General features: G+C 63.7%; 43 protein-coding genes (1 of these 43 running past the window's edge). 12 read left to right on the forward strand and 31 right to left on the reverse strand.

Annotation, left to right across the window (positions count from 1 at the left end):
* Nucleotides 1-460: 460 nt before the first annotated feature.
* Both cmoB and cmoA read right to left on the reverse strand, forming a co-directional pair.
* A complete protein-coding gene (gene cmoB, locus NTD82_RS07970; RefSeq protein WP_095154852.1) occupies nucleotides 461-1,417 on the reverse strand; it encodes a tRNA 5-methoxyuridine(34)/uridine 5-oxyacetic acid(34) synthase CmoB in 957 nt (318 codons plus the stop codon).
* Entirely contained in the window at nucleotides 1,414-2,157 is a 744-nt protein-coding gene (gene cmoA, locus NTD82_RS07975) for a carboxy-S-adenosyl-L-methionine synthase CmoA (RefSeq protein WP_262128310.1), read from the reverse strand. The genes cmoB and cmoA overlap by 4 nt, the downstream gene beginning before the upstream one ends.
* Nucleotides 2,158-2,390: 233 nt before the next feature.
* Here cmoA and NTD82_RS07980 point away from each other — a divergent pair, with 233 nt between their 5' ends.
* A complete protein-coding gene (locus tag NTD82_RS07980; RefSeq protein WP_095154854.1) occupies nucleotides 2,391-3,602 on the forward strand; it encodes an alpha-xenorhabdolysin family binary toxin subunit A in 1,212 nt (403 codons plus the stop codon).
* Nucleotides 3,599-4,609, forward strand: coding sequence for an alpha-xenorhabdolysin family binary toxin subunit B (locus tag NTD82_RS07985; protein ID WP_262128311.1), 1,011 nt, complete (start codon nucleotides 3,599-3,601; stop codon nucleotides 4,607-4,609). The genes NTD82_RS07980 and NTD82_RS07985 overlap by 4 nt, the downstream gene beginning before the upstream one ends.
* Here the strand turns inward: NTD82_RS07985 and NTD82_RS07990 are convergent.
* Nucleotides 4,606-5,004, reverse strand: a complete 399-nt coding sequence (locus tag NTD82_RS07990) for a protease inhibitor I42 family protein (RefSeq protein ID WP_095154856.1) — start codon at nucleotides 5,002-5,004, stop codon at nucleotides 4,606-4,608. The two genes, NTD82_RS07985 and NTD82_RS07990, sit on opposite strands and share 4 nt — an antisense overlap.
* A gap of 107 nt (nucleotides 5,005-5,111) precedes the next feature.
* Entirely contained in the window at nucleotides 5,112-7,535 is a 2,424-nt protein-coding gene (gene lon / locus NTD82_RS07995; protein WP_262128313.1) for an endopeptidase La, read from the reverse strand.
* Nucleotides 7,536-7,716: 181 nt separating this feature from the next.
* Between lon and NTD82_RS08000 the strand changes: the two genes are divergently transcribed.
* Nucleotides 7,717-8,166 (forward strand): ubiquitin-conjugating enzyme family protein, encoded by a 450-nt coding sequence (locus tag NTD82_RS08000; protein WP_095154858.1) that lies wholly within the window; start codon nucleotides 7,717-7,719, stop codon nucleotides 8,164-8,166.
* Nucleotides 8,167-8,226: 60 nt separating this feature from the next.
* On the opposite strand, the gene NTD82_RS08005 is transcribed toward NTD82_RS08000, so the two are convergent.
* The 3 genes from NTD82_RS08005 to NTD82_RS08015 all read right to left on the reverse strand — a co-directional run bounded on the left by NTD82_RS08005 (nucleotide 8,227) and on the right by NTD82_RS08015 (nucleotide 14,313).
* A complete protein-coding gene (locus NTD82_RS08005) occupies nucleotides 8,227-10,644 on the reverse strand; it encodes a glucose/quinate/shikimate family membrane-bound PQQ-dependent dehydrogenase (protein WP_262128315.1) in 2,418 nt (805 codons plus the stop codon).
* A 44-nt stretch (nucleotides 10,645-10,688) separates the two neighbouring features.
* Nucleotides 10,689-12,026: a carbohydrate porin gene (locus NTD82_RS08010; protein ID WP_262128316.1), complete on the reverse strand. Its 1,338-nt coding sequence runs from the start codon at nucleotides 12,024-12,026 to the stop codon at nucleotides 10,689-10,691.
* Between the two features lie 229 nt (nucleotides 12,027-12,255).
* Entirely contained in the window at nucleotides 12,256-14,313 is a 2,058-nt protein-coding gene (locus NTD82_RS08015; RefSeq protein ID WP_262128317.1) for a TonB-dependent receptor, read from the reverse strand.
* A gap of 182 nt (nucleotides 14,314-14,495) precedes the next feature.
* Here NTD82_RS08015 and NTD82_RS08020 point away from each other — a divergent pair, with 182 nt between their 5' ends.
* Complete coding sequence (locus tag NTD82_RS08020; RefSeq protein ID WP_262128318.1) at nucleotides 14,496-14,729, forward strand: VF530 family protein; 234 nt, start codon at nucleotides 14,496-14,498, stop codon at nucleotides 14,727-14,729.
* A gap of 4 nt (nucleotides 14,730-14,733) precedes the next feature.
* The gene (locus NTD82_RS08025) at nucleotides 14,734-15,384 is read left to right on the forward strand and encodes a Pr6Pr family membrane protein (RefSeq protein WP_262128319.1); all 651 of its coding nucleotides are present in this window, start codon (nucleotides 14,734-14,736) and stop codon (nucleotides 15,382-15,384) included.
* A 13-nt stretch (nucleotides 15,385-15,397) separates the two neighbouring features.
* Here NTD82_RS08025 and NTD82_RS08030 read toward each other — a convergent pair whose 3' ends face one another.
* The 3 genes from NTD82_RS08030 to NTD82_RS08040 all read right to left on the reverse strand — a co-directional run bounded on the left by NTD82_RS08030 (nucleotide 15,398) and on the right by NTD82_RS08040 (nucleotide 19,991).
* Entirely contained in the window at nucleotides 15,398-16,165 is a 768-nt protein-coding gene (locus tag NTD82_RS08030; protein ID WP_262128320.1) for a siderophore-interacting protein, read from the reverse strand.
* Entirely contained in the window at nucleotides 16,162-16,719 is a 558-nt protein-coding gene (locus NTD82_RS08035) for a PadR family transcriptional regulator (protein ID WP_095154865.1), read from the reverse strand. The genes NTD82_RS08030 and NTD82_RS08035 overlap by 4 nt, the downstream gene beginning before the upstream one ends.
* 116 nt (nucleotides 16,720-16,835) lie before the next feature.
* Entirely contained in the window at nucleotides 16,836-19,991 is a 3,156-nt protein-coding gene (locus tag NTD82_RS08040) for a transglycosylase domain-containing protein (RefSeq protein WP_262128323.1), read from the reverse strand.
* Between the two features lie 441 nt (nucleotides 19,992-20,432).
* Between NTD82_RS08040 and NTD82_RS08045 the strand changes: the two genes are divergently transcribed.
* Nucleotides 20,433-21,851 (forward strand): amino acid permease, encoded by a 1,419-nt coding sequence (locus NTD82_RS08045; protein WP_262128325.1) that lies wholly within the window; start codon nucleotides 20,433-20,435, stop codon nucleotides 21,849-21,851.
* Nucleotides 21,852-21,898: 47 nt separating this feature from the next.
* Here the strand turns inward: NTD82_RS08045 and NTD82_RS08050 are convergent, their stop codons facing one another.
* From NTD82_RS08050 to NTD82_RS08060, 3 genes are all read right to left on the reverse strand, one after another.
* The gene (locus NTD82_RS08050; protein ID WP_262128326.1) at nucleotides 21,899-23,023 is read right to left on the reverse strand and encodes an OpgC family protein; all 1,125 of its coding nucleotides are present in this window, start codon (nucleotides 23,021-23,023) and stop codon (nucleotides 21,899-21,901) included.
* A gap of 146 nt (nucleotides 23,024-23,169) precedes the next feature.
* Nucleotides 23,170-24,786 carry an FMN-binding glutamate synthase family protein gene (locus tag NTD82_RS08055; protein ID WP_262128327.1) on the reverse strand — a complete coding sequence of 539 codons (1,617 nt, stop codon included), beginning with the start codon at nucleotides 24,784-24,786 and terminating at the stop codon, nucleotides 23,170-23,172.
* A 69-nt stretch (nucleotides 24,787-24,855) separates the two neighbouring features.
* On the reverse strand, nucleotides 24,856-29,148 hold the full coding sequence (locus NTD82_RS08060) for a DEAD/DEAH box helicase (RefSeq protein ID WP_262128328.1): 4,293 nt from the start codon (nucleotides 29,146-29,148) through the stop codon (nucleotides 24,856-24,858).
* Between the two features lie 105 nt (nucleotides 29,149-29,253).
* On the opposite strand from NTD82_RS08060, the gene NTD82_RS08065 reads away from it, so the two are divergent.
* Nucleotides 29,254-29,652 (forward strand): NUDIX hydrolase, encoded by a 399-nt coding sequence (locus NTD82_RS08065; protein ID WP_262128329.1) that lies wholly within the window; start codon nucleotides 29,254-29,256, stop codon nucleotides 29,650-29,652.
* Between the two features lie 14 nt (nucleotides 29,653-29,666).
* On the opposite strand, the gene metR is transcribed toward NTD82_RS08065, so the two are convergent.
* Nucleotides 29,667-30,584 carry a transcriptional regulator MetR gene (gene metR, locus NTD82_RS08070; protein WP_095154872.1) on the reverse strand — a complete coding sequence of 306 codons (918 nt, stop codon included), beginning with the start codon at nucleotides 30,582-30,584 and terminating at the stop codon, nucleotides 29,667-29,669.
* A 161-nt stretch (nucleotides 30,585-30,745) separates the two neighbouring features.
* Nucleotides 30,746-36,307 (reverse strand): dermonecrotic toxin domain-containing protein, encoded by a 5,562-nt coding sequence (locus NTD82_RS08075; protein WP_262128331.1) that lies wholly within the window; start codon nucleotides 36,305-36,307, stop codon nucleotides 30,746-30,748.
* Between the two features lie 201 nt (nucleotides 36,308-36,508).
* Here NTD82_RS08075 and NTD82_RS08080 point away from each other — a divergent pair, with 201 nt between their 5' ends.
* Nucleotides 36,509-37,501, forward strand: coding sequence for an alpha/beta fold hydrolase (locus NTD82_RS08080; RefSeq protein WP_262128332.1), 993 nt, complete (start codon nucleotides 36,509-36,511; stop codon nucleotides 37,499-37,501).
* Here the strand turns inward: NTD82_RS08080 and NTD82_RS08085 are convergent.
* From NTD82_RS08085 to NTD82_RS08135, 11 genes are all read right to left on the reverse strand, one after another.
* Complete coding sequence (locus NTD82_RS08085) at nucleotides 37,498-37,824, reverse strand: GlpM family protein (RefSeq protein WP_262128453.1); 327 nt, start codon at nucleotides 37,822-37,824, stop codon at nucleotides 37,498-37,500. The two genes, NTD82_RS08080 and NTD82_RS08085, sit on opposite strands and share 4 nt — an antisense overlap.
* A 25-nt stretch (nucleotides 37,825-37,849) precedes the next feature.
* Complete coding sequence (locus NTD82_RS08090) at nucleotides 37,850-39,175, reverse strand: sigma-54-dependent transcriptional regulator (RefSeq protein ID WP_095154876.1); 1,326 nt, start codon at nucleotides 39,173-39,175, stop codon at nucleotides 37,850-37,852.
* Nucleotides 39,172-41,079 (reverse strand): ATP-binding protein, encoded by a 1,908-nt coding sequence (locus NTD82_RS08095; RefSeq protein ID WP_262128334.1) that lies wholly within the window; start codon nucleotides 41,077-41,079, stop codon nucleotides 39,172-39,174. The genes NTD82_RS08090 and NTD82_RS08095 overlap by 4 nt, the downstream gene beginning before the upstream one ends.
* 66 nt (nucleotides 41,080-41,145) lie before the next feature.
* On the reverse strand, nucleotides 41,146-41,880 hold the full coding sequence (locus NTD82_RS08100; RefSeq protein ID WP_262128336.1) for an amino acid ABC transporter ATP-binding protein: 735 nt from the start codon (nucleotides 41,878-41,880) through the stop codon (nucleotides 41,146-41,148).
* Entirely contained in the window at nucleotides 41,877-42,548 is a 672-nt protein-coding gene (locus NTD82_RS08105; RefSeq protein ID WP_095154879.1) for an amino acid ABC transporter permease, read from the reverse strand. Before NTD82_RS08105 ends, NTD82_RS08100 begins: the two co-directional genes overlap by 4 nt.
* A complete protein-coding gene (locus NTD82_RS08110) occupies nucleotides 42,548-43,294 on the reverse strand; it encodes an amino acid ABC transporter permease (protein WP_095154880.1) in 747 nt (248 codons plus the stop codon). Before NTD82_RS08110 ends, NTD82_RS08105 begins: the two co-directional genes overlap by 1 nt.
* Nucleotides 43,295-43,392: 98 nt before the next feature.
* Nucleotides 43,393-44,316, reverse strand: a complete 924-nt coding sequence (locus NTD82_RS08115; RefSeq protein WP_095154881.1) for a glutamate/aspartate ABC transporter substrate-binding protein — start codon at nucleotides 44,314-44,316, stop codon at nucleotides 43,393-43,395.
* Between the two features lie 331 nt (nucleotides 44,317-44,647).
* The gene (gene glpD / locus NTD82_RS08120; protein ID WP_262128340.1) at nucleotides 44,648-46,180 is read right to left on the reverse strand and encodes a glycerol-3-phosphate dehydrogenase; all 1,533 of its coding nucleotides are present in this window, start codon (nucleotides 46,178-46,180) and stop codon (nucleotides 44,648-44,650) included.
* A gap of 185 nt (nucleotides 46,181-46,365) precedes the next feature.
* A complete protein-coding gene (locus tag NTD82_RS08125) occupies nucleotides 46,366-47,121 on the reverse strand; it encodes a DeoR/GlpR family transcriptional regulator (protein WP_262128341.1) in 756 nt (251 codons plus the stop codon).
* Nucleotides 47,122-47,248: 127 nt separating this feature from the next.
* Nucleotides 47,249-48,748 (reverse strand): glycerol kinase GlpK, encoded by a 1,500-nt coding sequence (glpK, locus tag NTD82_RS08130; protein ID WP_262128343.1) that lies wholly within the window; start codon nucleotides 48,746-48,748, stop codon nucleotides 47,249-47,251.
* Between the two features lie 57 nt (nucleotides 48,749-48,805).
* Complete coding sequence (locus NTD82_RS08135; RefSeq protein ID WP_262128344.1) at nucleotides 48,806-49,654, reverse strand: MIP/aquaporin family protein; 849 nt, start codon at nucleotides 49,652-49,654, stop codon at nucleotides 48,806-48,808.
* A gap of 297 nt (nucleotides 49,655-49,951) precedes the next feature.
* Between NTD82_RS08135 and ybaK the strand changes: the two genes are divergently transcribed.
* Nucleotides 49,952-50,422 (forward strand): Cys-tRNA(Pro) deacylase, encoded by a 471-nt coding sequence (gene ybaK, locus NTD82_RS08140; RefSeq protein WP_095154886.1) that lies wholly within the window; start codon nucleotides 49,952-49,954, stop codon nucleotides 50,420-50,422.
* 54 nt (nucleotides 50,423-50,476) lie between these two features.
* On the opposite strand, the gene NTD82_RS08145 is transcribed toward ybaK, so the two are convergent.
* Complete coding sequence (locus NTD82_RS08145) at nucleotides 50,477-51,586, reverse strand: ABC transporter ATP-binding protein (protein ID WP_095154887.1); 1,110 nt, start codon at nucleotides 51,584-51,586, stop codon at nucleotides 50,477-50,479.
* Entirely contained in the window at nucleotides 51,583-52,503 is a 921-nt protein-coding gene (argF, locus tag NTD82_RS08150; protein WP_095154975.1) for an ornithine carbamoyltransferase, read from the reverse strand. Before argF ends, NTD82_RS08145 begins: the two co-directional genes overlap by 4 nt.
* Nucleotides 52,504-52,899: 396 nt before the next feature.
* Between argF and NTD82_RS08155 the strand changes: the two genes are divergently transcribed.
* Both NTD82_RS08155 and grxD read left to right on the forward strand, forming a co-directional pair.
* On the forward strand, nucleotides 52,900-55,008 hold the full coding sequence (locus NTD82_RS08155; protein WP_262128348.1) for a molybdopterin oxidoreductase family protein: 2,109 nt from the start codon (nucleotides 52,900-52,902) through the stop codon (nucleotides 55,006-55,008).
* 91 nt (nucleotides 55,009-55,099) lie between these two features.
* Complete coding sequence (gene grxD / locus NTD82_RS08160) at nucleotides 55,100-55,435, forward strand: Grx4 family monothiol glutaredoxin (RefSeq protein ID WP_095154889.1); 336 nt, start codon at nucleotides 55,100-55,102, stop codon at nucleotides 55,433-55,435.
* Between the two features lie 141 nt (nucleotides 55,436-55,576).
* On the opposite strand, the gene bfr is transcribed toward grxD, so the two are convergent.
* The gene (bfr, locus tag NTD82_RS08165; RefSeq protein ID WP_095154890.1) at nucleotides 55,577-56,047 is read right to left on the reverse strand and encodes a bacterioferritin; all 471 of its coding nucleotides are present in this window, start codon (nucleotides 56,045-56,047) and stop codon (nucleotides 55,577-55,579) included.
* A gap of 208 nt (nucleotides 56,048-56,255) precedes the next feature.
* Nucleotides 56,256-56,477, reverse strand: coding sequence for a bacterioferritin-associated ferredoxin (locus NTD82_RS08170; protein ID WP_095154891.1), 222 nt, complete (start codon nucleotides 56,475-56,477; stop codon nucleotides 56,256-56,258).
* A 227-nt stretch (nucleotides 56,478-56,704) separates the two neighbouring features.
* Between NTD82_RS08170 and NTD82_RS08175 the strand changes: the two genes are divergently transcribed.
* Entirely contained in the window at nucleotides 56,705-57,307 is a 603-nt protein-coding gene (locus NTD82_RS08175) for a peroxiredoxin (RefSeq protein ID WP_095154892.1), read from the forward strand.
* Nucleotides 57,308-57,366: 59 nt separating this feature from the next.
* Here the strand turns inward: NTD82_RS08175 and rnt are convergent, their stop codons facing one another.
* On the reverse strand, nucleotides 57,367-57,671 hold the final stretch of the coding sequence (rnt, locus tag NTD82_RS08180; RefSeq protein WP_095154893.1) for a ribonuclease T. 364 nt of this gene lie beyond the right edge of the window; 305 of the gene's 669 nt are visible here — the last part of the coding sequence; the start codon falls outside the window, past its right edge — the gene reads right to left on this strand; its stop codon occupies nucleotides 57,367-57,369.

A 57,671-nucleotide genomic window follows, 5' to 3' on the forward strand; every position in this document is an offset into this window, starting at 1 on the left:
CGGACGCTATCGCCGGCAAGCCGGCTCCCACAGGGGGCGCGGTGTGAGCAGTTTTTGTGGGCCACTGATTTGCTTTTGCTTTTGCTGTTGCTCTTGATGCGCGCAAGTTCAGACGCCACAGATTGCGACGTCAGAAGGCCGAGCGGAGGTGTCTGTAGGGGGCAGGTGCGTAGCACCCTTCGGCGTAGCCGAAGACGCGAGGTGAAGACGTGCGAAGCAAGTCGTAGGCCGCGTGGCCCCCGGAAGGCACCGGAGGGAGGGGACCCGGAGCGCAGCGTAGGGCCGGATGCAGGAGCCAGCGGTTTTCGTCTATTTTGCCAAGACAAAATGGACTCGCCGTAGAGGCGAAAGGGGCCGGCAGCCGCGCCACATGGAATGGATAAGCCCAGAGCACCGAAGCCCAAGGTTCCCCAGTATTCCGTGAAGAACCCTTTTTTGTGCTGGTCTGGAAAACAAACCTTTACTTGCGCGCCACCAACACCGCCCGCCGTGGCGCTGGCAGGCCTTCGATGGTCAGGCTGTGGTCGTTCGGGTCGAGGAAGTCGCTGAGCGACTGATAGCGCATCCAGTCGGTGCTGCGCTGTTCTTCTACGCTAGTGACGCTGACATCCACGCAGCGCACATCCTGGAATCCGGCGCGGCGCAGCCAGCGTTCCAGCGCGGGTACCGACGGCAAATACCAGACGTTACGCATTTGCGCGTAGCGGTCTTCCGGCACCAGCACCTGGTTTTCATCGCCTTCGATCACCAGGGTTTCCAGCACCAGTTCGCCGCCCTTGACCAGGCAATCCTTGAGTGCCAGCAGGTGCTCGATGGGCGAACGGCGATGGTAGAACACGCCCATGGAGAACACGGTGTCGAAGCCTTCCAGTGCTGCGGGCAGGTCTTCTAGGGCGAACGGCAGGTGCCAGGCCGGCAGTTCCGGCAGGTAGCGCTGCACCGCCTGGAACTGGCAGAAGAACAGCCAGTTGGGGTCGACGCCGATCACGCTGTCGGCGCCGGCGCCGAGCATGCGCCACTGGTAGTAGCCATTGCCGCAGCCGACATCCAGTACGCGCTTGCCGCGCAGATCGAGGTGCGGCGACACCCGCGACCATTTCCAGTCGGAGCGCCATTCGGTATCGACGTGCACGCCGAACAGGTCGAACGGACCCTTGCGCCACGGCGACAGGCCCATCAGGGCACTGCGTGCCTGTTCGCGGGTGGCGTCGTCGCAGTCGAAGTCCAGGCGCAGGCCATTGACCAGATCAACGTCGCGCGGGGTCAGGGCCGGCAGGGCATCCAGCGCGCTTTGCCAGCGCTCCAGGTCGCCATGGCCTTTTTCCAGTTTGCTGTCGAGTTGCGCTTGCAGGCCCTGGGACCATTGCGCCAGGGGCGTGCCCGCCAGGCGGCGGACGAGGGGAGAAAGATCGATCATGGCAAGGCAATCAGAGAGGCGAAGTTCAGGCACTGGAACCACGGCACCACCTTGGAGAAGCCCGCTGCCAATAGGCGTTCGCGGTGTTCTTCGAGGCTGTCGGGTTTCATCACGTTTTCGATGGCGCTGCGTTTCTGGGCAATTTCCAGTTCGCTGTAGCCATTGGCGCGCTTGAAGGCGATATGCAGGTCGGTGAGCAGCGCGTGCTCCCCGGCGTCTTCGAAGCGCAGTTTTTCCGAGAGGATCAGCGCACCGCCCGGCACCAGGGCCTGGCGGATCTTGCCGAGCAGAGCCAGGCGCGCGGCCGGTTCGACGAACTGAAGAGTGAAGTTCATCGCCACCACCGACGCCGGTTGCAGCTCAAGGGCGGTGATGTCGGCCTCGATCACCTGTACCGGCAGCAACTCCTGGTACATGGCGTCCTGCGCCTTGAGGTACTCGGTGCAGCGCTCGACCATGGCTGGCGAGTTGTCCACCGCCAGTACCCGGCAACCTTCGCTGCGCACATGCCGGCGTAGCGCCTGGGTGACGGCGCCGAGGGAGCTGCCGAGGTCATAGAGCAGGGTGTCCGGGCGGGCGAACTGCGCAGCGAGGACGCCGATGTTCTCGACGATGGTCGGGTAGCCGGGCACCGAGCGCTTGATCATGTCGGGGAAGACCCGCACGACATCTTCGTTGAAGGTGAAGTCGGGCACCTGATCCAGCGCTGCGGAGAATAGACGGTCGGGTTCTTGGCTCACGGTATGTACACGGGATGGTCGAAACGGGGCGACATTCTAGCCAAGTGGGGAAGGGATGCCTATGAGTTACCGGACCAGCGCCCGTCTTCAGCCGCTTCTACAGGATGTTTCCGCCCTTCAGGACGGAACCCGGCGGCTCCCATACCGCGAGCAGGTCCTTAGGGTAGTCCTCCTGTCATGTCGTCCATGACAGCAATCAGGTCCGGGAAGGACTTCTTGATGAGGACACACCAATGATCATTCATGAACAGAATGAGTCGCTGCAGGCGCTGGATAGCCAGCAGCGAGCCGAGTTCGTTCCGAAGCAGTATTTCGATGTCATTTCCAGACGTACTGAAAAAAACAGGATGCAACCGGCGCTGATTTTTACCGCCGACAACCTGAGATCCATCAAGCGATATGTGGAGTACGTCTATCGCTTGCCGAAAAGTGCTGACGAAATCAGCGAAGGCCACAACTTCGCGCTGCTGGGGCTCGATGCCAATCTCGTTCTCAGGCACTACGCCAGCCTGCGCAAGCATGCCGAGGCGTGGGACATCATCGAGCGTGAGTCCAAGCGCCTGGGCACCCAGCTTGAACAATTCGCCAAAGAGTTCCTCGCACAGGGCGACCACCTGCTCTCCGCGCTGAAAAGCACGGCTGCCTATGGCCGGCTCAGTGAGCGCCTGGTTGACGTGATGGATGACGTCACGCTCCAGCACCTGCCGTACCGGGTGCTGGACAGCAAGGATCAGGCGCAGATCGTCAATGTCGGGGTCTACCTTTCGTTCATCAGGGAAGACATCGACGAGGCCAAGCAGGACATTGCGACGATCAAGGAGCGGGCAATCTGGTTCACCGATGCGGTCGTGAAGCAGTTGCGCCCGGAAATCGATTGGTTGATGCAACGGCTCAACAATGTCGAGGCCGAGAAAATAATCAGTACGCTGCGTGCGGAAATCGAGCCCATGGATGGCTTGATTGCGCAGAAGAGTGCCGAGTATCAGGCGCTGGTGGGCTATGCGTTTTCCGGGCTGGCATTCGGCTTGATCGGGGTGGCGATTACTGGCGGTATTTATGGCGCGCAGGCCGAGCAAGTCCGCGCCGAAAAAAACGAGTTGATATGCCGCCGGGATGCGTTGGCACAGAAAATCGCTGCCATCAGCCCGATGATCGGGAGCTTCGAAAAGACCTCGTTGCAGATCGCCGACCTGAAGTTTCGCCTGACCGAGGTGCAGACGGCCGCGAAGAACCTCGAGGATGTCTGGAGCATGCTGGGCGTGTACGTCGAGGAGTCGGAGGAGGAAATGCGCCGGATCGATACCGACATCAAGCTGGCGACGTTCATCCACCGCTTCGAGCGTGTTGTGCGGCCGTGGGAAAGCATTCGCGGCCTCTCCGCGCAACTGTCGCGGATCTTCAACGAAACGCTGGATGAAATCAGCCGCAAAGGAGCCCTTCGATGAACAATCCCATGACAGCCGTGGATGACTACCCGCTTCCCGCAGTGGCGAAAATGACCGTCTTGAGAGAGCGGATTCTGGAGGTTATCTACAACGACACTCAGGGGCTGTTGCCCGTGTTCGTTGAAAGCGCGCAGAACCTTGCCAGTGCGGTACTGAAAACCGACCGGATGCTCAACGATCAGGTACTGAGTACGTTGGTCCTGCTGCGCAATCATATGTGGGACGACCTGTGCACATCCCTGGAGGCGGCCCGCCGCCTGCCGGCTCAGGGTGAGCAGCGAGACATGGCTGTGCGCAATCGCGAGCGGGACCTGGAACAGGATGCGCAGCGCGATGTTGAGCGCCTGGAGAGCAAGGAGCTGGAGATCGAGGAGCAGTTGCGCGCACTGGAAGCGCTCAGGCTACCGGCGACGGGGCAGCGTTCCGCCAGCCTCATCGAACAGCGCGATAACCTGCTGAAGCTCATCGCCAGCGAGCGAGGGCGTATGAGTAGCCTGGATGCGCGGATTGCCGACACGACGTTGGTGATCGACGCCTTCGATGCGCCGAGCGTATCCAAAGTGTTCAAGGGCTTGATTCCTACGGAACAGGAGGTAGAGCAGGTGACCAAGGCGCTTGCCGGCAAGGGGGTGAGTTCCGACCTGTTGATAAGTGCGTCGAAGAGGTTCGTGGACAATCTGTCGGGCGTCATGGAAGGGCGAAAACTGCTCGACCTGACCCGCGCGCGGAACCGGCTGGTGAGCGAACGCGATGCCATCCGCAGGGAACTGTTCGATTGGGACGCGAAACAGGCGGGGCTGGAGCGTGAACTCGGGCAGTTGCCCAACGTGACAGTGTTGAGCGATCTGCGCAGTCAATGGCTGGAGCAAGGGCGGGTGCTGACGCGCAGTTGGGCCATGCAGGTCGCGGTGATGAAGCAGCAGACCAGCCTGGCGGACCTGGCGGACAGGTTGGCGGCGATGACGCGGTACTTGCTGGCCGTACGCCGCCTTTATGAAGCGGTCTAGCGTACCGAAACCTGGCAGTCGAAGGTCCGCTCGGGCTTGACCTCGGGGGCCCAGGGTTGCTGGTAAACCAGCAGCAGGTGGCCGCTGCCGGCGGTGCGGGCGCGGAAGCGCCAGGTGGATTGGCCGGCGCTGCCGACCATGCCGTCGGTGTCGGCGCTGCTGTAGACCTCGGGGCCGAGGGCGGTGAGTACGCTGTTGGCGGGATTCTGCAGCAGCCAGCGGTAGCCGGTGCTGGGATTGCTCGGGAGGCTGAGGGTCAGGGCCTGGCCAACGCTCAGGTTGATCGGGCACTGGCTTTGGCTTTCGACGATAAGGGTTTCGGGCTGCACGGCATCGCGCGAGCAGGCGGCCAGCAGGCTCACGCCCAACAGCAGGGCGGTACGGCGGATAGTCATGATCGCTCCGGAGCGCGAGTGGGTATGGGCTCGGAGCTTAAACCGGATGGAGGTTCAGGTTCTACTGGTGCTGTGGGAGCGGGCGTACCCGCTCCCCAAGGTAACCATCAGGCGAACATCACCTTCGCCACATCGCCGAAACGCTTGGCGAAATGCACGGTCAGCCCCTGCTTGAGGTAGTCCGGCAGCTCCAGGAAGTCGCCGCGGTTGGCTTCCGGCAGGATCAGTTCGAAGATCTTCTGCCGCCGCGCCGCAATGACTTTCTCCCGCACCCCGCCAATCGGCAACACATGCCCGGTCAGCGTCATCTCGCCGGTCATCGCCACGCCTTTCTTCGGCGACTGGTCGCGGGCCAGTGAGAGCAGGGCGGTGGCCATGGTGATACCGGCGCTCGGGCCGTCCTTCGGCGTGGCACCTTCCGGCACATGCAGGTGGACGAAGGCTTCGTTGAAGAAGGTCGGATCACCGCCGAACTGCTTCAGGTGCGAACTGACGTAGCTGTAGGCGATTTCTGCGGACTCCTTCATCACGTCACCCAGTTGCCCGGTGAGCTTGAAGCCGCGATTCAACGTGTGGATGCGGGTCGCTTCGATCGGCAGGGTGGCGCCGCCCATGCTGGTCCAGGCCAGGCCGGTGATCACCCCTTTGCCGGCCAGCACCTGTTCGCTGCGGAACACCGGCATGCCCAGCGCCGCCTCGAGGTCTTTCGGGCCGATCTTGATGACGGCGTCCGGTTCGTCGAGCAGGCGGACCACGGCCTTGCGCACCAGTTTGCCCAGTTGTTTCTCCAGTTGCCGCACCCCGGCTTCGCGGGCATAGCCCTCGATCACCAAGCGCAAGGCCGCGTCGCTGATGCTCAGGCTGGTCTTGGCCACACCGGCTTTCTGCAACTGCTTGGGCCACAGGTGGCGCTTGGCGATGGCCAGTTTTTCCTCGGTGATGTAGCCCGACAGGCGGATCACTTCCATACGGTCGAGCAACGGACCGGGGATCGAATCGAGGGTGTTGGCGGTGCAGACGAACAGCACTTTGGACAGGTCCAGGCGCAGGTCGAGGTAGTGGTCGAGGAAGTCGACGTTCTGCTCCGGGTCGAGGGTTTCCAGCAGTGCCGAGGCCGGGTCGCCCTGGTAGCTCTGGCCCATCTTGTCGATCTCGTCGAGCATGATCACCGGGTTCATCACTTCCACGTCCTTCAGCGCCTGCACCAGCTTGCCCGGTTGGGCGCCGATGTAGGTGCGGCGATGGCCCTTGATCTCGGCCTCGTCACGCATGCCGCCGACGCTGAAACGGTAGAACGGCCGGCCGAGGGATTCGGCGATGGACTTGCCGATGCTGGTCTTGCCCACGCCCGGCGGGCCCACCAGCAACACGATGGAACCGCTGATCTCGCCTTTGTAGGCGCCCACGGCGAGGAATTCGAGGATGCGTTCCTTGATGTCGTCCAGCCCGGCGTGGTGCTGGTCGAGCACTTTGCGCGCGTGCTTGAGGCTGAGCTTGTCGGTGCCGTACACGCCCCACGGCAGGGCGGTCGCCCATTCCAGATAGTTGCGGGTGACGGCGTATTCGGGCGAGCCGGTTTCGAGGATCGCCAGCTTGCCCATTTCTTCGTCGATGCGTTTCTTCGCGGCGGGCGGCAGGGTCTTGCCTTCCAGGCGCTGCTTGAACTGTTCGAGGTCGGCGCTGCGGTCATCCTTGGTCAGGCCCAGCTCTTGCTGGATGACCTTGAGCTGTTCCTTGAGGAAGAACTCGCGCTGGTGCTCGCCGATCTGCCGGTTCACCTCGGCGGAAATCTCGTTCTGCAACCGCGCGACTTCGACTTCCTTGCGCAGCATCGGCAGGACTTTTTCCATGCGCTTGAGCATCGGCACGCAGTCGAGGACTTCCTGCAACTGCACCCCGGTGGCTGAGGTCAGGGCTGCGGCGAAGTCGGTCAGCGGCGATGGATCGTTGGGGCTGAAGCGGTTGAGGTAGTTCTTCAGCTCTTCGCTGTACAGCGGGTTGAGCGGCAGCAGCTCCTTGATCGCGTTGATCAGCGCCATGCCGTAGGCCTTCACCTCGTCGGTGGGATCGGCGGGCTGGTGCGGGTATTCGACTTCCACCAGGTATGGCGGACGGTGGTGTTTGAGCCAGGTGCGGATGCGCACCCGGGTCAGGCCCTGGGCGACGAACTGCAGCTTGCCGTTCTCGCGGCTGGCGTGGTGCACCTTGACCAGCGTGCCGTACAGCGGCAGGGCCGAGGTGTCGAAATGACGGTGGTCTTCGACCGGCGTGTCCATGAAGAACAGCGCCAGAGAGTGGTGCGGGGTTTTCGCCACCAGGTCCAGGGTTTCCGCCCACGGTTCTTCGTTGACGATCACCGGCAGCACCTGCGCGGGGAAGAACGGGCGGTTGTGAATCGGGATGACGTAGACCTTGTCCGGCAACTGTTGGCCGGGCAATGCCAGGGTCCGGCCGGTGGGATCGTGATCTTCGAGATGTTCGACTTCGGCGTATTCGTCTGGGTGTTCCGGTAGATCCTGCTGGTCGCTCATGGGGCACCTGCGTGAATGACTATGGTGCTTAGATGGGGCGGTAGGTGGGTGGTTTCAATGCCTGACGGATTTTGTCGGAGAGTCTGACCGGACGGTCGATGCCGATCGAAGCTTAGTGCAGTGATTGCCAAATGCTACTGTGACGGTTTGTCGGTTAACCACTGGATAGGGAGGTAAGGCGATGGACGTTGCACTCAAGCGCATCAACCGCGAACTACATGATTTCAGCAAGGATCCACCGGCCAATTGCAGCGCGGGGCCGGTTGGGGACGACCCGTTTCATTGGCAGGCGACGTTGATGGGACCGTCGGGCAGCCCGTATGAAGGCGGGGTGTTTTTTCTCGATGTGCAGTTTCCGCCGGATTACCCCAATCATCCGCCGAAGTTGCGCTTCAAGACGCCCGTGTGGCATCCCAATATCGGGGAGGACGGCGAGGTCGGGCTGGATATCCTGGACGAAAACTGGACCCCGGCGCTGACCCTGGCGAAGGTGATGTTGAGCGTCAGTGCGTTGCTGGTCGATCCGGATCCGCGGGGGGCGTTGCAGCTGGAAGCGGCGCTTGAGTATCAGCGGATGCGGGTTGAGTTCGACCGGAAGGCGCGGGAGTGGACGCGGAAGTTTGCCATGTAGGTTTGCGGTGGTTTTGAGGGCCCTATCGCCGGCAAGCCGGCGATAGGGCCTCAGCCGCACTCAGTTCGGCAATTTGTAAGCGATGATGTAATCGCCCATCTTGGTACCCAGCGAACCGTGACCACCTGCGGTGACCAGCACGTACTGCTTGCCGTCCTTGCCGGTGTAGGTCATCGGGGTCGCCTGGCCGCCCGCCGGCAGGCGGGATTTCCACAGTTCCTTGCCGGTGTTGACGTCATAGGCGCGCAGGTACTGGTCCAGGGTGCCGCTGAGGAAGCCGAGGCCGCTGGCGGTGACGATGGAGCCGCCCATGCTCGGTACGCCGATCGGCAGGCCGATCGGGATCGGCGAGCTGTCGCGGCTGGTGCCGTTCTTGTGTTTCCACACCACTTTGTTGCTGAGCAGGTCGATACCGGCCACATAGCCCCAGGCCGGGGCCTGGCACGGCACGCCCAGTGGCGACATGAACGGGTGCATGATCACCGCGTACGGCGCGCCGGTATTCGGTTGCACGCCGCTGGTTTCGCTCTCGCGCTTGCTGCCTTCGGCCACCGCGGCACGCGGCACCATCTTCGAGACGAAGGCCATGTAGTTCGGGCTGGTGAACAGGATCTGCCGAACCGGGTCCACCGACACGCTGCCCCAGTTGAACACGCCGACGTTACCCGGATAGACCAGCGAACCCTGCTCCGACGGCGGGGTGTACTGGCCTTCGTAGCGCAACTGGCGGAACTGGATGCGGCAGAGCATCTGGTCGAACGGGCTGGCGCCCCACATGGCCTGCTCGGTCAGGTCCGGGCCGAGCAGGTTGAGGTCCGAGCGCGCCTGGGTCGGCGCGGTGTGGTCGCCTTCGACCGCGCCTTGCGGTGCCGGGATCTCGCGGATCGGCACGATGGCGCTGCCGTCGCGACGGTCGAGGACGTACAGGCTGCCCTGTTTGGTCGGGGCGATCAGCGCCGGCTTGATGCCGTCGGCGGTCTTCAGGTTGAGCAGGGTCGGTTGGCTGCCGACGTCCATGTCCCACAGGTCGTGGTGGGTGAACTGGTAGTTCCAGCGCACCTTGCCGGTGGCCAGGTCGAGGGCGACGATGCCGGCGCTGAATTTTTCCGCGCCCGGGGTGCGGTCGGCGCCCCACTGGTCCGGCGTCTGGTTGCCCAGCGGCAGGTAGACCATGCCGAGTTTCTCGTCGACGCTGGCCAGCGACCACATGTTCGCCGAGTTGCGGCTGTAGGTCTTGCCGGGGGCGAGCGGCGCGGTCTGGTCAGGGTTGTTGCTGTCCCAGTTCCACACCAGGCGACCGTCGTGAACGTCGTAGGCGCGGATCACGCCGGACGGCTCGTTGGTCGATTCGTTGTCGGTGACGTGGCCGCCGATAATCACCAGGCCGCGGGTGATGGCGGCGGGCGAGGTGGAGTAGTAGCCGCCGGCGGTGAACGGGCCGATGCCTTGGGTCAGGTCGATCACGCCCTGGTTGCCGAAGCCTTCGCAGACTTTGCCGTTGTCGGCGTTGAGCGCGATCAGGCGCGCGTCGGCGGTGGGCAGGTAAAGGCGACGCGGGCAGGCGCGGGCCACGGCCTGGCCGGCCTCGGAGATTTTCGGCGCCGGGCTGCCGTCGGCGTTCACGTAGCCGTTTTCGTCGTAGTAGGAGACGCCGCGGCAGGTCATGTGGGCGAAGCCCTTGAAGCCGGACGGGCTCTTGATCTGCGGGTCGAAGCGCCAGATTTCCGCGCCGGTGTCGGGGTTCAGGGCCAGCACCTTGCTGTGGGCGGTGCAGGCGTAGAGCATGCCGTTGACCTTCAGCGGGGTGTTCTGGTTGGTCAGCTCGACCGGATCGTTGTCGGTGGGCATGTCGCCGGTGCGGATGCGCCAGGCTTCTTCCAACTGATAGATGTTGGTCGGAGTGATCTGGCGCAGTGGCGAGTAGCGGTCGCCGAACTCGGTGCGGCCATAGGCCTGCCAGTCGCCGTCGGGCATGTCCGGGGCGGTGCTGCCGAGGGTGGTGGTGTCGCGACCCAGTTCACCCTTGATTTCGCCGGGGTAGGTGAACTGGCTGGCGATGGCGGTGGCGCCGGAGGCCACCACTGCCAGGCTCAGCAGGGCAACGTTGATGCGCGCCGGCTGACCGGCCAGGCCACGCAGCGGACGCCGCGCCCACGGCAGCAGCAAAACCACGCCGATGGCGAACCACAGGGCCAGGCGCGGCACCAGTTGCCACCAGTCCAGGCCGACTTCCCACAGTGCCCAGGCGGTGCTGCCCAGCAGCACCAGGCCATACAGGCCCAGGGCATGCTTGCGCAGCGCCAGCAGCATGACACCGGACACGGCGAAGCCGATCCCGGCAATCAGGTAATACAGCGAACCATCGAGCTGCATCAGCTTGATACCGCCGGCCACCAGGGCCATGCCCATCAGCAACAGCAGCACGCCGAGCAGTCTCGGTAACCAGCGGGTTCTACTCAGGGCACCCTCAGTGCTCATCGTCAGTTCTCCATCATGTTGAAAACGTCAGGCCCGGGGGCCGGTTAAAAGCTGCTCTGGATCTTCAGGCCACCAATCAGCGCGTCGTCCACCTCGCTGACGCCGCCCGGATGGCGGATGTACTGCAGGTTCGGGCGCACGGTGAGCCAGTCGGCCAGGTGAATGCCGTAATACAGCTCGGCGCTGTATTCGGTGTCCTGGACCGGCAGGAAAGTGGAGTCGTCGTAGGTGTCGACGCCGGCGACGGCATTGCGCGTCTCGGCGTTCTTGCGGTAGGCGGGATTGACGTGCACGCGGGCCAGGGCGAAGCCGATGTCGTCCTTGGCGCGGGCATCGAACGGCCCCTTGTACACCACACCTGCCTGAACATAGTTGTCGATGGCATTGGTCTTCTTATCGTGCAGCGTGGCATTGGCGAAAACGCTCAGGCCACGGGAATGGTCGCTTGCCAGCGACGTCACCTGCTGCTGCGCCCCCAGCCAGAATCCGTGCTTGCCCGCATGACGGGCGTAGGCCTGGCCACTCATTGCCGCAGCGTGATCGTCGTCGTCGCGGTAAACATCGTTTGCCTTGGCATTACTGTAGTAGTAGCCGGCGCGATATTCCCCTTTGAGGCCTCTGACTGCCGGGCTCCAGACCAGTTCAAGCGGAAACATCGCGCCTTGGGTACCGCTGCCGCTGAGCTTGAACCCGTTCTGCCGGTCGAGGTTGGAAGGGTTCTGCTCGAAGGCGCCGATTTGGGCGTACAGCTCGGGTGTCAGGTTGTAGCGCACCCGCGCCGCCCACTGGCTGACCGGCCAGTTGTACCAACTGTCGCCGACCCAGTTGCCGACCTGTGAGCCGCAGAAGGCCAGGTTCTGGAAGTCGCAAGGGAAGCTGTTGAAGTCCTCGCCTTCGCCGAAGCGGCCCACTTTCACGTCCAGCGCGCCGTCGAAGTACTTCTGTTTGACCCACATCTGCGTCAGCCGCCAGGTCTGGCCGCGGCCCCAGACTTCCTGGGCCGAGGTGAAGCCGCCGACGCGCGGGTCGTTGATACGGTCGTTGCTGATGTTGTTGCCGTGGCGCTCGGTGACGGTCAACTGGAACTCGGCATCGTGCCATCCGAGGATCTTCTCCAGGTCCAGATGGCTGCCGAAGCCGAACTGGTCGCTGTAGCGGGCGGTGCGGTCGTGGTCATGACCGCCGCGCAGGTTGCTGCCCATTTCCCCGGTGTAGGTGAGGCTGAAGTCGTAGCCGCGTTCGGCCAGTTCGGTGCGGCTGCCGTTCCAGTCGCCGAGCATCCACGGCGAGTCGGTATCGAACAGCGAAGCGCCGTGGGCGGCACCGGCGAAAGCGCACAGCAGCGGCGCGGCAAAGAGGCGGGGAGCAGGGAAGCGAGGCATGAGATAGCGCTATCTTTTGAGTGTTGAAAAAACGGCAAATGTCCCGGCGGGTGGAGGATCGCCAGGATTGTGTAGTGATTTTGGTGGATTAAGCGTTTCAGCTTGGGGCGGGAGAATATAGAGGATCGCGGGGATTGGAAAGGCGGAGCCTAGCGATGGAGTGTTGTGGGATTGGTAACAATCCTGCTTGCAGGCCTTCGCGACGAAGCGTCGCGAAGGCCGCAAACGATCAGAACGTTGTACGCAAACCGACCTCGACACTGCGTCCGGCCGCCGGCGCGATATCCCGCAGGATCGAGCTGGCATAGCGCACCGTCTGGTCCGTCAGGTTCTCGCCGCGGACGAACGCCAGCCACTCGCTTTCACCGACATTGAAGCGGTAGCCGAGGCTCGCCCCAAGAGTGGTGTAGCCATCGGTGCTGGTTTCGTTGGCCGGCTTGCGGTGCTGCGAGGCGGCGTGTTGCACGTCGATCCGCGCCTGCCAGCGGTCGAGGTTCCACAGCAGGCCGCTGTTCAGGCGCAGCGGGGCGATGCGCGGCAGGTCTTCGCCGGTGTCGAGGTTCTTCGCGCGGGTGTAGTCGCCGGAGAGTTCCAGGGCGAAGCTGCCGTAGCGGTTTTCCAGCAGTTGCCAGCGGTCCTGCGCCTCGATGCCATAGAACCGCGCGCGCACGCCGCGATAGAGGTACTCGGGCACGTCGCCTGCGTGGTCATGATCGTGGTCGTGGTCATCATGGTCATGATCGTCGTCGCCGTGGTCATGGCCTTCGCGCATTTCGCCGCTGGCCAGCAGGCCGATGTAGTTGCTGAAGTGGCTGTAGAACACCCCGACGCTGCCTTTGTGCGTGCCGTTGTCGAAACGCAGGGCCAGGTCGCTGGCGATGGCTTTCTCTTTCGACAGGTGCGGATCGCCCACCTCGTAGCTGCCGGTGGCGACGTGGGCACCGTTGGCGTACAGCTCGTAGAAGGTCGGCGCGCGCTCGGTGTAGCCGAGGCTCGCGGCCAGCGACCAGACCGGCGTCAAGCGGTACACCGCGCCGGAAGACAGGCTGGCGGCGGTGAAGCTGCTGGCGCTGTCGGCCTCGGCGAAGCGCTCGCTGCCTTTGCTGTCGGGATCGACCCGCGTGTGTTCCAGGCGACCGCCCAGGCTCAGGTTGAGGCGCTCGGTGGCTTGCCACTGTTCCAGCAGGAACAGCGCGACGCTGTTGGTATCGGTTTGCGGGACGAAGGCTTCTTCACCCAAGGCCGAGAATTCGTTGCGGCTGACCTGCGCGCCGATCACCCCTTCCACCGGGCCCAGCGGCTGATGCCGGGCTTCGACGCGGGCCTCGTAACCCTTGTTCTTGAAGGTGGTGTGAACCTCGCCTTCTTCCAGTTCGCGGTGTTGGTAATCGGTGTAGCCGAGGTCGAATTTCAGTGAGCTGAATGGGCCGTCTAGGTCGCGGATCTCGGAGGCGAAGCCGTAGTGATCCTGCTCCATCGCCAAGCGCACGCCGGGTTCCGCCACCGAGCCGTAGTTGGAATCATAGCGGCTGTAGGACAGGCCGGTGTAACCGTGCTCCCAGGTGTAGGAACCGCCGATGGCGCCGCCGTCCTGGCGACCGTCGCTGTTTTCCAGACGGTGACGGCTGCCGGGTTCGTCGGCATCGCGGACCTTCGCGCTTTGCGCGTAACCGGGAATGCGCAGGTCATTGAACTGACGGCTGTTGGCGTCCAGATGTAGGGCGAAACGACCGTCGCCGGCTTCCAGCTTGCCGGCGGCGCTGCGGGTGGTGTCGGCGCCGCCGTAGCGCAGCTCGCCGGCACCGTGGATGCCTTCGATGGCCTCGGTGGGAATGCGGTTGTCGAAGGTGTTGACCACGCCGCCGATGGCGCTGCCGCCATAGAGCAGGGCGGCGGGGCCACGGACGATTTCCACGCGCTCGACATTCACCGGGTCCAGCGGAACGGCGTGGTCGTAGGACAGCGCCGAAGCGTCCAGCGCACCGACGCCGTTGCGCAGCAGGCGAATGCGGTCGCCGTCCAGACCGCGAATGATCGGCCGGCTGGCGCCTGGGCCGAACCAGGTGGAAGACACGCCGGGCTGGTTGTTGAGGGTTTCACCGAGGCTGCCTTTCTGTTGCAGCAGCAACTGGTCACCTTCCAGCACGCTGCTCGGCGTGGCCAGTTGCGCGTTGCCCAACGGGTTGGCAGTGACTACCTGAGGTTGCAATTCCAGCGCCTGGCTTGGTGAGCTGGCAAGCCAGAGGGCGACGGCAAGGGGTGAAAGGGGGAGAGGGAGGTAACGCATGCAAGGTCCTTGGCAGAGGTCATTTATCGTTACACTATAACATTGCCGTGAAATCAAAATGCAATCCCTCTCGTGGCGCATCCCGCCAGCTAGACTCCTGAAAGCCTCGATCCGGATGAAAGAGGCAGACGCGCGCCGACACCTGGGCTAAGGTGCGCACCTTTGTTTTGCTGGAGACAGGCATGAGCGCCGCTGACAAGAATCCGCTGCATGGCGTGACACTGGAAAACATCCTCACCGCGCTGGTCGCGCACTACCAATGGGACGGGCTGGCGCAACGCATCGACCTGCGCTGCTTCAAGAGCGATCCGAGCATCAAGTCGAGCCTGACCTTCCTGCGCAAGACGCCGTGGGCCCGTGAGAAAGTCGAAAGCCTCTACCTGAAGATGCTGCGCGATATCAAACGCGGGCAGTAAGGCGATGACCGCGCGACACTGGACCGGCGCGGCGGCCTGCCTCGGCTGGTTCGGCCTGGCGATCCAGTTGTACCTGGTGCTGTGGGCGCGCTGGCAGGACCAGGCCAGCCTGTTGGGCGGGCTGGTCAATCTCTTCGGTTTTTTCACCGTGCTGAGTAATGTGCTGGTAGCGACCGTGCTGACCCAGGCGGCGTTCGGCCGTGAGTCGGCGGCGCGGCGATTCTGGTTGTCGCCGTGGGTAGGTTCCGGCGTGCTGGTCAGTATTGTCTTCGTCGCTGTGGCCTACAGCCTGTTGCTGCGCCATCTCTGGCAGCCCGAGGGCTGGCAATGGCTGGCGGACGGCTTGCTGCACGACGTCATGCCGGCGTTGTTCGCGGTGTATTGGTGGCTGCGGGTGGAGAAGGGCACGTTGCGGCTCAGGCATCTGGCGGCTTGGCTGCTGTACCCGCTGGGGTATTTCGGCTACGCGCTGTTGCGCGGCCATTGGGTCGGGTTTTACCCGTACCCGTTCATCGATGTGGCGACCTTGGGCTACCCCCAGGTAGTGCGCAATGCGCTGACGATGCTCGGCGCGTTTATCGTCCTCGGCGTGTGTGTCATTGGCCTGGACCGCTGGCAGGGCAAGCGCCTGGCGCGAGCCAGGACGCAGCCCTGATTGACTTACGCCGTCACTCGTCGGCGGTGCCGTCCAGACGCCAGTAGGCGGCAGCCTTGAGGCGGTCTTCCGACACGCCTTTTTCTTCCAGCAGCAGCGCCTTGGCCTTGCGGGTCAGGCCTTTTTCCAGCGCCACCCAGGCGTACAGTTCGCCTGGCGGCAGGCTCACCTCGGCCAACACATCCAGCACATTCTGCTTGTGCCGCTCGATCCAGATCACCTCGACCTCGGCCTTGCTCGGCAGCGGCTGGCGTTCTTGTGCGTCTTCAATTTCAACCAGCACCAGCACTTTGCGACCGGCTGATAATTCTTCCAGGCGGCGACCGATGGCCGGAATGGCGGTTTCATCGCCCACCAGCAGGTAGCTGTCGAAGATGTCCGGCACCACCAGCGAGCCGCGCGGGCCGGCGATGTTCAGTTTCTGACCGGGCGCGGCCTGGGCGGCCCAGGTCGAGGCAGGGCCGTCGCCGTGGAGGACGAAGTCCAGGTCCAGCTCGTTGTTGGCCAGGTCGATGCGCCGCGGGGTGTATTCGCGCATGGTCGGCTTCACGCCTTCCTTGGGCAGGTCGACGGCGTCCATGGCCGCCTGCTCTTCGGCGTTGTTGGCGAACAGCAGTTTGACGTGGTCATCGCTGCCGAGGCTGATGAAGCCTTGCAGTTGCGCGCCGCCAAGGGTGATGCGGCGCATGCGCGGGGTCAGGTCGGTGACCCGCAGCACGGTCAACTGGCGGTGTTTGATCTCGTGCATGACGCGGTGGATGGTGTTTTCGCTCACAGTCATTCGGATGGCTCCTGGGAAGGGGAGGTTGCCGGGCCGGCAACGATGGCTTTCGCGGTTTGGTTGAGCAGGTTGCGCACCCGCTCGATTTCTTGTGGGTTCCAGCGCCCGCTGTGCATCTGCAGGGCATGGCGCAGGTTGTGGACGGCTTCGTGGATCTCCGGCGGACGGTCATGCCCGCGCAGCGAGCGCTTGCTGACTTCGATGCGCATGCGCACGCCGTCGAGCGCCACGGCCTGATCTTCGAGGGATTGGCGCCCGGCGTCGGTGGCGCGGTAGAGCTTTTTGCTGCCGTCGATTTCGCCGCTGATCAGTTCGCTTTCTTCGAGAAAGGTCAGGGTCGGGTAGATCACGCCCGGGCTCGGGCTGTAGTTGCCGTCGAACAGGCTTTCGATCTGGCGGATAAGGTCGTAGCCGTGGCAGGGCTGCTCGGCGAGCATCGCCAACAGCAGCAGTTTCAGGTCACCCGGAGCGAAGACCCGGGGGCCGCGGTCGCCGCGTTCGCGACGGCGTTCGAAGCCCTCGGATTCGCGAGGGCCGTGAGGGAAATCGCGCATGAGGTTTCTCCTGTGTGCTTACGATATGTCTCAAGATATTACTCAAGATATATCTTATTGCAAGCGGGAGATTGGTTTGGTCAGGCCTCATGCGGCTTAAAAGGACGACGGAGAACTCAATTTGCCTGGGTAACACTCGACCCTGGCTCAGCCATCAGCGGCGGCGCGCAGAGGGTGTTGCCGCCCGGTTTCAGGTATGGCAGAAGAATCGGCGCCATGCCCTTGAGCACTTGCACCGGCAGCGCCGAAGTGAATTTGAACGCTTCGGCCGCCCGGCCCGGCACGAATGCGGTGAGGGTGCCGAAGTGGTTGTCGCCCAGGTAGAACACGAAGGTCGCCGTGCGGTTCAGCGAACGCGAGCCGATCAGCCGGCCACCGGCGCCGAAGCTTTCGATGCGGTTGTCGCCGGTGCCGGTCTTGCCGCCCATGGTTAGCACGGTGCCGTCATCGAGCTTGAACGCCCCGGACACACGCCGCGCCGTACCGGCATCGACCACTTGCGACATCGCCCCGCGCAGGGCCTGCGCGACTTCCACCGAAAGCACCCGTTCGCCGCGGTCGGGGTCACCGGCCAGGCTGGTTTCGTAGGGGGTGCCCGCGGCGAAATGTAGCGTGTCGATGCGAAGCACCGGCAGGCGCACGCCATCGTTCTGGATGATCCCGACCAGTTCGGCGAGCGCTGCCGGGCGGTCGCCGGAGCTGCCGATGGCGGTCGCCAGCGAAGGCACCAGATGATCGAACGGGTAGCCGACGCGTTTCCAGCGCGCATGGATATCGAGGAATGCCTCGACTTCCACCAGGGTGCGGATGCGGCTGTCGCGGGCGCCCTTGTGTTTGCTCTTGAACAGCCAGCCGTAGACTTCCTGGCGTTCGAAATGGCTGGCCAGCACCGCCTCCTGGAAGCTGGCGCCCGGGTGCTTGAGCAGGTAGCCGACCAGCCACAGGTCCAGCGGGTGGGACTTGGCGATAAAGCCCTGGTCAGGCAGGTCGTACTTGCCGGGGCCGTAGGCGAGGTACAGGTCTTCGAGGCGCCCATCGCTCAGCGGATCTTTCTTGCCGGCCAGTGGCTTGCTGACCAGGCCTTCTTTTTTCATGTGGGCACGGACGAAGGCGTTGAAGGTGCTCTGGTCCGCTTCGGGGAACAGGTAGCGGTGCACGGCGGCCAGGCGAATCGGGGTCGCCCGCAGGCCGTCGAGGAAGGTGTCGAGGCGTTCCTGCGAGGTCTTGCGCTGGTACTTTTTCCAGAATCGACGCAGGAAGTCGGTGCCTTCTCGGTCGGCGAAGCGCGCCAGGTATTCCTGACGCCGCGGCTCGGCATCGTCCTTGAGCAGCGCGGAACTGTTGCCCGGCGCCTGGTAAGTGCTGTAGCGCACCAGATCGCGCATCAGACGGATGAAGGGCAGGTTGATCGACTCGCGCAGGGCGTCTTTCAGCGTCGGAATACGACCGTTGTCTTCCTTGCGGAAGTTGTTGAACACATGCAGGCCGCCACCGGTGAAGAACGCCTCGCCGGGGCTGGCCGAATACTTGCGCTCCAGCGCGGCATCGAGCATCGCGGTGATGTTGCGGTCCTTGTTCTGGATCAGGTAGTCGATGGCCCAGCGGGTGATGAAGTCGACATCGGTCACTTCGACTTTCTTCAGTTCCGGCACCGACAGGCCGCCGTAGCGGTCGTGCAGTTCGGAGATGATTTCCAGGTAACTGGTCAGCACCCGCAACTTGGCGGTGGAGCCCAGCTCCAGCTTGCTGCCTTCGTTGATGTCGAAGGGCTGGTCGGTGCTGTCGGTCTGTACCCGTACCCGCGAACCGTCGGCGGTGCGCTCCATCAGGGTGAAGCTGTAGCGCACCTGGGTGGTGCTGGTGGGGGTCAGCAAGCGTTCGCCGAACAGCCCCATTTTTTCGGCGAAGGCCGGGTCGGCGAGGTTTTTCAGGTAGTCGCTGACCTGGGTCTGCAAGCCCGATTGCAGGGTGCTGGTGGCCGACAGATCCAGGCGGTCGAGGTCGTACAGCGGCCGCGCGAGCATGCTCGAAAGACGACTGCGGGCGACGCTGATGCCCTTGTTGGTGACGATCGGCACGATGGTCGGCTGCGCGACCCAGTCGCGGTAGATCGCCTTGCTCGCCAGGGCGGCGTCGGCCAGCTGCTGGTCGATGATGTTGTTCGCCGCCAGCAGGCGGACATGGCTGTCGGTCAGCACCGCCAGTTCATTGCGGCCCTTGGCGAGAAAGTGTGAAGGGCGGCGCTGGGCAATCATCAGCGACAGCACCTGGCGCAGCGCCAGGCCACGTGCGGCGAGGGTTTCCGGGTCAGTTGCGGAGGAGGCCAGCAGGCGGTTGACCTCGGCGAAGTCGGCGCCGTACCAGACGCGCAAGCCCTCGGCCATGCCGTGCACTTCACCGTGGCCCGGCACCGCCGAAAGCGGCACGCTGTTGAGGTAGTCGCGGACGATACGCTGGCGCGCTTCGAGGGTTTGCGGGCCGTCCTGATAGGCGCGCACGCTGGCGGAAATCATCTGGCGGATCTTCTCGCCGCCGGACACCGTCAGGCCGTCCGGCGAATGACGGTATTTCTCCAGTTGGGTGGCCAGGGTGCTGCCGCCCGCCGACTGGCCGGGCAGGGCGAGGTACTTGGCGATCTGGGTGTAGGCCGCTTTGGCGAAGCGCGGCCAGTCCACCGCCGGGTTGCCGTTGGGGTCGTTGGGATCGAGCAGGTCTCGGTTCTCGATGAACAGCAAGCTGTGCACCATCACCGGCGGAATAGAGGCGAAGTCCGGATAAAGGTGTTGCGGGTACTGGTACTGATAGAGCACATCGCCCTTGCAGTCGGTGATGCTCAGGCCGGCCTGAATTTTCTCGGTGTAGGGTACGAAAAAGCCGCGATCAACGTAGTTCATCAGTGCTGGAGAAAAGCGAGTCTGCTCCACCACCACGTAGTCCCGCTTCAGCAGGCGAGGAATGAATTCTCCGAGAGCGCTGTAGCCCAGACGCTTATCGAACGGCCCTTCGCCGGGGTAGACCATGGCGTCGGTGGGGCCCTTGTGCATCGAATAGCTCAGGGTCGCGGCGAACTTGCTGAACTCGCGGGATTGCAGGCGCGAACTCTGCATTTCCTTGGTGGCGGCATAGCCCAGCAACGCCAGCGTGATCAGCACGATCAGGGCGATCAACCACCACAAATAGCGTAGGCGGGAGCGGCGAGGCGATGGCGTTTCTTCCGTGTTTTCTGCGGGGGCTAGGGTATTTCCGTGATCCGAGTGCCACTGTGCGCCCATAGTCTTAAGCCCGGTTTTGTCTTTTTCGTCTTGCTTGCCTGAAGCTTAGACGCTGACCGGAGGCGGTGAAAAAATTGTTGAGAGCTGTCAGTTAATTCCTAAAAACGAGTCAGAAATCATAGGTTTTGCACGTCATATTGGCCGCCCTATTTGGGTGCCAAACTTCCCGCAATCAATGAGCGATCCGCGCTTTGTGGTGAAAGCCACTCCACAAAAGCTGTTCTGGCCGAGACTTCCCGCCAAATATCCCGCTGTTTACAGTGAAAACACCTGCATTCGCCTCCCTATACTGCTGGCCCTTTCGCTCTGCCGGCACCTTGACTGCCCGCGGACGGGCTCACCCACAAGGTCGAGCCCGGCGAGGCACCGCGTCCTGCCTACCGGCGATGCGCCTGCCTGCGTGATTGCTCATATCCAATAACAAAATGAGGTTGTATCACCATGCCAGTCGGCAACCCTTCTCCTGCCGAGACCGTCCAGGGCGGTCCACTCAAACGGGAACTCGGCGAACGCCACATTCGCCTCATGGCCCTTGGCGCCTGCATCGGCGTCGGCCTGTTCCTCGGTTCCGCCAAGGCCATTGAAATGGCCGGTCCGGCGATCATGCTGTCCTACATCATTGGCGGCCTGGCGATCCTGGTGATCATGCGGGCGCTCGGCGAAATGGCCGTGCACAACCCGGTGGCCGGGTCCTTCAGCCGCTACGCGCAAGATTATCTCGGCCCGCTGGCGGGCTTCCTGACCGGCTGGAACTACTGGTTCCTGTGGCTGGTGACCTGCGTCGCGGAAATCACCGCGGTGGCCATCTACATGGGCATCTGGTTCCCCGATGTACCGCGCTGGATCTGGGCCCTGGCGGCGCTGGGCAGCATGGGCGCGATCAACCTGATCGCGGTCAAGGCTTTCGGTGAGTTCGAGTTCTGGTTCGCCCTGATCAAGATCGTCACCATCATAGCCATGGTCATCGGCGGCATCGGCGTCATCGCTTTTGGCTTCGGCAACGACGGTGTCGCGCTGGGCATCGGCAACCTGTGGAGCAACGGCGGCTTCATGCCCAACGGCGTGACCGGCGTGCTGATGTCGCTGCAGATGGTGATGTTCGCCTACCTCGGCGTGGAAATGATCGGCCTCACCGCCGGTGAAGCGCGCAACCCGCAGAAGACCATCCCCCAGGCCATCGGCTCGGTGTTCTGGCGCATCCTGCTGTTCTACGTCGGCGCGCTGTTCGTGATCCTGTCGATCTACCCGTGGAACGAAATCGGCAGCCAGGGCAGCCCGTTCGTGATGACGTTCGAGCGCCTCGGCATCAAGACCGCCGCCGGCATCATCAACTTCGTGGTAATCACCGCCGCGCTGTCGTCCTGCAACGGCGGCATCTTCAGCACCGGGCGCATGCTCTACAGCCTGGCGCAGAACGGCCAGGCCCCGGCCGCCTTCGCCCGCACCTCGCGCAACGGCGTGCCGCGCAATGCGCTGCTGCTGTCCATCGCCGCCTTGCTGCTGGGTGTGCTGGCCAACTATCTGGTGCCGGAAAAAGTCTTCGTCTGGGTGACCTCGATTGCCACCTTCGGCGCGATCTGGACCTGGGCGATGATCCTGCTGGCGCAACTGAAATTCCGCGCCGGCCTGAGCGACGCCGAGCGTGACCGCCTGCAATACCGCATGTGGCTGTGGCCGCTCAGCTCCTATCTGGCGCTGGCGTTCCTGATGCTGGTGGTGGGCTTGATGGCGTACTTCGAAGACACCCGCGTGGCGCTGTATATCGGCCCGGCGTTCTTGGTGTTGCTGACGGCCCTGTATTACGGGTTCAAGCTGGCGCCGAAGGGTGAAGAAGGCGGGCTGGTACGCCCGGCCTCATAACATCGAAAACCTGCAGGAGCGCGCTGGTCCGGGCGCTCCTGCACGGATCAGGCTGCGGGGGCCGGCACCACCCGCGTCAGCCGTTTGTTCCAGTCCAGCCACACCGCCAGCAGCATCATCAATCCCACCCCCACCAGTGCACTGAACACCTGCATCGACCAGTGTTCATCGCCCAGCGCGTTGGCCATGTCCGCCAGCGGCGCCAGCAGCACGCCGAAGCAGAACACTTCCAGCGAATACCGACCCATCCGGCAGCTTTGCCGCGCCAGCCAGTTTTCCAGCCATGCGCCTGCGGGCAGCAAACGTGCGGTGCAGTAGGCGAGGGCCAGGAAGTGCAGCAGTCGCGCCGGTGACAGGTTGGTCTTGCTGATCGGGTACAGCCACTCGGCCAGCACCTTCGGCATGAACGCGTCGTGCACGTCGGGCCAGCGCCACGACAAGGCGATCAGCGCACACAACAGCAAGTAGCCCGCCGCGACCATGAACAACGGCTGCCGCCACACCGGCCGCAGCTCCGGCGTGTGCTCGCGCTGGGAATGAATCGCCACCGCGCCGCCGAGAATGAACAGCAGTTGCCAGGCCAGCGGATTGAAGAACCACACCCCGCCTTCCTGCGCCGCCAGGTTCCACTGGAACATCGGCGCCATCAGGTACAGCGCCACCGAAAAGCCCACCACGTATTCCGCCCGGCGCAGCATCAACGGCAGCACCAACGGCAACCCGAGCAACAGCAGGATGTACAGCGGCAGCGGGTCCATCAGGTTAGGTTTGAAGCGCAGCAGCAACTCGTCCACCAGCGCCTGCTGCGGATTGCCGAGGAAATAATAGAGGCCCATTTCTTCGATCATGTCGCGGGTTTCGACGTGGTTGTTGGCGACGAAGACAATGCCCATCAACAACACCAACAGGAAGATGTGCACCACATACAGGACCCAGGCGCGGCGCAGGATGCGCACGCACGCGACGACCCAGCCGTCGCGCAGCGCCACCTTGCCGTAGGCCAGCACCGCGGCGTAGCCGGCGAGGAACACGAAGATTTCCGCCGCATCGCTGAAGCCGAAATTGCGCACGGTGAGGTTGGCCAGCGGGTTGCCGGGGATGTGGTCCCAGAAGATGAAGACCAGCGCCAGCCCTCGAAAAAAGTCGATCCGGTGATCGCGCCCGTTAATCATGATGAAGGCTCTTGAAGAAGGGTGTTTCAGTAGAGGATCAGCGCAGGCGATCTGCGGTTCCGCGCCGCTGACCTTTGCCGATCAGTGGCGCGGAGGGTGGGGAGTTTTGCCGGATATTGCAACGACGGCGTGTTACCGAATGTCTCTCAGGCGGCCTCGGCGTTCGGCTCGAAACTGTCCGCCCGGGCCATCGCCCACATGTGCTGGTAGAACTCGCCGCTGACCTCGCCGCTGAGCAACTCGCCCGGCTTGAGGAACACATGCAGTTGCGAGAACAGCTTGATCTCGGTGGCGGACTTGCGCCGCACCAGATGTTTGGCCTCCAGTTGCGCCGGGTGGTCGAGGCCGGCGGCGGCGAGCATTTCGGCCAGGGCCTTGAGGGTGTTGCGGTGGAAATTGAACACCCGCTGGGCCTTGTCCGGCACCACCAGGGCGCGCTGGCGCAGACCGTCCTGGGTGGCGACGCCGGTAGGGCACTTGTTGGTGTGGCAGCTTTGCGACTGGATGCAGCCGATGGCGAACATGAAGCCACGCGCGGCGTTGGCCCAGTCGGCGCCGATGGCCAGCACGCTGGCGATGTCGAAGGCGCTGACGATCTTGCCGCTGGCGCCGAGCTTGATCTTGTCGCGCAGGTTCAGCCCGACCAGGGTGTTGTGCACGAACAGCAGGCCTTCGCGCAGCGGCACGCCGATATGGTCGGTGAACTCCACCGGCGCCGCGCCGGTGCCGCCTTCCTTGCCGTCGACGACGATGAAGTCGGGCAGGATGCCGGTTTCCAGCATCGCCTTGGCGATGCCCATGAATTCCCACGGATGGCCCAGGCAGAACTTGAAGCCCACCGGTTTGCCGCCGGACAGTTCGCGCAGTTGAGCGATGAAATGCATCATCTCGATCGGCGTCGAAAAGGCGCTGTGCCGCGACGGCGAAACGCAGTCCTCGCCCATCATCACGCCACGGGTCTCGGCGATTTCCTCGGTCACCTTGTGCTTGGGCAGGATGCCGCCGTGGCCGGGCTTGGCGCCCTGGCTCATCTTGATTTCGATCATCCGCACCTGCGGGTTGCGCGCCTGTTCGGCGAAGCGCTCGGGGTCGAAGCGGCCGTCGGCGGTGCGGCAGCCGAAATAGCCGCTGCCCAGTTCCCAGGTCAGGTCGCCGCCGTGTTCGCGGTGATAGGGGCTGATGCTGCCCTCGCCGGTGTCATGGGCGAAGTTGCCCAGCTTGGCGCCGAGGTTCAGCGCGCGGATGGCATTGGCGCTCAGCGAGCCGAAGCTCATCGCCGAGATATTGAACACCGACGCCGAATACGGCTGGGTGCATTGCGGCCCACCGACGATGACCCGGAACGCCGACGGATCGCTCAGCGGCGCCGGGCGCATGGAGTGGCCGATAAACTCGAAGCCGGACTGATAGACATCGATCAGCGTGCCGAACGGCTTGTCCGCCCCTTCGTTCTTGGCCCGCGCGTACACCAGCGAGCGCTGCGCGCGGGAGAACGGCAGGGCATCGCTGTCGGATTCCAGCAGGTACTGGCGGATCTCCGGACGAATACCTTCGACCAGGTAGCGGATATTGCCGAGGATCGGGTAGTTGCGGCGCACCGCATGGCGCTTCTGCAGCAGGTCGAACAGGCCGACCAGGCTGAGAATCGCGGTGGCGAGGGTGAAGGGCCAGAGCCATTCATGGTGCAGGAACGGCAGGCTGGCGAGGGTGAACAGGATGCAGGCAGCGAAAAAGGCGTAGCGGCTCAGAAGTGACAGGCTCATACGGTTTCCTTTGTATTGGCACGGTCAGGCAAGCCGTTAACCATATAGCCGATAAGGAAATGAAGCCAGTCAGACGCCGCGAATCAACCGGTCGCGCAGCGCGGCATGATCCTCCTCCGCGACCTCCGGCCAGTACTGCACCGCCCCGGCCACCAACGCCGCGACCGGTAGGCCATCGCGATACAGCAGCCGGTTGCCGGCCAGCGCCGGGACTTTGCTGCCGGGCAGCAAACTGCCGCTGAGGTTGAGCGGGTCGCTGCCGCTGACCGCCACCAGGCTGCCGTCCAGCGGACGCCGGCGCACCCCGCGCAGCACGGCGATGGCTTCCGGCAGGGCGAACTGTTCGCCGGCCAGGCCGCTGACGAAGCGGCCGCCACGGATTTCGCCGCGGGCTTCCAGGCGGTGGAAGGTGCGCAGCAGCTCGCGCCAGCTCGGCAGCCAGTCGGCTTCGCGCTCCAGCAGGCGCCAGAACACCACGCCGTAGCGGCGCAGCAAGGTCCGGGCGATGTGTTCGCGGACCGCTTCGCTGTCGTCGGACGCGGCACTGCGGCGCAGCAGCGACCAGCGCCCGGCGTCGTCCATGCCGCCGAACAGCGGCCCGCGTCCGCGCCGGCTGCTGTGGGCCTGGCGTTTGCTGGCGGGGGTGATCAGCGCGCGCAGGCCGGCGAAGCTGTCGGCGCTGACCAACCCGGCCGCCACCAACTCTTGCAGGGCGGTTTCCAGTTCGGTGGGCAACAGGTGGGCGTCGTCGCGCAACTCGTCGAAGAACAGCGCACCGTGCTGGCTCAAGGCGCCGTGGACTTTCTGTGCCCGCGGCGACAGCGCTTCGAGGTCGAAGGGCTGGCCGAGGCCCTGCCAGATCCCCAGGCGGCTGCGCGGCAGCAGCACCAGCGGCGTGCTGCGCAAGGTGCTGGCGGCGGCTTTGCCGCTGGGGGCCAGGCGCGCCCAGACGAATTTGCCGGCGCGACAGGCTTCGTCCAGCCAACGCGGGCTGTAGTCGCCAAGGCGCGTCGGCAGCAGGTCGTTTTCCCAGGCGCCGGCCGCCGCCGCGTAGCCTTCGAATTGCTCCAGCACTTCGCCAAGGGCGGCGTTGCCTTGCAGGCGGCTGCCGCTGGACAGGTGCTGCCAGTCGAACAGGAAACGCATGAAGTCCTGCAGGCTGACCGGCTCGATTTCCCGGCGCAGGCGCTTGAGGGTGTAGCGGTGGATACGCGCCAGCAGGTGCCGTTCGCACCATTGCTCGCGGGGTTCATCGGGGTGGAACCGGCCGCGCATGACATAGCCTTCGCCTTCCAGGCGGGCGAGGGCCTGCTGGATGACGGCGAGGTTCAGGTGCAGCGGCGCGGCGATCTGTTCCGGGGTCAGCGGACCGAAACCGCTCAGCCGGGCGCGCAGCAGTTCCAGCACGGCGCTGTCTTCATCCACCGCGGCATCGAAGCCTGGCAGCGGCGCCACGGCGGGTTGCAGTTCGGCTTGCGGATACACCGCCAGCAGCCCGTTCAGGCGCTCGCGAGCAAGCCACAGACCGGCGCCGTCCGCCAGTTGCAGGTGGCAGGCGCGGCCGCTTTCGGCGAGGGCGCCCAGCCACTGCGCCCAGTCGGGATTGGCGGCCACTTCCGCGTCGTTGATCGCCGCGAGGCTCATCAGCGCTTCATGCATTTCGTCGCGGTTGGCCGGTGCCGGCCAGGCTTCCAGCGCTACGGCGGCGATGGCATCGCGGTCGAGGGCGCCCAGTTCATCAGCGCTTTGCGGCTCGCTCCAGCGCCGGTTGAGCACGGCCTGGGTGCGCCGCTCTTCCAGCGGGGCGTCGTCAAGAAAGGTGTAGGGACGGGCATTGAGGATCGCCGCCGCCAGCGGCGACGGCGCGGGCAGGTCGCGGCAGATCAGGCGGATGCCGCCCGCTTCGATGCGCCGCAACAGGGCCAGCCAGCCGTCGGCGTCCATGGCTTCGTGCAGGCAGTCATCGAGGGTCTGTTCCACCAGCGGGTGCTCGGGGACTTCGCGCTCTCCGGCGAGGTTTTCCAGGCAGGCCAGTTGATCGGGAAACACCGCGGCGGTCAGGTCTTCGCTGCGCATGCGCTGGATCTGTGGGGCGATTCGCTTGCCGCCGGCAAAGCGCGGCAGGGCCAGGGCGACCCCGGCGTTCCAGCGCCAGCGCACGCCGAACAGCGGCGCGTCGAGCACCGCCTGGATCAGCACCTGCTCGGCGCTGGCGCTGGGCAAAAAGCGCCAGACGTCTTCCAGCGGAAAGCTGTGGCCCGCCGACAACGAAAGGATGATCGCGTCTTCGCTGGCCGCCGCCTGCAATTCGAAGTTGAAGGTGCGACAGAAACGCTTGCGCAGGGCCAGGCCCCAGGCGCGGTTGATGCGGCTGCCGAACGGCGAATGGATGATCAGTTGGGTGCCGCCGGATTCATCGAAAAACCGCTCCATCACCAGGGTGTCCTGGGACGGCAGGGCGCCGAGGACCTGGCGGGTCCGGCCGAGGTAATCGAACAGTTGCGCGGCGCTATCCGCGCCGAGGCCGAGGGTTGCGGCGAGCCAGTCCAGCAGGGGTTGTTCGCGGCCCTGGTGGTCTTGCAGGCAGTGGTCGATTTCGCCTTGCAGGCGGGCCACGGCGCGGGACAGTTCATCGCTGCGCCCCGGCGCTTCGCCGAGCCAGAAGGGGATGTTCGGCGGCAAGCCCTGGGCGTCCTCGACCCGCACCTTGCCCGGCTCGACGCGGAGGATGCGGTATGAGGCGTTGCCAAGCTGGAAGATATCGCCGGCGATGCTTTCCACGGCGAAGTCTTCGTTGACGCTGCCGATGTTCAGCGCCTGCGGCTCCAGCATCACCGCGTAGTCGGCGTTGTCGGGGATGGTCCCGCCGCTGGTCAGCGCGGTCAGTTGGCTGCCGCGCCGACCACGCAATTCGCCGCTCACGGCGTCGCGGTGCAGGTAGGCGCCGCGCACACCCTGGCGACCGCTGTAGCCTTCGGCGAGCATGCGCAGCAGCGCTTGATAATGTGCTTCGTCGAGTTCGGCGTAGGGTCGGGCGCGTCGGAAACAGTCCAGCAGCGCGTGTTCCGGCCACGGCTGGCAACTGACCTCGGCGATGATCTGCTGGGCCAGGACATCCAGCGGCGCCTTCGGCACATGCAGTTCGTCCAGCTCGCCGCGGCGCACGCAGTCGAGCAGGGCGACGCATTCGATCAAATCGTCGCGGGTGGTGGCGAACAGTCGGCCCTTGGGCGTGCCTTCGACCTGGTGACCGGAGCGGCCGACGCGCTGCAAAAACGCCGCGATGGAGCCGGGCGAGCCGATCTGGCAGACCAGTTCCACCTCGCCGATATCGATGCCCAGTTCCAGCGACGCGGTGGCCACCAGCACTTGCAGCTCGCCGCGCTTGAGGCGCTGTTCGGCGTCCAGCCGCGCCTCTTTCGCCAGGCTGCCGTGGTGCGCCGCCACCGCTTCGCGGCCCAGCCGTTCGCTCAGGTGCCGGGCGAGGCGCTCGGCCAGTCGCCGGGTGTTGACGAACACCAGGGTAGTGCGGTGTTCGCGGGCCAGTGCCGCGAGGCGGTCATAGACGCGCTCCCAGACATCGTTGGCCATCACCGCGCCGAGGGGCTGCGGCGGGACTTCGATGGCCAGGTCGCGCTGGCGCGCATGGCCGATGTCGACCACCGCGCAGGAGCGTCCCGTGCCCACCAGATACTCCGCGACACGTTCCACCGGCCGCTGCGTTGCGGACAGGCCGATGCGTCGCAACGGTTTGCCGCACAGGGATTCCAGGCGCTCCAGGGTCAGGCTCAGGTGGCTGCCGCGCTTGTTGCCGGCGATGGCGTGGATTTCATCGACGATCACCGTGTGCACGGTCGCCAAGCCCTTGCGCCCGGACTCCGAGCCGAGCAGCACATACAGCGACTCGGGCGTGGTCACCAGGATGTGCGGCGCTTGCCGGCGCATGGCGCTGCGTTCTTTCTGCGGGGTGTCGCCGGTGCGCACGGCGGTGCGGATGGCGGGAACCGGCAGACCGAGCTGCTCCAGTTCGGCACTGATGCCGGCCAGCGGATTCTGCAGATTGATCTGGATATCGTTGGACAGCGCCTTGAGTGGCGAGACGTAGACCACCCGGGTTTCATCCGGCAATTGGCCGTCGTTGGCCAGGCCCTGTTCGAACAGCTCGTCGAGCACGGCGAGAAAGGCGGTGAGGGTCTTGCCGGAACCGGTCGGCGCCGCCACCAGCAGCGATTCACCGTTGCGGATCAGCGGCCAGGCCTGCGCCTGCGCGGCCGTCACCGTGGGGAAATGGCGGCGAAACCAGTGGCGGACAGCCGGGTGGAAGAGGTCCAGCACCGGATGGTTGTGGGCGGGCAGATTCATCCCCTGTTTATGCGTCCTGCGCTGGATGCTTGCAAGGGGCCACTGGTCAGTTGCGGCATGACCGTGGGATCCTTGCCGGCCTTTTTTCCGCTGTGAGCTGTCGCCATGAGCAAGACCATCCGCATCGCCGCCGCCCTGTTGATCGACCCGCGCGGGCACACCCTGCTGGTGCGCAAGCGCGGCACGCAGGCGTTCATGCAGCCGGGCGGCAAGATCGAGGCGGGCGAGGCGCCGGTGGCGGCCTTGGCGCGGGAGTTGTTCGAGGAGTTGGGGCTGCGCATCGACGAGGAGCAGGCCGGTTATCTCGGCAATTTCAGCGCGCCGGCGGCCAATGAGCCGGGGTTCGAGGTAGTGTGCGAGCTGTTCCGCGTCGAGACCGATGTGGCGGTGGTGCCGGCCGCGGAAATCGAGGAAGCCCTGTGGGTGGATGCCGAGGCGGCCGAGCGGCTGGTGTTGGCGCCATTGACGCGGGACCTGATCCTGCCGCTCTACCGAGGCGTTTGACTGGGCGGGGCGCCTTACCTGACCACACTCACCCCGTCGAGGGTGGAGAACGAGGTGTCCTTGGCGGTCAGCAGGAAGTCGCGCATGTACGGTGCGTCCAGCATGTCGGTGCGGATCGCGGCGTACAGCGTGGCGAACAGGCCTTTGTCGCCGAGGCGCTTGCCCTTCACATAACCCCGCGAGCTGTATTCGTGCAGCGCCCAGTGCGGCATGCCGCAGACGCCGCGGCCGCTGGCCACCAGTTGCATCATCATCACCGTCAGTTCCGCCGTGCGCACCTGCCCCGGTTCGACATCGGCCGGCTCGAGGAAGCGGGTGAAGATGTCCAGGCGGTCGCGCTCCACCGGGTAGGTGATCAGGGTTTCCGTGGCCAGGTCTTCCGGCACCACATAGGGTTTGCTCGCCAGTGGATGCTGGTTGGCTACCGCCAGCATGGCTTCGTAAGTGAACAGCGGAACGTAGGTGATCCCGGCCAGGTCCACCGGGTCGGACGTCACCACCAGGTCGAGGTCGCCGCGGGCCAGGGCCGGCAGCGGGGCGAAGGCGAAGCCCGAGGCCAGGTCCAGTTCGACTTCCGGCCAGGCATCGCGGAACTGGTCGATGGTCGGCATCAGCCACTGGAAGCAACTGTGGCACTCGATCGCCATGTGCAGGCGCCCGGCGGTGCCGCCGGCCAGCCGGGCGATGTCGCGCTCGGCGCCGCGCAGCAGCGGCAAGGTGGCGTCGGCCAGTTGCAGCAGGCGCAGGCCGGCGCTGGTGAAGCGGATCGGCTTGGTCTTGCGCACGAACAATTGCATGCCCAGGCGCTCTTCCAGTTCCTTGAACTGGTGCGAGAGTGCCGACTGGGTCAGGTGCAGGCGGTCAGCGGCATCGACCAGGCTGTCGGCCTCGCGCAGGGCGTGCAGGGTTTTCAGGTGGCGGATTTCGAGCACCCGGCTTCTCCATGAGTAATATTTGAGTGAAAGTCGAATTGGTTGAGTTTGTCTCATGATGAGCAGGCTGTCGACCACAACGTTGTAGGCGCCAGTGAGACGCCAGCAAGCCGGACCGCTCTGCAACGGTCCGGCTTCGGGTTTTGGCGATGTGCCGTCGATCAGTCGAACAGCGCGGCAAAGTGCTTGTGCGCCAGCACCTTGCCGATATCTCCGCGCCAGATCCGTTCCGCCGACTCGCCCTGGCCTTGTTGCCATTGCAGACCACGGCGGCGTTGTTCAGGAATCTTCAGGTGGGCCTTGGCGAAGCTGGCGAACCCCGGATTCGCCGAGGTGTAGTGAAAGTGCGCGTACCACAGGGGACACGGTGGGGTGCGGGTCAGGTCGCGTATTTCGTACTCCAGCAGGTATTCGGCACGGCCCTCGGCGCGCTTGGGCATTTGAGTCATTTCGCCGACCTTGATGATGTCCACCGACTGGTGCTCCAGCAGGTAGTCCAGCATCCCTTCGCTCGGGGTCTTGCTCGCCAGCGTCTGACGGATGCGCAGTTCCCGTCCTTGTGTCACCAGCTCATCCGCCTTGGCCCGGAGTGTGTCGAGCAGCGGCGCCTGCGGGTCCTGTTCGGCGATGAGCGTGGCGCGGGTGCGAAGCTCGCCGGCTTCGCTGACCAGCAGGTGTTCCAGGTCTACCGGCAACATGTTCTGGCGGGCGTAACCCTGCACCTTGGCGGTGTAGGCGGGGAGGTTGTCCAGGCGCTCCCGGGCTTCGCGCATGAGTTGCTTGAGGTCACTGGGCGCGCTCGCGGGCGCGGGCCTGGGATTTTCCAGGCGCCAGCGGCCTTGCGCGCCTTCGACATAGATTTCGGTGTTGTTGTTGATCCCGGGAATGGTCATGCGCCGCTGCCTGTCGGCATGCTCCTCGATCCCCATCAGCACTTGGTTGTCCTCGGTTTCGAACAGTCGACGCGCGGGTTGCGCCGGGCCGGGTTGGCGCGTCTGCGTCGGGAATGCGGACTTCTTTCTCCAGCGTTCGGCCAGTTCAGTGATATGGCGCAGGCCTTCCAGGAACGGCTCGACATGGGGCTGATCGAAGAATTGCGGGTAGCTGGCGTTCCAGGCCAGAAAGTCGCGGTGATAGTTCTGGTAGGTTGCGTGGCAGTCCTGAAGTACGCGCTCGCGCTGGGTCGCACTGGCGCGCACCTCCGTCAGATGGAGCTGGTTGTTCAGTGCACGGTCAAGCCGGCTTCGGCTTCCGGCGATGCCCCGTTGGAGCAGGATCCAGGAAACATCGATGGCGGCTTCGTAACGGTTGACGATTTCCAGGTAGTTGCCGACCTTCAGGAGCTCGGTGGTGGCCTGGCTGAATTTCTGCTGCACGACTTCTACGTCTTCCTGCACGTTGGCACGCTGTTCGGCCACGGTGATGCGCTTGTTCCAGGCCTCGACCTCTTGCATCACCCTGCTGGTTTCGTCGAGTTTCTTCACCAGTTTCAGGCGCACCTGTTTGCGTTGTTGCAAGAGCTGCAGGTGGCGCTGGATGTCCATGACGGGGGTGGATTCTATCTCGCTGCCAATCGCATCGATTCGCTCCAGATGCGCCAGCGCCTTGGGTTTGATGATGTTCAGCTCGTTGAGCCTGCGATCGACCTGCAGCCAGGCAACGCGGCTTTGCAGCCCCTTCAGGCGGGTCCGATTGTTGCCGGTGCTCAACTGGACCAGTGCCTCGAGGTCGGGGTACAGCTCGGTGGCGATTTCTCTTTCCTTCAGGTAGCGGGCGCGCAATTCGATGGTCAGCGCGTTGCGCGCCTCCGGGTCGACTGTCTGGTTGAAGCGGTTCTGCTGCGCCTGGGTGCCCGAGTTGAGGTTTTGCAGTTCGTAGAGCCTCCGGTCGGCGCTGATTTTGAGGGCTTGCTGGCGACGCAGGACCGGGTCGGTCCACCAGCGTGGCAGGTGTCGGCGGATGGCCGCAGGCCATAGCGGGTCGGCGAATTCGGCCAAATGCCCCAGCGCGGCGCCGCCCCCGGCTGCGGGGCTGATGATATTGACGCCGTAGAGCGCGCCGTGGGTGTCCCAGTTGCCAAAACCGTCGAGGGCAACCGGCTGTTTGTACGCGGAGTTGGCTTTGCCGGTCAGGCGCCAGGTATGCCGGCTTGCATCGAATATCACCGGATAAACCCGGCCGCTGTTGAGGATGAACGTGCCTTCGGTGTGGCGGTAGATACCGCGATAGATACCCTCGGTGCCTGGCGTCAGGCCGACCAGTGACAGCTCCCCCGCGTATTCGTAGCCGCTGAAGCGATCCACGGCGGTACGTCGACGCCCGCCCGGCGCGGCATGCAAGTGGCCGCTGGCGACCAGTTGTTTCAGTTGCCGTTGGTGGATCCGCGCACGTGCCGGGCCGGGTTTGAGGCTGGCGCCGGGCAGCAGGTCCATGGCGGCGTCGATCAGCGATTGCAGGAGCGATTCAAGCGCCTCCAGGCCCTCGGCGACCTGGTTGTGGAGAAAGGCCGCCACGGCCCGGTTGGCGCTGGTCCAGGCGTCATAGAGTGCGATCACCGTGCCCGCGAAAGGCAGCACGCCCAGCGCCATTTTGATGTAGTCGAAAACCCTCCCGCTCTCCAGCGCGGCCAGCTCCAGGCGCAGTTCCCGGTTGGAGCGCGAGGTGCTGCGGTGGGCCTGGATCAGGCGGCCCAGGTGCGCGTTGAGTTGCAGCGCCGCCAGCGACGTCGTGGCCGGCCAGGCCTGCTCGATACCGATCAAGCCGTCGAAATGACGAACGCAGGCCTCGTTGATACGGCTGACGTGGTAGTCCACCTCGCCCTCCAGCGCCCGGTCGGCCAGGTACGCCGCGATGCTGCTGTCGAACGCCAGGTTGAACAGCGCGATGCGCGCACTTTCCAGGCTGTCGTATTGGCGCAGGAAGATCGCGTCAGGGCAGTCAGGCAAATACAGCAGGGTCAGGCCGCTGACGCTTTCGTGGATGAACGTCACGCCGGACAGCGGCGTATTGCGATCGCCGGTGTCCTCACCGCCCGGCATCAGCATCGCCGGCAACAGGCTGACGCGTTTGCCGCCGGTATTGAACGCTTCGCTTGAACTGGCATCGATGGTCAGCGACAGGAGTTCATGCCCGGCCTGGGTGATATGGCGCTGGTGCCGGGCCGCTTCGCCGCGAATCGCCAGCATCAGCCGGATAGGCGCCAGCAAGCATTCCTGACGGTATTGCTGATGGAAAAGGGGCGCGTCCGCGGCGCCCAGCAAGGCATCGCGAATGCGTTGCTCGTAACGCCCGGCGAGGTCCAGTTCGCTGACGAAGCGGCGCAGGTATATGGCATCCAGGCCGGAGGCGAGCGTGGACTGGTCAGCGGAGTCACCCTCCGTGAGTACCAGCCCCATGAACTGCAGGCGGTTGGACATGCTGTGGTCGATGTTGCCCAGGGCCAGTTCCTGGAGGCTTATCAGGCTTCTGCTTTTACTGGGTTTGAGGACGAGCGTGAGCGGCGTCCCCGGGGCGCCTGATCCTGCAATCGCTTCCCTTACGAACTGGGTCGAATCGGGCAAGTCGAGATGAACCTGCACGGCGCTGCCCAGGGCGAAATCGCGGATCAGGCGGGCCGTGACCTGTCGCGTGGCGAAGTCCTCGCGGCGGGGAAGTTCGCGTTCCAGCAAGGCTTGGGAGCGTCGCGCGGCAGGGACGCAGGCCTTGATCAGGGCCCTGAATGACTGACGTTCGGAAGGCGCCAACTGACGCAGCCATTCGGGTTGTCCGCGGTTCAGGGCCAGGGATCGGTTTTGTTCAAGGAAGCGCTCATAGGCCAGGTCGCGAGCGGTATTGACCGGGACGTTCAGTTCATCGAGGACTGTGCGCCGCAGTTCCTCCCGTGCGCTCTGGTACTGCGCTTCATCGTTTGCGGCAAAGCGCTGGCGCAGTTCGAGCGCGGCCTGTTCGCAAGCGGCCAGTTGGCGTTGCAGGCCATAGTCGAACGCGTCCCCGACCAAGGGCGTGAGCAGCAGCTTGCGGGCGTCGTCGCTCGCCGACAGCTTGAAGAATTCCCGCTCCAGCGCCGTCACTGAAGCGAACTGCTGCAAGCCGCCCGCGCTGCCAGGCCAGAACAGCAACAGCGGACGGTCAGTCACGACGGTGTTGGCCTCGGTGCCGTGGGCGATGACCAGCACACCGTCCAGCGGTTGTGAGGTGATCTGTTGGTCGTCGCCGGTCATTTGCAGGGTCAGCGCGGCCGCAACCACCGGGATGCCGCGCTGCGCCGCGGTGGGTGAGCGGAGCAGCGCTTCGAGCATGTGCCACTCGTCGTCGCCGAGCTGTTTCATGGCGTGCTGGAGAGCGGCCTCGGCGCGCAGGCCGTCCTGGCGCGCCTGTTTCAGGTCGGCGTAGGCGTCCTGGGCCCGGCTGCGCAATTCGTGTAGCCAGGCGGTGTCGAGTAACGAAGAGGCCGCGCTGTCGGCGCGGCTCTGCGCCATGGACAGGGCGTTGAGCGTTTCTCTGAGCGATTGCAGTGTTGGCGAATCAGGGTCGTCCTGCTCGCCTGCCAGGGTTTCGAAGGCCCGCAGTTGCTGTTTGACCATGCCCAGGCGGGTGCTGAGCGCGATGTCCTGGTACAGGTTGCCAAAGTCGGTGTGGCGAGGGGATTCGCCATCGTCGGCAGCGTTGGCCTGCGAGTGAAACAGCGGCGGTTCGGCGAACAGGGTGTTGCTCGCTCGCGCGTTGTCGTAGGCGTCGACGGCGGCAAGGGGGGCGCTCGCGGTGGCCGCCGGCGCGGCGTCGCTGTTTTGTTGCAGGGGAGTGAGATAGCCAGCCCGCAGATGCCCCATCAATTGCCGGAAGGCGGCATCCAGCGGCGCGTCCTGGACTTGGTAGTCGATGGTGTTGCGCGGTCGCAGCTCGTTGCTGGTATAGGACCACAGCAGGCGCTGGCGGTGCAGAAGCTCGCTTTCCATCGCTGCCCGATCGGCAAACACCTGTAGCGCGGGGGTGTACGACGGCAGGTAGAGCACGTGGTCGGTGCCCTCGCTGGCGACGGTGATGACCAGCGCGCCCGGCAGCCTGAGCCTGCTGCCATCGGCCAGAACCAGTTGCAGCGTCTCGAAACCGCTGGACACGGCTGGTGTATCGGGGCGCGGCAGCGCCGTTTGTAGCGCTTGCCACTGGCGTGCGGTCAGCGTGCCATCGGCCACGGCGAGATCGCAGGCCGCCTGGAAGTGCGCGTGGTACTGCCGCGCCGCCCAACTGCGCCGGGACAGCGGGGTGCCGGGCGCCCGGCCATTCCAGTAGACGATCCACTGTCTGTTGAGGCTGCTGGTGAGTTCCAGGGTCTTGAGTGTCTCCAGCAGCGCCGTTGGCGACAGGCCATGCAGCGGGTGATCCGTGGGCAAGCCAAAGACGTCACTGGGCTGGTTCAGGGTCGGATCCAGCGGAAACTGCAGGACGAATACGGCGGCTTCATCAAGGCACAGGCGCTGACCGGTGTGGAAGCGCAGGCCGGCAAGATCGCTGTCCAGGCCCCAACGCTCGGTGATCTGTTGCCTGATCGCGCCACGGATTGCGGGAAGCTCGCTGAACAGCTCGAGCATGTGCTTACGGCATTCGTGCCAACGCGCCGAGGCGCTGGAAAACAGGTTTTCATCGTGGGGGAGGGGGGCGTCGAGATTCTGTTCAAAAGCGAAGTCGATCACGGTCAAGGTGTCGACGTGGTCTGGGGCGGGCATCGGGTTTACCTCGGGCTCGGCGAAAACAGGCCGTACTGGCGCTGTGGTCGGCGGATTTGAGGTCAAGCCGGGGAAGGACGGGCGGTACATAGGTATCCGCTCGGCGAGGTTCATGAAATTGTCACGGAACTGTGGCAGCGCGCCGGCACAAACATCATCACACTCGCGCTCTACTGGGGATTTCGTTTTCGGTGTTTTTCCATGCGGTTGTATTTATTTCTCCTGGCGCTGCTGAGCGCCTTTCCGTCGTTCGCCGCGCCGCGTTGCGACGTCCATGCGCCGGTCGAGCAGGCCGAGCTGAAGCAGGTCAGCCTGGCCTACCAGAGTGTCGGGCGCAGCACCGACCCGGCGCTGTTGCTGGTCATGGGGCTGGGCGGGCAGTTGATCCACTGGCCTGATGAAGTGGTCGAGGCCCTGTGTCGCCAAGGCTTCCGGGTGATCCGCTACGACAACCGCGATGTCGGTCTGTCGCGCTGGAACCGGCCGCCCGCCGATGCCAGCCTGACCTACGAACTGGTGCGCTATCGCCTCGGGTTGTCGGTGAGTGCGCCCTACACCCTCGAAGACATGGCCGAGGACGGCCTGGAGCTGATGCAGTATCTCGGCGAAAGCCGCTTTCATGTGTTGGGCGTGAGCATGGGCGGGATGATCGCCCAGCACCTGGCGGCGATGGCGCCGGAGCGGGTCGAGAGCCTGACGCTGATCATGTCCAGTTCCGGTGCCCAGGGCCTGCCGGCGCCAAGCGCGGCGCTGATCCAGCAATTGGCGCGGCGCGGCGCGCCCAACCGCGAGGTGGCGATCGAGCAACAGGCGGACCTGCTGGCGGCGCTGGGTAGCCCGCGGGTGCAGGATGATCGTCAGGCGTTGCTGCAACAGGCGGCGGTGTCCTACGACCGCGCGTTCAACCCCGAAGGGGTCAAGCGCCAGATCATGGCGATCCTCGCCGAACCCAGCCGGGTCGAGTTGCTCAACCGCCTGCGGGTGCCGGCGCTGGTGGTGCATGGCACCGCCGATCCGCTGTTGCCGGTGATGCACGGGGTGCACCTGGCGGCGCATATCCAGGGCAGCCAGTTGGCGTTGATTCCCGGGTTGGCCCACCGATTCCAGGAACCGTTCAAGGCCGCGTTGCTGGCGGCGGTGCTGCCGTATTTACAGGCGCACCGCAATGATTTCAGGCATCTCGCCCAACGTTAATGAAGGCGTACCCAGACACTCACCAGAATCGCCGCCGCCACCAGCCACGCCAGCGCGGCGAGGGCCAGTGAGGCTTCCAGGCGCAGGCGGTCGACGAGGAAATACAACGCCGCGAGGTAGACGAAGTACGGAATGATCGACCACATGCCGAACACGATGGTGGTCTTCAGGTCGTCCAGCGAGCGGCCCCTGCCGACGATGTAGTGGGCGATCAGGGCGAAGGTGGGAAACAGCGGCACCAGCCCGGCGATGTAGTAATTGCGGGTCTTGGCCAGCATTGCGAGGATCACCACCACGGCGGCGCCAAGACAGGCTTTGAGTATCAGGTCCATGTGGTTTTCCGCCTTGTCAGCCGAGGCCGTATTTCTTCACTTTGTCGAACAGGGTGGTCTTGGCCATGCCCAGCTCCTGGCTGGCCTGGCTGAGATTGCCCCCGGTGCGTTGCAGCGCGTCGCTGAGCAGGTTGCGCTCGAAGGCTTCCACCGCCTCGGCAAAGCCCACGCCCTGGGACGGGCTGGTGCCGCTCTTCTTGAACGCCGGCAAGCCGAGGGCGAAGCGCTCGGCGACGTTGCGCAGTTCGCGCACGTTGCCCGGCCAGTCATGGCTCATCAGGCGCGACAGGGTCTGGCTGTCCAGTTGCGGCGCCTCGCGGTCGAAGCGCAGGGACGACAGTTGGAGGAAGTGTTCGAACAATTGCAGGATGTCTTCGCGGCGCTCGCGCAACGGCGGCAGTTCCAGGGTGACGACGTTGAGGCGGTAGTACAGGTCGCTGCGGAACTGGCCGCTCTGGCCGAGGGCGTCGAGGTCGGACTTGGTCGCGGCGATCACCCGGCAATCCACGGCGATGCTCTGGTTAGAGCCGAGGCGTTCGAGGGTGCGCTCCTGCAACACCCGCAGCAGTTTGATCTGCAGGTTGATCGGCATGCTCTCGACCTCGTCGAGGAACAGCGTGCCGCCATTGGCGTGCTCGATCTTGCCGATCCGCCGCTTGCCCGCGCCGGTGAAGGCGTTGGCCTCATGGCCGAAGATTTCGCTTTCGAACAGGTTTTCCGGCAGGCCGCCGCAGTTCAGCGCGACGAAAGGCTGGGACTGGCGCCGGCTGAAGTCGTGCAGGCAGCGCGCGACCAGTTCCTTGCCGGTGCCGGTCTCGCCTTCGATCAGCACGTTGGCCGAGGTGTCGGCGACGTTGGCGATCAGCTCGCGCAGGTTCTGCATCGCCGGCGAACGGCCGATGATGCGGCCTTCCAGGGTGCTGCGCTCGGCCAGTTGGCGGCGCAGGGCGAACACTTCCCGGGCCAGGCCACGTTGTTCGAGCGCGCGGCGGACCACGTCGACCAGGCGCTCCGGCGAGAAGGGTTTTTCCATGAAATCGTAGGCGCCGTTGCGCATCGCGCCGACGGCCATGTCGATGTCGCCGTGGCCGGTGATCAGCACCACCGGCAGGCTGCTGTCGCGGGCCTTGAGGCGGCTGAGCAATTCCAGGCCATCGATGCCGGGCAGGCGGATGTCGCTGACGACGATCCCGGCGAAGTCGTCGCCGATCCGCTCCAGGGCCTGTTCGGCACTGCTCACGCCTTCGCTGGCGATGTCTTCCAGGGCCAGGGCCTGCTGGCAGCCAAGCAACACATGCGGGTCGTCTTCGACGATCAGGACGGTAAGGGGCGATGGGTTCATAAGGACTCGGCGGGTTCAGTGGCGGTTTTGACCAGCGGCAGGCTGATGACGAACGCGGTGCCGCCGTTGGCGGGGTGTTCGACGCTCAGGTTGCCGCCGGCGGCGGCCGCGAGGCTGGCGGACAGGGTCAGGCCCAGGCCGAGGCCATGCTCGCCCGGTTTGGTGGTGAAGAACGGTTCGAACAGGTGCTTGCGGGCTTCGTCGTCGATGCCGTGGCCGTTGTCGCGGACCCGCAGGCGGTATTTGTCGTCCTGGCGCTCGCCTTCCAGCCAGAGCTGCGGCAGCGGCACCGTGGCCATGGCGTCCAGGGCGTTGCCGATGAGGTTGACGAGAATCTGTTCCAGGCGGGTCTGGTCGATGGCCAGTTGCTGGTCGCTGTAGTTGCTGTGCAGCTTCAGGTGGCACCCTTCGATGCGCGCGTTGAGCACTTGCAGGGTAGCCTCGACGGCCTTGCTCAGCGAGGCCTGGCCGCGGTCGTCGCCGCGCCGGGCGAAGGAGCGCAGGCTGGCGGTGATGCGGCCCATGCGGTCGATCAGGTCGTTCATGGTCAGCAGGTTGGCGCTGGCGATTTCCAGCGAGCCGCGTTCGAGGAAGCGCACGGTGTTGCCGGACAAGGTGCGCAGCGCGGCCAGCGGCTGGTTCAGTTCGTGGGCGATGCTGGTGGACATCTGGCCGATGGCCGCGAGTTTTCCGGCCTGCACCAGTTCGTCCTGAGCGTGGCGCAGAGTCTGCTCGGCCTGGCGACGTTCGCGGATCTGCGCTTTCAGGCGGTCGTTGCTGGCGCGCAGGTCGGCGGTGCGTTCGGCGATCTTGCGTTCGAGCTGGTTGTTGGCTTCTTCCAGCGCCTCGCGGGCGGCCAGGCGGGTGGCGATCACCTTGCGTCGCTCGTTCCAGGCGATGGCGAGAATGGCCAGCAGGGCGAAAGCCACGGCTACCAGAACACCCTGGATGATCGATTCGCGGCGCAGGTCCTGCAGCGGCGTCAGCAGGGTGAAGTGCCAGGGCGTGTCGACCAGACGGCGAGTCTGCGCCAGGTAAGCGACTTCATGGGTGCCGTCATCGAGCCGAGCGTTGGCCGGGAAGGTCAGTTTCTCCAGGTCGTCGCCGAGTTTTTCCCGGCCCAGCGGTTGCAGCTCGTTGAGCGAGAACCAGTAGTACTGCAGGCTGCGGGCCAGGCGTTCCTTGAGTTCCGGGTTGAGCGGACGCACTGACTTCAGGCGTCGGGCCGGGTCGCTGGAGAGGATGATGATGCCGTTCTCGTCGCTGACGAAGGCTTCCAGGCGGGCGCGTTGCCAGCGTTCTTCGAGGGGTTCCAGGCGCACCTTTATCACCGCGACGCCAATGATCTTGCCGTGTTCTTCAAGACCGTGGGCCAGGTAGTAGCCCGGCTCGCCGGTGGTGCTGCCGATGCCGTAGAAACGTCCCGGCTGGCCGCGCACGGCGTCCTGGAAATAGGCACGGAACGACAGGTCTTCGCCGAGGAAGCTGTCGACATCGCGCCAGTTGCTGGAGGCCTGGACCCGGCCGCTGGTGTCGAGGACGAAGATCGCCCGGCTGCGGCTGCGCCGGTTGAGGCCTTCGAGGTATTCGTTGACCACTTGCCGGTGTTCGCCATCCGGTTCGGTCAGCAGCTTCGACACGCTGTCTTCCAGCTCCAGCAGGCTGGGCAGGTAGGTGTACTTGCTGATTTCGCTCTCGACGGTTCGCGCGTGCAGCTCTAGCTGGCGCTCGCCGTTGTCGCTCAAGGTGCGGATGCCGTTGTGTTCGCTGACCATGAAGCCGGCGACGCCCAGGCCGATCGTCAGCAGGAGGATCAGTGGGGGAATGATGAGCTGGCGAATCAGGCGGGGTTTCACGGCAAGGGCAGGCTTGGCTGGGCGAAAGAGCGTGGGATCGCATTTCATCACAGTGGCCTTATGACGACCAGCGCCCGCTGCCCGGCGAACACCGGACAGCGGGCTGCGGTCTGCTTAGTGCTGCAGGATCTTGCTGAGGAAGTGTTGGGTACGCTGGTCACGCACGCTCTGGTCACCAAAGAATTCTTCCTTGGTGCAGTCCTCGATGATGTTGCCCTTGTCCATGAAGATGACCCGGTTGGCGACCTTGCGGGCGAAGCCCATTTCGTGGGTCACGCACATCATGGTCATGCCTTCGTTGGCGAGCTGGACCATGACGTCCAGTACTTCACTGACCATTTCCGGGTCCAGGGCCGAGGTCGGTTCGTCGAACAGCATGACGATCGGGTCCATGGCCAGTGCGCGGGCAATCGCGACACGTTGTTGCTGGCCGCCGGAAAGCTGGCCGGGGTGCTTCCCGGCGTGGGCGCTCAGGCCGACGCGGTCGAGCAGGGCCAGGCCTTTCTTTTTCGCTTCGGCATCGCTGCGACCCAGCACTTTGCGCTGGGCGATGGTCAGGTTCTCGGTGATGGTCAGGTGCGGGAACAGCTCGAAGTGCTGGAACACCATGCCCACCCGCGAGCGCAGCTTCGGCAGGTTGGTCTTCGGGTCGGCGATGGAGGTGCCGTCGACGATGATGTCGCCTTTCTGGAACGGTTCCAGCGCGTTGACGCACTTGATCAGGGTCGATTTGCCCGAGCCGGACGGCCCGCAGACCACCACCACTTCACCTTTCTTGACCTCGGTATTGCAGTCGGTCAGTACCTGGAAGTCGCCGTACCACTTGTTGACGTTCTTGATGGAAATCATACGGTTATCCTTTTCTGCAGACGCTTGACCAGGAAGGAAGCGGAGAAGCTGATGACGAAGTACACGACGCCGGCGAAGATCAGGAACTCATTCGAGCGTCCGATGATGTCGCCACTGGCCCGTGCCGAGTTGAGAAAGTCCACCAGGCCGACGGTGTAAACCAGCGAGGTGTCCTGGAACAGGATGATGCTCTGTTGCAGCAGCAACGGGGTCATCTTGCGGAATGCCTGGGGCAGGATGATCAGGCGCATGGTCTGGCCGTAGGTCATGCCCAGCGCTTGTGCCGCGCCCATCTGGCCCTTGGCGATCGACTGCACGCCCGCACGGACGATTTCGCAGAAGTACGCCGCCTCGAACATCATGAACGCCACGACGCAGGAGGTGAACGCGCCGATCGGGGTGTCTTCGCCGGTGATCCAGCGCAGCACGAAGGGGACCGCCAGGTAGAACCAGGTGATCACCAGCAGCAGCGGGATGGAGCGGAAATAGTTGACGTAGGCACCGGCCAGGTTCGACATCAGCTTGTTCGATGACAGCCGCATCAGCGCCAGGATAGTGCCCAGCACGATACCGCCGACGATGCCCATGACCATCAGTTGCAGGGTCATGCGCATGCCGTTCCAGAGGCCCGGCAGGGCGGGAATGATCCCGCTGAAGTCCAGTTCCATCATTTACCTCCCACGGAGATCAGGCCCGGTACCGAAACTTTCTTCTCGACCATGCGCATGAGCAGCATCAGGCCCATGTTCAGGGTGAAGTAGATCAGCGTGGCGAGGGTGAAGGCTTCGAACAGGTTGGCGGAGAATTCGGCGGTCTGCTTGGTCTGCGCCAGCAGCTCCATCAGGCCGATCAGCGAGGCGACCGACGAGTTCTTGAAGACGTTGAGGAACTCCGAGGTGAGCGGCGGAATGATGATCCGGTAGGCCTGGGGCAGCAGCACGTTGCTGTAGATCTGCGAGAGGCTGAAACCCATGGCGCGGGCGGCGGCTTCCTGACCGCGGGGCAGGGCCTGGATGCCGGTGCGGACCTGTTCGCAGACCCGTGCGGCGGTGAACAGGCCGAGGCAGATGACCACGCTGATCAGTGCCGAGGTCGTCGGGTTGAGGTCCTGCTTGAACCATTCCTGCAGGCCTTCGGGCAACAGGTCGGGGACCAGGAAGTACCAGATGAACAGTTGCACCAGCAGCGGTACGTTGCGGAAGAGTTCCACGTAGCAGGTGGCGATACCCGATACCACGCGGTTCGGTACGGTGCGCATGACGCCGAGGACCGAGCCCAGCAGCAACGCGATGATCCAGGCGGCGATCGCAATGGCGATGGTCCAGCCCAGACCGGTGATGTACCAGTCGAGGTAGGTCTCGTCGCCCACGCCGGTGGACTTGAAGAATACGCCCCAGTCCCAGTTGTAATTCATCGGGGTCTCCCCTCAGATCAGTTGTTTCACGGGCACCTTCGAGCATCCGGGGGCGCGGGCGCCCTCGGATGAAAGGTTAGACACTAACTAAACGGGATTCAGGACTTCTTTTCGTCCGCGGCTTTGTCGGTAGGGTTGGCGATCAACGCCTTGAGCTCTTCGCTCATCGGGAAGCCGAGGTTCAGGCCTTTTGGTGGGACCGGCTGCTGGAACCACTTGTCGTAGATCTTGTTGATCTCGCCCGACTTGTAGAGCGCGACGATGGCCTTGTCGACCGCCGCCTTGAACGGTGCGTCGTCCTTGCGGACCATGCAGCCGTAGATTTCATAGGATTGCGGCGTACCGGTAACGACCCAGTCGGTCGGCTTCTTGGCCTTGGCCATTTCGCCTGCGAGCAGGGCATCGTCCATCATGAAGGCAACGGCGCGACCGGATTCGAGCATCTGGAACGACTCGCCGTGGTCCTTGGCCGAGATGACGTTCATCTTCATCTGCTTGTCGGCGTTCATGGCCTTGAGGATGCGCTCGGAGGTGGTACCGGCGGTGGTCACCACGTTCTTGCCGGCCAGGTCCGGGAAGTCCTTGTAGGCGGGTTGACCGTCCTTGACCTTGGTCAGCAGGCGGGTACCGACTTCGAAGATGCCGACCGAGAAGGCGACCTGCTGCTGGCGCTCGACGTTGTTGGTGGTGGAACCACACTCGACGTCAACGGTGCCGTTCTGGACCAGCGGGATGCGGGTCTGGGAGGTGACCAGGTTGTATTTGACGTTCAGGTTGGGAAGGTCCAGATCCTTTTTCAGGGTCTCGACGATTGCCAACTGGATGTCGTGGGAGTAACCGACCGGTTTACCCGAAGCGTCGGCGATGTAAGAAAACGGAATGGAAGCGTCCCGATGCCCCAGCGTAACGGTGCCCGAGTCCTTGATCTTCTTCAGGGTGCCGGTCAGTTCTTCGGCCATGACGGGCGAAGCGATCACAGCGGCCGCGATAGCGGCGCCCAACAGATGACGAACGATACGCATCTAATTTTCCTCGACGTTGTTTTTTTTATGAGGCCGTTGTCGGCCGTTTCGTTCAGCGAACACTGCAATAAAGCGTTTGCGCATTCGGGTACTGAGTGTAGAGCATGAGTCGTGCCAGGCGCTGACTTCGGTCATGAAGGCCCGGTTTTACTGGATAGCAGGGTTATTTGACGGGCGTTTGACAGGAGGCTGTGTACGGTAGGCCGAATCTTACGAAGGTTGGCGTTCGGAAAGCCGAACGAAGGCGGCGATGGGGTTGACGCGGAACTTGTGAGAGTGGCTGTTAGCCGCGATGGGCTGCTCCCACGGGTTCCGTGTCAACCGCCGCGATTCAGGCAGCCTGCACCCGACCACGCTTCAGCTCGACCCGCTGCAGATACTCACGCAGCGCCTGCTGTTCCGAGGCGCTCAGGAACAGCCCCAGTTTGCTGCGGCGCCACAGAATGTCGTCGGCGTTCAGCGCCCATTCTTCGCGGCACAGGTAATCCACTTCACGGCTGAACAGGCCACCACCGATGGCTTCGCCCAGATCTTCCGGACCTTGCGCGCCTTCCAGCAGCGCCAGGGTACGGCTGCCGTAGGTCAGCGCCCAGCGTTTGGCCAGGGCGGCAGGCAGCCAGCCGTGGCGGGCGAGGATTTCGTCGCAAAGGGCTTGCGGCGTGCTCATGCCTTCACCGCCGGGCAGCGGTGCGGTGGCGGTCCAGCTTCCGGTCATTTGGGTAAACCAGGGGGCCAGTTCGCCCATGGCCGATTCGGCCAGCTTGCGGTAGGTGGTCAGTTTGCCGCCGAACACCGACAGCAGTGGCGCCTGGCCGTTTTCCGAAGACAACGCCAGGGTGTAGTCGCGGGTGACCGCCGAGGGGTTGTCCGACTCGTCGTTGCACAGCGGACGCACACCGGAATAGGTGTGGAGGATGTCGCTGCGGCTGAGTTGATGATTGAAGTGCTGGTTGACCACGTTGAGCAGGTAGTCGGTCTCGGCTTCGGTGATTGCCACCTGAGCGGGATCGCCGCTGTATTCGCGGTCGGTGGTGCCGATCAGGGTGAAGCGTTCCAGGTAAGGAATGCAGAACACGATGCGCTGGTCTTCGTTCTGCAGGATGTAGGCATGTTCGCCTTCGTACAGCTTCGGCACGATCAGGTGGCTGCCCTGGATCAGGCGGATGCCGTAGGGCGCGTCGAGCTTCAGGTCATCCTTGATGAACTTGGCCACCCACGGGCCGGCGGCGTTGACCAGCGAGCGGGCCTGGATGGTCTGCTGGCTGCCGTCGGCGCGTTCGACCTGCACGTTCCACAGCTTGCCGCTGCGACGCGCGCTCAGGCAGCGGGTGCGGGTGAGGATGTGCGCGCCGCGCTCACGGGCGGCCATGGCGTTGAGCACCACCAGGCGGGCATCGTCCACCGCGCAGTCGGCGTATTCGAAACCGCGGGTGATGGCCGGCTTGAGCGGGCTGCCCGGGCCGAAGCGCAAGCTGCGCGAGGCGCCAAGTTGCTTGCGCTTGCCCAGGTTGTCGTAGAGGAACAGGCCGGCACGGATCATCCAGCCCGGACGCAGGTGAGGGCGGTGCGGCAGAACGAAACGCATCGGCTTGACGATGTGCGGAGCCTTGGCCAGCAGCACTTCGCGTTCGGCGAGGGCTTCGCGCACCAGGCGGAATTCGTAATGTTCGAGATAGCGCAGGCCACCGTGGATCAGCTTGCTGCTGGCCGATGAGGTGTGGCTGGCGAGGTCGTCCTTTTCGCAGAGGAACACCGAAAGACCGCGTCCGGCAGCGTCGGCGGCGATGCCGACACCATTGATGCCACCACCGATGACGGCAACGTCATAGATTTCGGCAAGGATGGGGGAGCTGGAATTGGACACGGCGCGGCCTCTTGTAAAGTCGTTCTGGTATCTTTTCTGAACATTAATGTTCGTATTCGAAAATGTTAGCCGAACGGAAAGCCGCCGACCAGTGACTTTCCATAGAAAATACTGATCTGGTTACAAATAAGTGAAAAAAACCGAACATTGAAACCGCCACCCTTACGATGGCGGTTGCGGGGCCGTCACACCACTTCGAGGCGGATCTTGTTCTGGTTGAGCAACTGGCTCAGGGCGGCGACGGGAGCCTGGTCGGTTACCAGGCAGTCGATCAGGCTGATCGAGCCGAGGCGGACCATGGCGTTGCGGCCGAACTTGCTGGAGTCGGCGGCGAGGATCACTTGCCGGGCATTGGCGATGATCGCCTGGGAAACGCGCACTTCCTGGTAGTCGAAGTCCAGCAGGCTGCCGTCTTCGTCGATGCCGCTGATGCCCACCAGGGCGAAATCGACCTTGAACTGGTTGATGAAGTCGACGCTGGCCTGGCCCACCACACCGCCGTCGCGGCGCACATTGCCGCCGGCCAGCAGCACTTCGAAGTCGTCCTTGGCACTGAGGATCGAAGCGACATGCAGGTTGTTGGTGATGATTTTCAGGTGATTGTGGTTGAGCAAGGCGCGGGCGATGGACTCGGTGGTGGTGCCGATATTGATGAACAGCGAGGCGTTATCGGGGATCTGCCGGGCCACGGCTTCGGCGATGCGCTGTTTCTCATCGCGCATCTGGTCGGCGCGCATGGCGTAGGCGGTGTTTTCGATGCTGGAGTCGTAGGCCGCGCCACCGTGATAGCGCCGCAGCAGATTGACCTCCGCCAGTTGGTTGATATCGCGGCGGATGGTTTGCGGGGTGACGACGAACAATTGCGCCATTTCTTCGATACTGACGTAGCCGCGTTCGCGGACCAGTTCGAGAATTTGTTGTTGGCGGGGAGGCAGATTCATGGGCGTCCTTCAGGGGCGGCCGAAAAATGCTGCAATGATGCCGTAGGAAGTAGCCGGGGACCAGCCTGAGTGCGGCAGCCGCGTAGCACAGGGCGCATCCATTGCGGATGCGCCCTGTACGCACTGCTTACTCTTCGTGGGGTTCCCAGTCGCGCGTGCGATCAACGGCCTTGAGCCAGCCGCTGTAGAGTTTTTCCTTCTCCGCTTCCGCCAGTTGCGGGGTGAATTCGCGCTCGATCAGCGCCTTGCCGCGCAATTCGTCCAGGCCGCTCCAGAAGCCACAGGCCAGGCCCGCCAGGTAGGCGGCGCCGAGGGCGGTGGTTTCGCGCATCTGCGGACGCTCGACACAGGTGCCGAGGATGTCGGCCTGGAATTGCATCAGGAAATTGTTGGCTACCGCGCCACCGTCCACGCGCAGCGCGCTGAGGCGTTGGCCGCAGTCCTGCTGCATGGCGTCGAGGACATCGCGGGTCTGGAATGCGATCGACTCCAGTGCGGCGCGGATGATGTGGTCCACCTTGACCCCGCGGGTCAGGCCGAACAGCGCGCCACGGGCGTAAGGATCCCAATAAGGTGCGCCAAGGCCGGTGAAGGCCGGCACCAGGTACACGCCGTTGCTGTCCTTGACCTTGCTGGCGAAGTACTCGGTGTCGTGGGCGTCGTTGACGATCTTCAGTTCGTCGCGCAGCCACTGCACGGTGGAGCCACCGTTGAACACGGCGCCTTCCAGTGCGTAGGCCACTTCGCCACGCGGGCCACAGGCGATGGTGGTCAGCAGGCCGTGGGAGGACTGCACGGCTTTGTCGCCGGTGTTCATCAGCAGGAAGCAGCCGGTGCCGTAGGTGTTCTTGGCCTGGCCTGGCTCCACGCACATCTGGCCGAACAGCGCGGCCTGCTGGTCGCCGGCGATACCGGCGATGTCGATGCCGCTCTTGGTCTTGCCGTAGATTTCCGAGGACGAACGAACTTCGGGCAGCATCTTCCGCGGGATGCCCAGCACTTCCAGCATCTTGTCATCCCACTGCAGCGTGTGGATGTTGAAGAGCAGGGTGCGCGAGGCGTTGGTGTAGTCGGTGACGTGAACCTTGCCGCCGGAGAATTTCCAGATCAGCCAGCTATCGACGGTGCCGAACAGCAGGTCGCCGCGCTCGGCGCGCTCGCGGGCGCCTTCGATATTGTCGAGGATCCACTTGAGCTTGGTGCCGGAGAAGTAGGGGTCGGTGACCAGGCCAGTGGTTTCGCGGATGTAGTCCTGCAGGCCGTCGCGCTTGAGCTGTTCGCAGATCTCGGTGCTGCGTCGGCACTGCCAGACGATGGCGTTGTACACCGGGCGACCGGTTTCCTTGTCCCAGACCACCGTGGTTTCACGCTGGTTGGTGATACCGATGGCGGCGACCTGGTCGTGGCTGATGCCCGCCTGAGCCAGGGCTTCGACCATGGTTGCGCTCTGGGTGGCGAAGATTTCCATCGGGTCGTGCTCGACCCAGCCGGCCTGCGGGTAGTGTTGGGCGAACTCGCGCTGGGAGGTGCCGACCACGTTGGCATCGCGGTCGAAAATGATGGCCCGCGAACTGGTCGTGCCCTGGTCGAGGGCAATGATGTAGTTCTTGTTCTGACGGTCTGTCATGTCGTTGGCCTTGCAGTGAAATAGGTTGGAGTCAGGGCAGCTCTGTCCGCGTGCGGATCAGGAAGTCTGGGTGTTGCCCTGGGTCTTGTCGTCGGTCGGGGTGCTGGCAGCGGCGCTGGGCAGGCTTCGGGCGAACACGCCGCGGTACAGGGCGGCGCCAAGGCCCGCTCCCATGATCGGCGCGAAAACCGGAACGAGGAAGTAGGGAATATCACGGCCGCCGGTGAAGGCTACTTCGCCCCAGCCAGCCAGGAATGTCATCAGTTTGGGGCCGAAATCACGTGCCGGGTTCATCGCGAAGCCGGTCAGCGGGCCCATGGCGCTGCCGATCACGGCGATCAGCAGGCCGATCAGCAGTGGGGCGAGGGCGCCGCGCGGCAGGCCGTTGTTGTCATCGGTGAGGGCCATGATCACGGCCATGAGAATCGCGGTGATGATCACTTCAACGAGGAACGCCTGACCGGTGGACAGCGCCGGGTGCGGGTAGGTGGAGAACACCGAGGCCAGTTCGAGGCTGGCCTGGCTGCCGCGAATCATCTGGTGGGTTTGTTCGTAATCGAAGAACAGGCTGCTGTAGAGCGTGTAGACCAGCGCCGCGCCGCAGAAGGCGCCGGCGATCTGGGCGACGATGTAGAACGGCAGCTTGCCCTTCTCGAAACCGGCGAACAGGCACAGCGCGATACTCACGGCGGGGTTCAGGTGCGCGCCGGAAATCCCGGCGGTGAGGTAGATCGCCATGCTGACGCCCACCCCCCAGATGATGCTGATTTCCCACAGGCCGAAGCTGGCACCCGCCACCTTGAGCGCGGCAACACAGCCAGTACCGAAGAAGATCAACAGTGCGGTGCCGAAGAATTCGGCCATGCATTGGCTGGACAACGTCGGTTGTTGTAGAGCAGTCGTCATTCGATACCTCGGTTTTTGTTGTTGTGAGGCGCAGTGAGCGCTCGACAGAAACCCGAACGAAATCCCCATTTCGGTCAGGCAGACGATAGAAATGCACCTTATAAGGGCATCACCGATATTCAGATTCGAAAAAATATAGACAAGAAACGCTGATGTCAAAGGTCGAAAGTGAACTGTCATTCATAATCTGACTGCCGGCCTACGAGTTGTCATGTTCGTGTCCTACAGGCCAATGGTTGTGGCACACGATTTGTCCTACAGTAGCCGCCGAATACAGAACGAATGTTGGAGCCCCGCATGACCCCTGCTCTGGACCTGTTGAAGAAAGTTCGCGCCGAACACCGCATTCACAGTTATGAACACGACCCCAAGGCCGCGTCCTACGGCCTGGAGGCTGCTGAAAAACTCGGTCTGGACCCCAAGCGGGTGTTCAAGACCCTGCTGGCCAGCAGTGAGAAGGGCGAGTTGCTGGTGGCGGTGGTGCCGGTGGGCGGCAGCCTCGATCTGAAGGCACTGGCCCAGGCGGCGGGCGTGAAGAAGTGCGAAATGGCTGACCCCGCCGCAGCGCAGCGTTCAACGGGCTACTTGTTGGGCGGAATCAGCCCGCTGGGTCAGAAGAAACGTCTGCGCACTTTTATCGACCAATCGGCCGAGGCTCACGAGACGATTCATGTCAGCGCCGGACGGCGTGGGCTGGAGGTGGAGCTGGCGGCTGCGGTACTTGCTGAGCACACCCAGGGCAAGTTCGCGGATATTGGTCGCGAATAGAAACGGGGATGCCCCAACGAAAAGGCCGCCACGATTGTGGCGGCCTTTTTTGTATCAGCTGACCGAGCCGTATCGGCGAACGCCGCTCTCGCCAGCCGGCAACCTCGCTTCGACACTGCCTGAAGCAGCGAACAGCACCAGGTGATCCGCCGCAACGGCAATCCCGACGTCCTGGCCAATCTGGTAATCGATATGGCTCGGGAAGATCGCTTCGAGCTGGGTGCCGGTGCCCAGTTGCAGGCGGTACAGCGTTGAGGCGCCCTGGAAGCTCTTGCCGTTGATCCGCGCGCTCAGGGTACTGTCCGGGGCATGGATGATGTCATCAGGCCGCAACAGCACATCCACCGCGCCGCCGACCGGCAGCGCATAGGCGCGGTTGCCGCGCAGCGTGCCGAGTTCGGTCTGGACCGTCTCCGGGTCGAGCAACTGGCCGCGAATGAAATAGCCCTGACCGATGAAGCTGGCAACGAACGGGGTCGCCGGCTCGTGGTACAGGTTGTAGGGCGTATCCCACTGCTCCAGCCGGCCTTCCTTGAAGACGCCGACATGGTCGCTGACGGCGAAGGCTTCTTCCTGGTCGTGTGTCACCAGGATCGCACTGGTGCCGCGGCTCTTGAGGATGTCGCGGACTTCGTGGCTGAGGCGCCGGCGAAGTTCCACGTCGAGGTTGGAGAAGGGTTCGTCCAGCAGCAGCAACTGCGGCTCGGGTGCCAGGGCGCGGGCCAGGGCGACCCGTTGCTGCTGGCCACCGGAAAGCTCGTGCGGGTAGCGCCCGCCGAGGCCGTCGAGCTTGACCAGTTCGAGCATCTCCTTGACCACCTGCTGCTTGTGCGGGTGTTTGCCGATGCCGAACGCGACGTTGTCCGCCACCGTCAGGTGTGGGAACAGCGCGTAGTCCTGGAACACCATGCCGATTCGGCGTTTCTCCGGCGCCAGGGTGAACCCAGCCTTGGAGATGGTCTCGCCGGCCAACTGGATGTCGCCATCGTGGATCGGCTCGAAGCCGGCGATGGCGCGCAGGGTGGTGGTCTTGCCGCAACCCGAGGAGCCCAGCAGGCAGCCGATGTCACCGGCGTTCAGGTGCAGGTTGAGGTTCTGGACGATGCGCGCCTCGCCATAGCCGCAGGCGAGGTTGCGCAGGTTGAGCAATAGGGGACGACTCATGCGTGGTGGTAGGCCGGTTCAACAAGGAATTCGAGAAGCGCCTTCTGTGCATGCAGACGGTTTTCCGCCTGGTCCCAGGCGACCGAACGAGGGTCGTCGAGCAGGTCCACACTGATTTCCTCGCCACGGTGGGCGGGCAGGCAGTGCATGAACAGGGCATCGGGGGCTGCCAGGTCGAGCAGTGCGCGGTTGACCTGATAAGGCGCGAACCGCTCCAGGCGCCGTGCAGTTTCCTCTTCCTGGCCCATGGAAGTCCAGACATCGGTGCTGACCAGATGTGCACCGCGTACCGCTTCCTTCGGGTCGCGGACGATCTGCACGCGGTCACCGGCCTGGGCGACGAATTTCGGGTTCGGCTCGTAGCCTTCCGGGCAGGCGATGCGCAACTGGAAGTCGAACTGGATGGCCGCTTCTATATAGCTGTTGCACATATTGTTGCCGTCGCCGATCCAGGCCACGGTCTTGCCCTGGATCGAGCCGCGGTGTTCGAGGAAGGTCTGCATGTCGGCCAGCAACTGGCACGGGTGCAGGTCGTCGGACAGGCCGTTGATCACCGGAACCCGCGAATTGGCGGCGAATTCGGTCAGGGTGCTGTGGGCAAAGGTACGGATCATGACCGCATCGAGCATGCGCGACATGACGATGGCGCAGTCGCCGATCGGCTCGCCACGGCCCAGTTGGGTATCGCGCGGGGACAGGAAGATGGCCTGGCCGCCGAGCTGGATCATGCCGGCTTCGAAGGACAGCCGGGTACGGGTCGAGGATTTCTCGAAGATCATGCCCAGCACGCGGTTTTTCAGGGGCTCGAAGAGTACGCCGCGGTTACGCAGGTCTTTCAGCTCGATCCCTCGGCGGATCACACTGACCAGTTCTTCGGCGGTGAAATCCATCAGGGAGAGAAAGTGCCTAGCGCTCATCATTGACTACCTTTTTGCAACAGACCGCAGATCAGCAAAAACCGGTTTTTCGGAAACACGGATGAGACCTGCGGCGAAAGCCGCACGGGGCGACGAAATAGGGGAAGGCGCAATACTATAATTAAATGTCGCGTCTTACCAAGTGGGGCTGCATCCATGGCGTGAGCCGGGGATTTGGGCAAGCCGTTGGTCTGCTTCTTTTTCCAGAGCAAGAGAGCTTTTTACACTGCCCCAGACGGGCTTGGCAATGAATCGGCCAGGCTTTGTCGGTCATCTGGAACCATCGTTCCTCCTGATGCCCGGGGATTCACGCCGCGAAGGTCGCTGGCAGCCCGCGCATGCCGGGGCCATAGTCGGGGACGGCACTCCCCCCTGATCCGAGAACAAGAGGCGGCCATGACCAAGACCGTGCACCACCGAGCCTGTCACCTGTGCGAGGCCATCTGCGGCCTGACCTTCGAGCTTGATACCGAGGAGGGCGGCGCCCCGCGTATCACCTCGATCAAGGGCGATGCCCAGGACAGTTTCAGTCGCGGCCACATCTGCCCCAAGGCGGTGGCGCTGCAGGACATTCAGAACGACCCCAATCGCCTGCGCGGGCCGGTCGTCCGTGTTGGCGACCAATGGCTGCCCATTCCCTGGGAAGAAGCCTTCGAGCTGACCGCCCGCAAGCTTTACGACATCCAGCAGCGACACGGCCAGAATGCCGTCGCGGTCTACCAGGGCAACCCGAGCGTGCACAACTACGGGCTGATGACCCACAGCAACTACTTCCTCGGCCTGCTCAAGACCCGCAACCGCTTTTCCGCGACGTCGGTCGACCAATTGCCGCATCACCTGACCAGCTACCTGATGTACGGGCACGGCCTGTTGCTGCCGATCCCGGACATCGACCACACCGATTTCATGTTGATCCTCGGCGGCAACCCGCTGGCCTCCAACGGCAGCATCATGACCGTGCCGGATGTCGAGAAGCGGCTGAAGGCGCTCCAGGCGCGCGGCGGCAAGCTGGTTGTGGTCGATCCGCGGCGCAGCGAAACCGCGGCGATGGCGGATCAGCATCTGTTCGTCCGTCCGGGAGGCGACGCGGCGCTGCTCTGTGGCGTGCTCAACACCCTGTTCGAGGAAAACCTGACCCGCGTGACGCATTTGCCGGTCAACGGCCTGGATCAGGTTCGCGAGGCCCTGCAGTCGTTCACGCCGGAGATCATGAGCCTGCTGTGCGGTATCGATGCGGGGCTGATTCGGCAGCTGGCGCGGGACTTCGCGGCGGCGGACAAGGCGGTGTGTTATGGGCGCATGGGGGTGTCGACCCAGGCGTTCGGCACGCTTTGTCACTGGTTGGTGCAGTTGATCAACCTGGTCAGCGGTAACCTCGACCGCGTCGGCGGCGCGCTGTGCACCGAACCTGCGGTGGACCTGGTGGCGACCACCAGCGGCGGGCATTTCAATCAGTGGCAGAGCCGGGTATCCGGGCTGCCTGAATATGGCGGCGAGCTGCCGGTGTCAGCCTTGGCTGAAGAGATGCTCACCGAAGGCGAAGGACAGGTACGCGCGCTGGTGACCGTGGCCGGCAACCCGGCGTTGTCCACGCCCAATGGCCGACAGCTCGAACAAGCGCTGGACGGCCTGGAGTTCATGCTCAGCATCGATCTCTATATCAACGAGACCACGCGCTACGCCGACCTCATCCTGCCATCGACCTCCGCACTGGAGAACGATCACTACGACACCACGTTCAACCTGTTCGCGGTGCGCAACGTTTCTCGCTTCAACCGGGCGATCCTGCCCAAGCCCCAGGGCGCGCTGCATGACTGGGAGATTTTCGTCGGCCTGGCACGGGCCTTCGCGGCGATCAGCGACAAACCCCTCAAACCGACCCTGCCGCCCGCGCAGATGATTGATCTGGGCCTGCGCGGCGGGCGTTACGGGGAAGGTTCGGCGTTCGGCCTGTCACTGGAGACGCTCGACCAGCACCCGCATGGCATCGATCTGGGCCCTTTGCAGCCCAATCTGAGCGGACGCCTGAAAACCGCGAGTGGCGCCATCGAAGCGGCCCCGGCGGAGATCCTCGCCGACCTGCAGCGCTTTGCCGCGCAACAGCCACCCAGCGCCGCGCAGTTGCTGCTGATTGGCCGGCGCCATGTGCGCAGCAACAATTCCTGGATGCACAACTATCATCGACTGGTCAAAGGCAAGCCCCGCCATCAATTGTTGATGCACCCGGAGGACCTGGCCGGGCGCCAATTGCAGGATGGGCAGCGGGTGAGGGTGACGTCGCGGGTCGGCAGCATCGAGGTGGATGTGCAGGCCAGCACCGACATGATGCGCGGCGTGGTCAGCCTGCCCCACGGTTTCGGCCACGCCAGGCCCGGCGTGCTGCTGGACATCGCGCGGGCGCAGTCCGGGGCCAGTGCCAACGACCTGACCGATGACCGTCTGCTCGACGCGTTGTCCGGCAATGCGGTGCTCAACGGTGTGCCGGTGGAGGTGGTTGCTGCATGATTGTCGGCAAGGCCGAGCGTCGTGCTCGGCTTTCCGATACAATTCGCCACCGTGCCGACAACCAGGTCGGAAAGTTCAGCCGAGGTGCTTCATGGATATCATCGAAACAATCAAAGAGCAGATCGCCAACAACACCGTTCTGCTTTACATGAAAGGCTCGCCGAATGCCCCGCAGTGCGGCTTTTCGGCAAAAGCGGCGCAAGCCGTAATGGGCTGCGGCGAGAAGTTCGCTTACGTGGACATCCTGCAGAACCCGGAAATTCGCGCCAACCTGCCGAAGTACGCCAACTGGCCAACCTTCCCACAACTGTGGGTGGCCGGTGAGCTGGTCGGCGGTAGCGACATCATGATCGAGATGGCCGCCAATGGTGAGCTGCAGACCCTGATCAAAGAAGCTGCTGCCAAGGCCAAGGCTTCCGAAGCCTGATCACCTGCCAGCCGTCATGAAGAGCCCCGCGATGCGGGGCTTTTTCATATCTGGTGCCTCTGAATGAAAAAAAGCGCCGCGGCCCTTGAAGGCGCGCGGCGCTTTTATCTTGCAACTGGGAGCTTGAAGCTCGCGGCTGCGCTACTCACCCATCTGCGATTGCAGGTAGTTTTCCAGACCAACCTTGTCGATCAGGCTCAACTGGGTTTCCAACCAGTCGATATGCTCTTCCTCGGCCTCGAGGATGTCTTCCAGCAGTTCGCGGCTACCGAAGTCTCCAGCGGTTTCGCAGTGAGCGATGGCGGCTTTCAGGTCGATCAGGCCTTTCTGCTCGATCTTCAGGTCACATTCCAGCATTTCGCGGGTGTGCTCGCCGATCAGCAGCTTGCCCAGGTCCTGGACGTTGGGGATGCCTTCGAGGAAGAGAATGCGCTTGATCAGTTTGTCAGCGTGCTTCATCTCGTCGATGGATTCTTTGTATTCGTGCTTGCCGAGTTTTTCCAGGCCCCAGTCTTCGTACATGCGCGCATGCAGGAAGTATTGGTTGATCGCGACCAGCTCGTTTCCGAGGATCTTGTTGAGATGCTGGATGACGCTTACGTCGCCTTTCATGATTGAGGTCCTGCTCTTCAAGTGTGCCAATAAGCAGGAGTTTGAGCCTGGCAACTTTCTCTGTCAAACCTAAGTTATTGAATAATAAGTGAAAATTAATCGGAATAAGAATGTTTGTGTTCCGCGTTTTACACCTAACTAGTTGAATTATGGGAATAAAAAAACCGGACACTAGGTCCGGTTCTTTATAAATGGGGAAAAGATTTTTTCAGGCGGCGGAGAATTCCACGGGATAAGGCAGGGCAGAAGCCTGGCTGGCCTGGATTTCAGTCAGGGTCTCGCGGACGACCTGCTTGGCAACACACGCACACTTGCCACATTGGCTGGCCACGTTGGTGGCGGCGCGGACTTCCTTGTAGCTACAGCATCCTTCATAGATCGCATCGCGGATCTGTCCGTCGGTTACACCAACACAAAGACACACATACATAGAAGAAGACCATCAGGGTGGCGGACTCAATGGAACGAAGCTTAATGTTAATGAGAATGCTTGTCAAAACTCTTCTTGTGAGCCGCGAGATAGAGCGACCGCCGGTAGGTCAAACTGTCTGATCGCCATTACTCGGCGTCCCGCGCAGCGCGGTGTATGATGCCCAACTCGTGTCAGGCGACTTCGATCGCCTGCGTAGTTAGTTTCACACCATCAGGAGAAATCGAATGAGCGTGCTCGTTGGCAAAAAAGCCCCGGACTTCACCGTCGCCGCAGTACTGGGCAATGGCGAAATCGTCGACAGCTTCAACTTGGCTTCGGCTATCAAGGGCAAGTACGGCCTGGTGTTCTTCTACCCGCTGGACTTCACTTTCGTCTGCCCGTCCGAGCTGATCGCGCTGGACCACCGCATCCCTGACTTCCAGGCGCGCAACGTCGAAGTCATCGGCGTCTCGATCGACTCGCACTTCACCCACAACGCCTGGCGTAACACCCCGGTCAACAACGGCGGTATCGGCCAGGTCAAATACACCCTGGCAGCCGACATCTCCCACGAAATCTGCAAAGCCTACGACGTTGAGTCCGAAGGCGGCGTAGCCTTCCGTGGCGCGTTCCTGATCGACACCAACGGTGTCGTCCGTTCGCAGATCGTCAACGACCTGCCACTGGGCCGTAACATGGACGAGCTGCTGCGTCTGGTCGACGCCCTGCAATTCCACGAAGAGCACGGCGAAGTCTGCCCTGCCAACTGGAAAAAAGGCGACAAGGGCATGACCGCTTCGCCAGAAGGCGTTGCTGCTTACCTGAGCGAGAACGCTGGCAAGCTGTAATTCGCCACGCACAAAAAAACCGGCTCACGTGGCCGGTTTTTTTGTGCGTTGAAAACGACTCACTCGTCGAAATCGTGCCAGCCGCCCATTTCTTTCCAGCGGTTGACGATGCCGCAGAACAGCTCGGCGGTCTTCTCGGTGTCGTAGCGGGCGGAATGCGCCTCGCGGCCATCGAAGTCGATATCGGCGCTCTGGCAGGCCCGTGCCAGGACGGTCTGGCCATAAGCGAGGCCGGCGAGGGTGGCGGTGTCGAAGCTGGAGAACGGATGAAACGGGTTGCGTTTCATGTCGGTGCGCGCCACGGCAGCGTTGAGGAAGCCGAGGTCGAAGCTGCTGTTATGGCCGACCAGGATCGCCCGCTTGC

The sequence above is a fragment of the Pseudomonas sp. 5P_5.1_Bac1 genome, from assembly GCF_025466015.1.
Classification (GTDB): Bacteria; Pseudomonadota; Gammaproteobacteria; order Pseudomonadales; family Pseudomonadaceae; genus Aquipseudomonas.

Excerpts from the sequence above, each read along its gene's own strand:
- NTD82_RS08005 (WP_262128315.1), bottom strand. The coding sequence starts at position 10,644 with ATGAGCACTGAGGGTGCCCTGAGTAGAACCCGCTGGTTACCGAGACTG.
- NTD82_RS08000 (WP_095154858.1), top strand. The coding sequence starts at position 7,717 with ATGGACGTTGCACTCAAGCGCATCAACCGCGAACTACATGATTTCAGC.
- NTD82_RS08045 (WP_262128325.1), top strand. The coding sequence starts at position 20,433 with ATGCCAGTCGGCAACCCTTCTCCTGCCGAGACCGTCCAGGGCGGTCCA.
- NTD82_RS07985 (WP_262128311.1), top strand. The coding sequence starts at position 3,599 with ATGAACAATCCCATGACAGCCGTGGATGACTACCCGCTTCCCGCAGTG.
- ybaK (WP_095154886.1), top strand. The coding sequence starts at position 49,952 with ATGACCCCTGCTCTGGACCTGTTGAAGAAAGTTCGCGCCGAACACCGC.
- NTD82_RS08125 (WP_262128341.1), bottom strand. The coding sequence starts at position 47,121 with ATGAATCTGCCTCCCCGCCAACAACAAATTCTCGAACTGGTCCGCGAA.
- NTD82_RS08010 (WP_262128316.1), bottom strand. The coding sequence starts at position 12,026 with ATGCCTCGCTTCCCTGCTCCCCGCCTCTTTGCCGCGCCGCTGCTGTGC.
- grxD (WP_095154889.1), top strand. The coding sequence starts at position 55,100 with ATGGATATCATCGAAACAATCAAAGAGCAGATCGCCAACAACACCGTT.
- NTD82_RS08155 (WP_262128348.1), top strand. The coding sequence starts at position 52,900 with ATGACCAAGACCGTGCACCACCGAGCCTGTCACCTGTGCGAGGCCATC.
- NTD82_RS08175 (WP_095154892.1), top strand. The coding sequence starts at position 56,705 with ATGAGCGTGCTCGTTGGCAAAAAAGCCCCGGACTTCACCGTCGCCGCA.
- NTD82_RS08055 (WP_262128327.1), bottom strand. The coding sequence starts at position 24,786 with ATGAGCCTGTCACTTCTGAGCCGCTACGCCTTTTTCGCTGCCTGCATC.
- NTD82_RS08060 (WP_262128328.1), bottom strand. The coding sequence starts at position 29,148 with ATGAATCTGCCCGCCCACAACCATCCGGTGCTGGACCTCTTCCACCCG.
- NTD82_RS08015 (WP_262128317.1), bottom strand. The coding sequence starts at position 14,313 with ATGCGTTACCTCCCTCTCCCCCTTTCACCCCTTGCCGTCGCCCTCTGG.
- NTD82_RS07990 (WP_095154856.1), bottom strand. The coding sequence starts at position 5,004 with ATGACTATCCGCCGTACCGCCCTGCTGTTGGGCGTGAGCCTGCTGGCC.
- NTD82_RS08035 (WP_095154865.1), bottom strand. The coding sequence starts at position 16,719 with ATGCGCGATTTCCCTCACGGCCCTCGCGAATCCGAGGGCTTCGAACGC.
- lon (WP_262128313.1), bottom strand. The coding sequence starts at position 7,535 with ATGAGCGACCAGCAGGATCTACCGGAACACCCAGACGAATACGCCGAA.
- cmoB (WP_095154852.1), bottom strand. The coding sequence starts at position 1,417 with ATGATCGATCTTTCTCCCCTCGTCCGCCGCCTGGCGGGCACGCCCCTG.
- NTD82_RS08080 (WP_262128332.1), top strand. The coding sequence starts at position 36,509 with ATGCGGTTGTATTTATTTCTCCTGGCGCTGCTGAGCGCCTTTCCGTCG.
- NTD82_RS08030 (WP_262128320.1), bottom strand. The coding sequence starts at position 16,165 with ATGACTGTGAGCGAAAACACCATCCACCGCGTCATGCACGAGATCAAA.
- NTD82_RS08075 (WP_262128331.1), bottom strand. The coding sequence starts at position 36,307 with ATGCCCGCCCCAGACCACGTCGACACCTTGACCGTGATCGACTTCGCT.
- NTD82_RS08110 (WP_095154880.1), bottom strand. The coding sequence starts at position 43,294 with ATGAATTACAACTGGGACTGGGGCGTATTCTTCAAGTCCACCGGCGTG.
- NTD82_RS08170 (WP_095154891.1), bottom strand. The coding sequence starts at position 56,477 with ATGTATGTGTGTCTTTGTGTTGGTGTAACCGACGGACAGATCCGCGAT.
- NTD82_RS08105 (WP_095154879.1), bottom strand. The coding sequence starts at position 42,548 with ATGGAACTGGACTTCAGCGGGATCATTCCCGCCCTGCCGGGCCTCTGG.
- NTD82_RS08135 (WP_262128344.1), bottom strand. The coding sequence starts at position 49,654 with ATGACGACTGCTCTACAACAACCGACGTTGTCCAGCCAATGCATGGCC.
- NTD82_RS07980 (WP_095154854.1), top strand. The coding sequence starts at position 2,391 with ATGATCATTCATGAACAGAATGAGTCGCTGCAGGCGCTGGATAGCCAG.
- NTD82_RS08090 (WP_095154876.1), bottom strand. The coding sequence starts at position 39,175 with ATGAACCCATCGCCCCTTACCGTCCTGATCGTCGAAGACGACCCGCAT.
- NTD82_RS08020 (WP_262128318.1), top strand. The coding sequence starts at position 14,496 with ATGAGCGCCGCTGACAAGAATCCGCTGCATGGCGTGACACTGGAAAAC.
- NTD82_RS08065 (WP_262128329.1), top strand. The coding sequence starts at position 29,254 with ATGAGCAAGACCATCCGCATCGCCGCCGCCCTGTTGATCGACCCGCGC.
- NTD82_RS08025 (WP_262128319.1), top strand. The coding sequence starts at position 14,734 with ATGACCGCGCGACACTGGACCGGCGCGGCGGCCTGCCTCGGCTGGTTC.
- glpK (WP_262128343.1), bottom strand. The coding sequence starts at position 48,748 with ATGACAGACCGTCAGAACAAGAACTACATCATTGCCCTCGACCAGGGC.
- NTD82_RS08095 (WP_262128334.1), bottom strand. The coding sequence starts at position 41,079 with ATGAAATGCGATCCCACGCTCTTTCGCCCAGCCAAGCCTGCCCTTGCC.
- argF (WP_095154975.1), bottom strand. The coding sequence starts at position 52,503 with ATGAGCGCTAGGCACTTTCTCTCCCTGATGGATTTCACCGCCGAAGAA.
- NTD82_RS08050 (WP_262128326.1), bottom strand. The coding sequence starts at position 23,023 with ATGATTAACGGGCGCGATCACCGGATCGACTTTTTTCGAGGGCTGGCG.
- NTD82_RS08145 (WP_095154887.1), bottom strand. The coding sequence starts at position 51,586 with ATGAGTCGTCCCCTATTGCTCAACCTGCGCAACCTCGCCTGCGGCTAT.
- NTD82_RS08040 (WP_262128323.1), bottom strand. The coding sequence starts at position 19,991 with ATGGGCGCACAGTGGCACTCGGATCACGGAAATACCCTAGCCCCCGCA.
- NTD82_RS08100 (WP_262128336.1), bottom strand. The coding sequence starts at position 41,880 with ATGATTTCCATCAAGAACGTCAACAAGTGGTACGGCGACTTCCAGGTA.
- NTD82_RS08115 (WP_095154881.1), bottom strand. The coding sequence starts at position 44,316 with ATGCGTATCGTTCGTCATCTGTTGGGCGCCGCTATCGCGGCCGCTGTG.
- bfr (WP_095154890.1), bottom strand. The coding sequence starts at position 56,047 with ATGAAAGGCGACGTAAGCGTCATCCAGCATCTCAACAAGATCCTCGGA.